The following is a 55,232-nucleotide window of genomic DNA, read 5'->3' as shown; positions in this document are numbered from 1 at the left end:
CTCTCAGGCGCTTGAAGAACTGACGGCTACCAACGTGCGGCTGACGAATTTAGCCAACCGCACGCAAGTCAATGCACTCAGAGCACAAACGTTTTTAGACCGCTCGGCAAGTTTTAGCACTCAGGGTAATCCAGAAAAGGGGCAGGAGAGCCTTGCCATGGCTGCAGAGGCGGTAGCTGAGGCAGAGGCACGTTTTAATGAGTTTCGTGCTGTGCCAATCAATCCTGAAGGCACACTTGCACCCCACCGTGATGCGATTATCAGCGCTTACAATGCCTTTGTGACAGAGGGCATTTCGCCACTGCTCGAGGCTGCCCCTTTCCAAATCCAGCGCAGGCAGGAGGAACTGGGAGTATTAAGCGCCGAGCTGGATCTGGCCATGAGCGGTTTTATTGCTTATACCGAAGAGCGTGGCGCTAGCGTCCTTCAGCAGGTCAATCGCTTGGCGACGACTATTGGCGTCATTGCGATTACCCTTTTAGTGATTTCACTGGTGGCCGTGGTGGTCATTCGGTGGGCAATGATGCGTAGCGTTGTAAGGCCCCTTCGGCGTGCCAGTGAGCACTTTGCACGGATTGCCGATGGCGATCTGACAGGTCAAATTGAAGATCGGGGCCGTAATGAAATTGGTCAGTTGTTCGGTGGCCTAGCGGCTATGCAGGAGAAGTTAAAACAGCTGGTGATAGCGTTGAGAGGCAGTAGCGAGCAGGTTTTCAGCGGGGCGGGTGATATCTCTGCAGGAAGCCAGGATCTCTCTTCACGAACCGAGCAGCAGGCCTCCGCGCTTCAGCAAACCGCTTCCAGCATGGAGGAGATGTCGACGACGGTAAGTAAAAATGCTGAAACGGCCGAAGAAGCGGATCAGCTCTCGGTGGCGGCGTCACAGTCGGCGGAGACAGGTGGTGAAGAGGTGGAGCGCACGGTGCAACTCATGCGTGAGATTGCGGCCAGTGCGAGCCAGGTAAACGATATTATCGGCGTGATTGACTCTATTGCCTTCCAAACCAATATCTTAGCGCTCAATGCATCGGTTGAAGCCGCGCGTGCAGGCGAACAAGGTCGTGGCTTTGCCGTGGTGGCCAGTGAAGTTCGCTCACTAGCGACGCGAAGTGCTGACTCGGCCAAAGAGATTCGTAGCCTGATCGAGCAGACCACCACGAAAATTAACGGCGGCGCTGAACAAGCGGAGCGCAGTGGACAGACGATTTACCAAACAGTGGATGCGATTCGTCAAGTCACCACTCTGATGGGCGAAATTTCGACCGCGACGCGGGAGCAGAATAGTGGCATTGAGCAGATTAACGCTGCTCTTACTGAAATGGATTCGGTCACCCAGCAAAACGCTGCGCTGGTGCAACAAACCAGCTCGGCGGCTAGCGCTCTAGAGGGCAGGCCCGCGAGCTGGCCGACTTGATGGCTACCTTCCGCATTGATGAGAGTGCTGCAAGCGCTGTTGCGCTGACGCATAAGGGCGCTATCTCGGCAGCAACAAGTTGACGGCCACATTGAGCCAGCGCCACGCCAGCAGGCGACGCAAAGTAAAAAGAGGCCGTCGATGAATGGGATGAGTTCTAGGTCTGAATTAACTACAAGCTGCCGGTGACAAGCGCATTATCATCGGCAGCTTTTTTACATCTCAGCACACCTCAGAGGCAGCTATCGCTTACGCGCGAGCAGAAACACGCAGACGCACATAATCTGCCGTCCAGTTTCCTTGCTCATCGCGTAGGCTGTGGCCCAGCAGCGTCATGGTATTCTCAAGCACGGCATCGCGCACATCCTCGTCGAGCCCATGTAAGAACGGGCTGGCAAACGTCTCAAGCCATCCAATCATGCCGGTGGGCAGCGGAGTCGGGCGTGGGATCAGCTCAATGCTTTCTACTTTGAAACCGACGGTTTCCAGCAGATGGCCATATTCATGGGTGGTCGGGAAATACCACGGATGACGGCCGCGGGCGCTAATGCCCCGAAACTGGAGAGCGGCAATCAGCGCGGTGCAAATAGCGGCGACATTGCCATGACCACCGAACTCAGCCACAAACCGGCCTCCCGGCTTCAATGCACGCTTAACGCCTGCGAGTACCGACTGAGGGTCAAGCATCCAGTGCAGCGCCGCATTGCTAAATACCGCATCAAACTCATGGTCGAAGGGCAGTTGGTGGCCATCAACAACGCGAGCGGTAATGCCCCGTTGGCGGGCGGCATTTACCATCTCTTCTGAAGCGTCAACACCGAGAACGTCAGCGCCCAGTTGCACAAGGCGCTCTGTCAAAGAGCCGTCGCCGCAGCCAAGATCCAAAATACGTTCGCCGGGTTGAGGCGCTAACAGCTTGACCACTTCGCTGCCTAGCTTAGGTACAAAATTAGCATTCTGGGCGTAGTCGCTGGCATTCCACTCTTGCCCGGGTGCATTTTGAGGGGTATGGGTCATATCGGCTTCCTGGCGTCGTTATTATTCCGTCAAAATTCAGTTATCAACGTATAGCCATATCAGTATAGCTTGCTGGTGCCTAACTTATTAGATAGCCAATGAAAATCATAATAAATGACTCGCCAGCACTATCTATTTGATAACTTAGATATCGGCCTTGATAAGCAACTTTTAATAGTGGTCTAGTAAAAAAAGCTAGAATGACACCATTTAGCCGCTGGAAGAGGTTGTTAATGAGCCCATCTATGCCTTGCTATAGAGTTAATTCTCCCGTTGGAGTGATTGCCGATACCCACGGTTTGCTGCGTGATGAGGCACTTTGTCTGCTGCAGGGGTGCGAGCTCATTCTTCACTTGGGGATGTAGGTAGCAAAGAGGCAGATAAAACGATTTTGCAGCGTTTGGAGACACTGGCGCCGGTGCATTGCGTTAAGGGCAATATCGATACGGCGGCGTGGGCGACGAGTTTACCGACACATCAGGACATCATTGTGAACGAGAAGCACCTGCGCCTTGTGCACCGCTTAGAGGATTACGACCCGAGGTTGGCTTGCGATGCACTTCTGCATGGCCACTCCCATAAGCCCCGCAATGAATACCAGGAGGGAATGCTGCTTTTCAACCCAGGTGCGGCGGGAAAGCGGCGATTCAAACTGCCGATTACCCTAGGCAAATTATGGATAGATCAATATGGCGTACGGGGCGCGATCATGCATTTGCTATAGCCATGTTAACGCCATCCGCAATCCTGTCATGTTGTACAAATCTGTTACCCTGTTAGTTAGCTGTTTTAAATAAGCGTTATCAAGATAAGCGAGGTTCCATGAACGACGTTATTAAGCTGCTGAAATCCCACCGTTCGATCCGTAAATTTAGCGACCGGCCGATCCCGAAAGAATTGCTGCTGGAGCTTATCCAAGCCGGGCAGGGGGCAGCGACCTCCAGCCACGTTCAGGCGTATACGGTTATCCATGTAAAAGACCAGGCGAACCGTGAGCAGATAGCAGAACTGGCCGGTGGGCAAGGTTATATTGCCACCTGTGCAGACTTTCTAGTTTTCTGTGCCGATATGAAGCGTCCCACGGAGGCTTCAGAGCGCACCGGTGCAAACGTTGTGCGGGGCATGACCGAGCAACTGTTGGTAGCAACAGTGGATACGGCGTTGATGGCGCAAAATGTGGCAGTGGCGGCTGAGTCCGAAGGGTTGGGGATCTGTTATATTGGTGGTATCCGCAATAATCCCCAGGAGGTTAGCGACCTGCTACGCCTCCCCAAGCACGTGTACCCAGTGTTTGGTATGTGCCTCGGCTATCCGGATCAAGAGCCTGAAGTGAAGCCGCGCTTACCTGTGGAGGCGGTTCTGAAAGAAGACTACTACACTGAAGACGGCGAACAGGTAGAGTCCTTCGATACGACCATGCAGGCTTACTACCGGGCTCGCAGTAGCAGTAATAAAGACACCGACTGGTCTCGCAATCTCAAGCCTTTGTTCGATAATAAGCTGCGCCCTCATATGCGCGATTTTTTAATCAAGCGCGGTTTTGAAATGAAATAAAGGGCACTGCACACTATTTTAATAGGATTTTTGGAAAAGAGAACGCTCAGTCAATCGGTTGAGGTTCTCTTTTCCTCGCTTTCAGGAGCTTTACCGTATGCGCGTATTTTCAAATCCCGTCGGTTCCGGCTCTCTATGGTTCGATAATCTCGCAACCGCAGATGGTACCCCCGTTGCCTACGACCCTCAGGCCCGGGCCTTTGTGCCAATGCCGCCTTTTTGCATCAATCGTGACGTTATTGGCTGCAACTGGATTGCCCCTAAAGAGGGGGCTTTTTGCCGCGCTTGTGCGATGACAGCACTGGCGCCAGATCCCAGCCTTCCCAACGCTATTCCGAACTGGGCACAAACGGAAGCGGCTAAACGCTGGGTTTTGGATAACCTGGGGCGTTGGCACTGGTTTCGTCCGGAAGACCCAGGCGCGCCGCCGGTTTTCCATCTACTCGCCGAAGGCCCCACGCCTGTGCCGATGGGGCACATTGAAGGGGTGGTGACCATTAGTGTGGCCGAAGTAGACCCCGTGTTAGTTACGACGCGTCGTGAAGCGCTTGAAGAGCCTTACCGTACGATGATTGGTCATATGCGCCACGAGATTTCGCACATGCTCTGGTGGCGGCTTAGCTTACGTGAGGATTTTCTGAGTGCCTTTCGTGAGATGTTTGGTGATGAGCGTCAGGATTATCAGGCCGCGCTTCAGCACCACTACCAAAATGGGCCGCCGCCTGATTGGAAAGAGCGCTATTTAACCACTTATGCCTCTGCGCACCCCCATGAAGATTGGGCCGAAACTGCTGCACATCTGCTGCATTTAACCGATATTGCCGATAGCTTTGCGGCATCAGATCTCTCTTCACCAGAGCTGCCTAGCCATCAATGGGAGCCGTATGCAGAGCCTGATGCAGAGCGCTTGATCTACGTGGCAGCTTCACTCACCGTGGGCGTTAATCATGTTAATCGCTCAATGGGCTTGCCGGATCTTTACCCTTTTGTGCTCTCAGAGACGGCACGCCGTAAGCTGGCGTTTGTTCATGATTGGCTACGCCGCGGCGCGCAGGGTTTATAACCAGTAGCAAAGGTTGACACGGCAATAGTGAAGAATTGCCGTGACCATCTATACTGAGCTTCAAGGATTTATTCGCAAGTAGATAACCGATAACAACTAACAATAAGATCGATGGCGACGCAGGCCATCGGTTAACCCGCATGGAGACTGCATATGACCCTTGATCGCGCTTACTACCTGTTAGCTGCTTTCTACAGTTTAATAGTGATTATTGGGGTAATTGCTATATTGGCTGGAGGAGGAACACTACTTGCCCCCATTCATTTGATGTTGGGGGCATTGTCGGTGATTGGGCTTTGGGGGTATATCCTCAAGCGCGGGTTTATGAACCCGCGTATGTGGAGGCCTCTGGCCGGTGTGCTTGGCGGTGGGTATCGTGATTCAAATGTTCATCATGCTGACAACGGCGCTTTCGAGCGTTTTATTAACCTGGATGCTGACCAGCAGTATTTTTTCGGTCATGCTGGTGATTATGCTCTACCGTTATGGTGACCGAGATCAACCTCTCTGGGCATCTGATGAAGAGCGCACTGCCGCTCGACAGCTAGACGTTTTATTAAGCGATAGCTCTCCATTAACGGCCATTAAGCGTGATGGAAGCCGCGAAAATAGCGTAAAAGTGACTAAATCTAATGGCGGCTATAGAGCAAGCGTGACTCGGCGTTCGCAAGAGGGCCAAGAGCGCTTCGAGGAGCGTTTCCAATATCCTGAAACGCTCGTGTTTTTCTTAGAGAAATTCACCAGCGTAACGGTTGATGATTTTAGATGTTCTGCTTCGTTGGATGATCGAGAAAGCGCCGCGGCCACGGTATAGATAAAATATTCAAGTTATTAGTGAGGTACTAACATCTTGAGCTAGCATTTCTTCTAGCTGGAGGGCCAGCGTTTGCTGTATGTGCAAGTAGAGGGGAGCAATGATTTCTTTAATCCACTCTCTGCTTGTTGCTTATTGATGTAGTAAGCACTTCTTCTTCCATGGAAGTTGATTGTTTCGCCGACTTTGGTGAAGTGAAAGCCTGTCAGAGCAAGAAGTCGGGGCAAGCTAGGTTCCATCATTGCAAAAACTTGAATTTTACCTAGCTGCCTCCCTAAAGCATAGCCGGTGACAAATAGGCTCGTGGCTAGTAGTGGGAAGAGCTGCCTCTCTTCAGTAGAAAAAAAAGTAGCATTGTGATTGGTAGTCGAGCTTTCTAAAGAAGTAGAGCTATCTTTAAGTTTTATTCTGAAAAGGCGATTCACAGCCAGTCGTGAAATTTCATAGTAACTGCCTTGGGCAAGTTTGTCGGGATGCAGCTCTGCGTGTGTAAGGCTTTGGCTGCCATAAGATTGTAATGGGAGCTGGTTAAGTGGATGAGGTCTGGAGGCCTGAGGCATAACCACCCGCACGCAGCCTGCCACTAGTCCTGTTCTGCGGTGTTCTATCAAACAATGAATAGAGTTTTGGTCATGGATATCAAATTCGAGTTTTTTTATGGGGTCGCTGGCTTCTTCGTACTCAAGTTCTTCGCAGTAAACATCATGTCTTAAACGATAAGCCAGTTGTTTCTCATGCTCAGTTATGCAGAGTTTGAATTTGAACTCTTGTATGAATCTTGTAATAAATACCGCTGACGCATCCTTGTTCTTCACTTGCAGTGGTAAAGCGCTCATGTACTATCCCTATTTAAATCCAGAGTTAAGTATAAACGGTATCCATTATTGAGCACTAATTCCACTAAATGCTTCGATGATTTTTATAGGCCTGCCTAAATGAAACCCCTGACCATAAGTTATCCCATAGGCCTTTAGTATTGGCAATAGCGCTTCTTGATCAACGAATTCAGCAATGGTTTGCTTGCCAAAACCTTTAGCGATGTCGGCAATAGCACGAACAATGACGCGGCTGTCAGGGCTAATCAGCAGGCTGCGAATAAAGGAACCATCTATTTTAATATAGTCGACGGGTAACTGCCCAAGGTAGTGAAAACTACTGAAGCCTACTCCAAAGTCGTCCAGTGCGGTACGGCAACCCAGGTCACGTACTGCTTGTAGTACGCCACGGGCGGTAGAAAAATCGGTTACCGCGGCAGTTTCCGTTACTTCCAATATAAGGTGGTGAGGATCAGCGCCGCTAGCCGTCAGCTCGTCTGCCAAGTATTGCTTCAACCCTCCGTCGTGAAGAGACTGACCCGAAAGGTTAACTGCCAGAGTGATACCTCGATCCTGCAATTGGCTAAGTGCTTTTAAACTGTGTCGCAATACCCAGCGGTCGATTAAAATAATCTGCCCGCTTTGTTCGGCAATAGGAATAAAGTGCGCGGGAGAAATTAGGCTCCCGTCTGCGTCGCGCATTCTTAGCAACACCTCGTGGTGTTTTACGTCCTGATCTTCCAAACGCATGATGGGCTGCACCATCAACTCGAAGCTATCCTCCTCAAGCGCATTGTGTATGCGTTCAACCCAGTAGACTCGTGCTTGCAGTTCGTCTTTGGCATTCTCCGACTTGGAAAGTAAATGCCAGTGCTGAAGGCCACTCTCCTTCGCTTTGTACATTGCCACATCAGCGCTAGCCATTAGGTCAGCAGGCGTATTGCCATGGGTTGGAAACAGGGCAATACCAATACTGGCCGTTACTCGATGCCGCCGCTCACCCACAACGAAGCCGATACCGTCTAATAGTTGGACAATATATTGCGCGACACTGATGGCTTGATCGGCGTTGGTATCTTCTAATAGGAGAGAGAATTCGTCGCCACCTAGGCGTGCAATAACGCCGCGGGGGCCAAGGTTGCGGAAGAGGGTGTCAGCCACTTCACGAAGCAATTTATCGCCTACATGGTGGCCACTTAGCTCGTTAACCTCCTTGAACTGATTCAAATCCAGTAGCAATACTGCCCCTTTTGTCTTCGATGGGCGTTCAAGGGCGGTTTGCAGTGCATGTTGGAAGAAGCGCCGGTTGTAAAGTTCCGTTAGCGGGTCACGTTCGGCCAGCCACGTTAGCCGAGCTTCGGCAGCCTTACGTTCGGTAATATCCAGACCAACCGATATACGTGACACCTTGCCGTCATTACCCGTTTGTAACGGTGCATGGTACCAAGCGATAGTATGAGTCCTGTGATCGGGCGTACGGAGTGTTTTCTCCTCTTGCTGGGGATGGGAGAACGTATTCACCTTGGTAGAGGCACCTGCCTCGAATACATCAACAAAATGACGCCCGAGTAGCGAAGCTTCATTAAGTCCTAGCATCAACTGGGTATACTCATTGACCAAGCTAATTCGTCCAGTGTCATCCTGGGCAATGATAAATACCTGGGCCGTATCCAGCAGGCCATTAACGAAATCTCGCTCTTTGGCTAGCTCCCCAATGCGCACGGCTAGTTGGTCACCGCGCTCTTGTACTTCACTCTCTAACAATTCAAGTTGGCGTGAAAGCTCAAGGGTAATGCTCTCAAGTACATCGATCTCGTCGGGAATGCGGCGGCGGTGGTTGGGAATGGCGGCGTGTATATCGCTAAATTTTCCGTCAGCTAGGGCAGGAAGCAATCCAGCGACTCTACGCAGTCGAGCCATTGGGCCCAGCAGTATGACCAATAGCAGTAGTTCAGCGGCAATCCAGCCGAGTACGCCTACGAACAAGAGTGTGCGAGTATCCTGGTTAATTGCCTTAATTTGCTCGGTAATGTCTGATATCAGCAGCAAGTATCCGATATTGCTACGTTCATTATCCTCTTCCATGCGTACTGCGCTGAGTTCTAAATGTCTGCCATCATGTTCAAGATTTAATGGTGTTTCCATTAAACGGCGAACAGGAGTTGTATCTGACGCTTGCTGCAAAGGTGCTAGGGTTTGCTCTTCGCTTGTGAGGGCTAGCAGTTGACCATTCCATGATTTTAACTCTCGAGTTGCCGTCATCTCGCTATCTTCAGTGGGCCCGGTGACAAGTAGTGCGACTTCACTGCCAGATACCTCCTTGGCCTGCCGTGTGACATCGGCTAGCGAGCGGGTCAGTACGACCATACCAACGCTGTCTCCCGCCACTAGCACCGGAACGGCAGCGAACTGTTGGCAGCTAGCTGAACAGCGCAGCGTTGTGAGTGGCTGCTCGGTGTGCATCACCCGCCTGATCCAACTCAGGATGGGAAGCTGTGCTTGTGTATTGCCGGTTCCCCAATTACCCAAGACTTGCCCTCGGGTATTGATAATTAAAATTTCATCGATACCCGCCTCAAGCTGTAGAGCAGGCCACTGGGAGTCTAGTGCTTGCTCAACCTCGGCGGTATTACCTGCTTGCAAGGGCGAGCCTAAGCTTGCCGAGGCTGCGGTTAACCCTGCCAACTGACGTAAATTTTCCGATGAGCGAACTAGCGCTAAACGAATTTCTCGCTGTTGGCGTTCATGGTGCTGGCTTCGGCTTTCTTGAAACTGACGAGTAAGATTGTCGTGGCCTAACCAAGTAAAGAGCGTTACCAGCGCCAACAGTAGTAGGCTACTTAACGCGATGACCCGCCATGTTAGGCTAAGGCGTTGGGGCGTTCGGAAAAGGGTAAATGGTTTCATCGCGGTAACGTCCTGGCCAGGATCGAGGTAAACGTCAGAAGCGCAGCGATAATTGGAACAACCACAGGCTCCATCTTCTGCTGGTCGCTGATGAATCTGGATTATCCTGAATAGGCAACCAACCCGTGCCATCGACATGGTGGTATTCACCTGCCAGCATGACTTGAGGGTGCGGCGTCCACTGCAGGCCAACGGTTAGGTCATCTGCGAATTGGGTATGGGCTGGAACGCTTCCCCCTGTACTCGCCTCGAAAGCTTTACCGTTGCGGTCTGCGCGGTTGCTGGTAAGGCTGTCGTAACGTACTAGCCACTGCCAGTCATTTGCAAAACGCCGGGCGTATTGGATATACCAACTTTCCCCTGTCGTGTCGAAGTTTACAGAAGACTGATTGAAGTTTTTTAACCCTGAACGGCGCAGTGCGTATTCAGTCGTTACACTCCAGAGTTCTCGATTGTACTGGAGTGAAAATACCCAGGGTGTAAAATAAAAATCTCCGTCGCTGACACCTGGTTGATGTGACTCTATTTGGGATCTCACGTTGGCATTGCTAATCGCTGCAACGACACGACCTCCATCATGTTCATAACGAACTTGGGCAATCGTAGACTGCTGAGGATTGAAGGTGCCTGATATACGCTGAAGTTGAAGCGTATCGCTTAAATCGTCACCAGCCTGAGGCTTACCTAAGCCAAGCTGTCCTCGTAGTACTCCGTTGCTTAATCTCTGTTCCAAATAGAACGTTAGGCCGTCACCTGTGAGAGCCATTGAGCGTGTTCGGTCAAAATAGATAGATTGAGGCAGTAAGATGCTGGGACGGGTAAATGCCACATCGCGGGTTTGATTATAAAATCCAAAAGGGTTTTTAATCCGACCAAGCTGAACACCAAACGTACGCTCTTGGTCAGAAATCATTTGGTAATCAATGAGGCCGTAATCCAGTTTAGGTTCTGCGTCGCTGCTGTTGCCTCCAGCTCGGCGACTTAGCACCTGAGCAGCAACGAGTACATCCTGATGGGGGCGTAAGGAGACGTTGAGGCCGATTTCGGTAAATTCTATGCTGCCTTCATCCTGGCTGCTCTGACCAAAGAAGTTGTTATCGTCAGTCACGACCAGCGCCTGACTAAGAAAGCCATGCACCTGTAAAGTATCCAGAGCGTGTTCGTCGCTTTGGGCGGGAGCAGATAAACCCATTACAACGGTGCCTAACAAAGCGGCAAGGGCTCTGCATTCATTCCATCGAAATGACTTGGACTCTATCATCCAGATACTCCCTTTCAAGATACCCAATGGCACCCGGCGTCGAGGCGACGCGCTCGCGCATCTCTTCCTGGTCATTTACTCGGTCGGGGGCTTGACCGGTACCTGAAAAAACCATGCGATCCCAGGCTAATTGAAGTTGGTGCGGGTAAACCGCCAACTGCTCTTTGGTAAAGCGAGCATGTACTGGGTTGTTGTTACTTAAAACGAAAACCCTAACCGCTTGACCATCCGGCCAGGTGCGTTGGCGCATGGCGAAAATCGCGCGGGTAGTATCACGGTTCAGCCAGTGGGTAGTGACGTCAGGGTGAGCCACTAAAAAAAGCGGCGCTTCTCGAGCGATGGCATTCGTTGTTGCGAAAGCGAGCCCCACCAACACAATAAAAGTAGTCGCTGCCAGTAAGGCCAATCGCATTAGAGAGCCGCTTATAATGGGTAATGGCATTGGTAGTGGCTTACTGGTTGATTGATGAACGCCAGGTTCACCCGCGGTGCCGTTCTGCTCTGCGCTGAAAATGTGTATGTATTGATGACGTGTTCTCCCTCGCAGCACTAACGAGACTGTTTTTATATTCAGTCATGATGGTATGACTGAAAGATACACATCTAAAGCAACTGTGCCGTATCGATACGGCGTATACGCAAACACTACATCAATTCAAGAAAAATAACAGAAAGTTATGTCAACGAATAACGAGGATAAGCTGTGGCTATTCCATTACTGTATGCTTGTACATAATAGCTAATCGTCTGTGCGACACTGCGAATGCCATCCATCTTAAAAGGATCATCCACCATGTTCACCGGCCTAAGTGCATTCCCGCTAACCCCCATGAACGAGCAGGGCATTAATGAGTATGAGTTTGTCCGTTTAGTTGCTTATTTAGCTGAGGCAGCGGTGGATTCCATTGGCGTGCTGGGCTCGACCGGTAGCTACGCCTATTTAAACCGTGATGAGCGCGCCCGTGTTATTCAGCTTAGCGTTGAAAATGCAGTTGGCGCGCCTGTCATTGCAGGCATTGGGGCGCTACGTACTCGTGATGTGCTGGCTAATGCAGAACGCGCTCAGCAGGCAGGTGCCAGCGGCGTGCTGCTAGCGCCGGTCTCCTACCAAAAGCTCACCGACGACGAGGTCTTCGATCTATACGCCACGGTTTGCCAATCGCTGAGTGTGCCGCTCTGCGTGTACGATAACCCTGGCACAACCCATTTTGAATTTAGCGATGAGCTGCATGGACGAATCTCCCAACTGCCCCAGGTTCGCTCTATCAAAATTCCGCCGGTGAGCAATGATATTGACTCCGCAAAGGGGCGAGTGGCTGGGTTGCGCAAGCTGATTCCCGCTGATGTCACTATCGGCATCAGCGGCGACGCGGCAGCAGCCACTGGCCTAAATGCGGGATGTGATGCCTGGTACTCCGTTATCGGCGGGTTATACCCTAGAGCAGCGCTGGCGCTAACCCGAGCTGCTCAGGCAGGAGATGTTCAACAGGCCAAGGCGCTTTCAGACGGCCTTGAGCCGCTGTGGGCACTCTACCGTGAATACGGCGGTAGCCTGCGAGTGGCGGCTACCATTGCAGAAATCACCGGGAAGGTGAGTCAGCCCTGCTTGCCCCAGCCGCTTAAAACGCTGCAAGCGGGCGATCGTAAAAGAGTAGAGCAGGTACTGGGGCAGCTTGGGCTTGAGTAAAACCTTATTATAAAAACGCCCGGTCAAGGCCGGGCGTAATATGCCATTAAACGATGGTTACTCAACGAGCTTAAGCAAGCGATCTGGATAATTTGTGAACAGGCCGTTTGCGCCCATTTCCATCAAACGCTCCATCTCATCGGTTTCATTGACGGTGTAAACGTGCACCGGCAGGCCATTTTCATTTGCTTGACGAATAAAGTCGGCATCGATGACTTCTTGGCCTTCGTAGATATAGTTAGTTCCGATTCCTGACGCGTATTCCGCTACCGCCTGGAAGTCTTCATCATTAATCTCTGCTGGGCCCGGTGTCACACCAGTCCACTCCACTAAACGCGATTCGTCCTCTTCACTGGGGTAGTACCAAACGAGCTGGATTAGCGGAATGTCATCGTTTAGTTCCTGCACTTTTAACAGGCTCTCCTGCTCGAAAGACTGCACTAATACTCGGCCACTCTCGACCATGTCGTACTCTTCCAGCGTTTTTACCAGGGCTTCTTCCAAGCCTGGGTTTAGCTGCGGTGACTTGGTCTCAATGTAGTAGCGAGCATCGTGACCGAAACGCTCGAAAAGCTCATCCAGCGTGAGGATCTGTGCCCCTGCAAAGTCCGCGTCTGCTTTATCAGCATTGGCTTCATTGAACCAAGAGCCGGTATCCAGCGCTTTCAGCTCTTCCATGGTGTAGTCGTTAATCTTGCCTTCACCATCGCTGGTGCGGTCAATGGCGTCATCATGAAATACCACGACTTCACCATCAGCGGTGATTTGGGCGTCCAGCTCTAAGTAGTCGACATTCCACTCATGGGCCAATTCATAGGCCGCCATGGTGCTTTCCGGCGCGTGGCCGCTGGCCCCGCGGTGGGCGATCACTTGGAATGACTCAAGCTCTTTGAGCTGCTCCTCCAACGTTGTGGACTCCGCCAGCGCGGTGGTTGTGGCAGCACCAGCAAAAAGCCCCAGTGACATTGCGGCGAATAGCGAATGACGTTGCATTAAAGCACCTTAATTGAATGTTCGTTCAATAAGCGTACATGGCCTGGAGCGTTAAAGCCAAGTGACGAGAACTGTTCGGTGATTCATCGAGAGCCGAAGAGAGCAGCCATCAAGCGAATACGCAGTGGGGCTATATAGTCACCTAAGGGCTAGGTACCCATGTTGAGACTCTTCACCAACGCTTGCGCTTCTTTTATAGAGGTCAAACGTACAAATTGAATAGGCGCATAGCGTGGATTCACCATATCGGCAAAGTAGCGTTTACGGTTTTGCCGCCACGTTTTTAGTGACCATAGCAGAACCGAATCACGGCTTAGAAATGTTTTGCGGAAGCTTTCGTGATTACCTGTACCGGGCCAAAGCTCCTCTTGGCTGATGATGCGTTTAACAGCACGGGTGAGGGCTTGGCTAAATACTCGCCAAAAGGGGTAGTCGATCACACCACCATATCCACTTCGCGCCACTTTATATGCCGAGTACGGTCAAAATTACCGTCCAGTATCCACTCTTGAGGTGAGGCTGCTAAAGCCTCTTCCAGCTCGGCGAAGAACTCATCGTCCGGTGCTCCTTGCCAGTTAGCGCGCCAGAATAATTGATCAAGCTGGACGCATGGGGCGTTCAAGGCATCTGCGAGCTGCTTTGCTAGGGTACTTTTGCCACTGCCACTCGTACCAACCACATTAATTTTCATGGGAGTTCTCTTTAGGTGGCGCGACATTTTAATAAGTGCTCAAAGAGGCAGCAAGCGCACCATACGGCGTCAATGAGTACCCTGGTACCGTACCACCACTTTTAGAATGGACGCCCTCTATTGCCCCTCGGGGATAGCGCTTTACAGCGGCGAGCTGTTCCCGCAGTGGCAGGGCGATATACTGATAGGAGCGCTGGTAAATAAGAGGTGCGCCGGGTACGTTTATCTAACAATGGCCGCGAAGCCAGCGATGTAGAAGGCCTGTTTGGTGAGCTAGACGAGCGTATAAGAGATGTGCGGGTAGGCCCAGAAGGTGAAGTGTACCTACTTACCGACAGCTCCGAGGGCAGGCTACTTCGAGTAGTGCCAGCAAAATAGTTCATGACCTTAGATGCTATTGTTGGCTTGGATGCGCCTCACAGAAAGGAAAGCCCATGATCCATTCAGAGCACCATCGATCTCACCGTTCCGGCTGGCTGCGTGCCGCTGTGATGGGCGCCAACGATGGCATCGTTTCTACTAGCAGTTTAATACTGGGGGTAGCCGCAGCCAATACCACTCAAAGCGGTATTATGCTGGCGGGTATTGCGGGCCTGGTGGCTGGCGCAATGTCGATGGCAGCGGGGGAGTATGTTTCGGTAAGCTCTCAGTCGGACACTGAAAATGCTGATCTCGATATCGAACGCAAAGCATTGGCAGAGCACTATGAACTAGAGCAGGAAGAGCTTGCCGCTATCTATGAAACGCGCGGCTTGGCGCCTGAGTTGGCACGAAAGGTCGCCGAGCAATTAATGACCAAAGACGCCTTAGGCGCCCATGCGCGAGACGAGATTGGCATCACCGACCTCAGTCAAGCGCACCCTCTCCAAGCCGCACTCTCTTCAGCCGCCACTTTCACTATCGGCGCACTGCTACCGCTACTGGTCGCTTGGTGGGCGCCACCTTCACTGTTGATCCCACTGGTAGCGGTGTTCTCTCTGCTTTTTTTAGCCTTGTTGGGCGGCATAGCCGCCCGAGTGGGTGGAGCACCAATCCTAAAAGCTGCAGCAAGAGTGATGTTTTGGGGCGCTCTTGCGATGGCATTAACCTCCGCCATCGGACATGTGTTTGGAGTGATGGCTTAACGGAGATGAACCATGGCAAATATCGTGGTATGCGCCGATGGCACCTGGAACCGTCCTGAAGAAGACCTGGAAAATGACTTTCCCACTAATGTGCTGCAGCTGGCCCGGGCGATCAGCCCTGAGACACAGGAGGCAAAGCAGCATGTGTTTTACGACTGGGGGCTAGGTTCTTATCACAATAGCCTTAGCGCGGGGGCTACCGGCGCCGGAATTCATAAAAACATCCTTGATGGCTACCGCTATATCGTTCAAAACTACGCCCCCGGTGACAACATTTACCTATTCGGCTTCAGCCGTGGTGCCTATACCGTGCGAGCGCTTAGTGGGTTGATTAATAACTGCGGCATTCTCAAACGAGCAGAAGCCCGATTGATCGTTGAAGCCTGGAAAATCTATAAAAGCCCAACCAGAACCAACCATCCAGCGGGTAAGGCAGCTTGTAAATTCCGCGCCGATTACAGTCACCCTGCTCGGGATGTACACTTTATAGGCGTGTGGGACACCGTCGGCGCACTGGGCATCCCGTTTAGCATTATGGGCCTGTTCGAGAGCCACGATGAGTTCTACGACACCAAAATGGGTGCCAACGTGGCCATTGCTCGCCACGCTCTAGCCATTGACGAGAAGCGGGAAGATTTTATTCCCACTATCTGGACGCCCAGGCAAGGCGTAGACCTCAAGCAAGTCTGGTTTGCAGGTGTACATGCAGATGTCGGCGGATCCTATAAACCAGACAAAAGCGGCATTCAAGCTTCGGACACACCTCTTGCCTGGATGCTGGATGAGGCAAACGCTGCCGGTTTAATCACCGAGTCACATATTCGCGACAACCTAACCGACGGTGCGAAAGGCCAGGTTCACAACTCCCGCAAGCATGTCTATCGCTTTAAAAAACCGTTAGATAGACCACTCGTGCTTGATGACACCCTGATGCTAATTCACCCCAGCGTAAAAGCCCGCTATGAGCGCGACGCTAACTACCGGCCTCCCTACTTAAAAGCGTTGGTGGAAGAGTACGGGTGGCAGGGGCTCACTGTGGGTAAGTGAATAAATGGGTAAGAGATCAGTACGGGTTGAATTTCGCCTAAGTGCCTGCATTGATAGAAGGGTAAGCAATTCACAAGGAGTCGTTATGACAACGTTAGTGATTGGCGCGAATGGACAGATTGGCAAGCAGTTTTGCGAACTGGCCCAAAAAGCGGGCACGCCTATCAAGGCGATGATCCGCAGTGAAGAGCGGGCAGCCTGGTTCAAAGAGCGCGGCATTGACAGCGTGCTAGCCGATCTAGAAGGTGAGTTTGAGCACGCCTTTGACGGCTGCGACCAAGTGGTCTTCACTGCGGGGTCAGGGCCCCACACCGGGCCGGATAAAACCCTGATGATTGACCTTTTTGGCGCCATTCGTACCGTCGATATCGCCAAGCAAAAAGGTCTCTCCCGCTACATTATGATCAGCGCTATGCGGGCAGAAAACCCTATGGAAGCGCCCGAAAAGCTGCGCCCCTATATGGCTGCTAAATTTGCCGCCGATGCCCACCTTCGCAACAGCGGTATGCCCTACGTTATTCTCAAGCCAGGGCGTTTGACCGACGAAACCGCCAGCCAGCAGTTTGCCAGTTCATTGGATGAAGCAGGCGACAACCAAATCTCACGAGCCAACGTGGCCCATGCGTTACTTCACGCTGTGCAAAAGCCCGATTTGGTCAATCAGGAGTATCTGCTGCTGGATGGCAAACGCTCGATTGGTGAGATTATTCAGTAGTAGCGTCTTGCACGGAAGTTATCTGGCGGCTTAATTCACCCACCCCAACAATCGCCACCAAAGGTAGTCTAATGGCATCAATAGAAAGATCGTTATCAGCGCTAACGGGATGATAATCTTCAATAATTGGCTAAGGGGCTCTTTAGATAGCTGCATTGCCATAATCAGCGGCGCCACCTGATAAGGAAAGATTACCGTAGAAAAGCCGACGACCTGAGTCATCAATACGGCGGGTAGAGAGAGCCCTGAGGCGCCAGCGAGTTCTGCTGCCATGGGGGAAAGTACGGTAGGAACACTGGGGGTGGTGGCCACTACTCCCGTCAGGGTGGCCATCAGTGACAGCGATATAAAGTCCCCAAAACTGCCGCCATTGTCGGTTTCCATCAGTTGGGTAAAGCCTTGGCCCACAGCACTGCCAATGCCTGAAACGTTGACGAGTGTACCCAATCCCAGTGCCGCGGCCACAAATATCACAGTGCCAAAATCTACCACTGTGTTGAATGACTTCGGGTCTACGGCACCAGCCTTTGGCATCATTAGCACTACCGCCGCTACGAGTCCCACCCACGCCGGGTTTGCGCCGTGTAGTGTATCTGTTACCCAGAGGAGCAGGGTAATGCCCATGACTACAGCTACCTTTTTTTGCTGTGTAGCAGCACTGGTTGTTTTGATCGTCTCGATGGGCAGTTGGCATTGTGGTGCGATGCGAGCGGGAAATACCACGAGTACCAGTACCACGATTAAGATCGATTTCAGCATTCCCAGAATGGGAAAATGCAGTAGTAGATACTCCGCATAGCCAATATGAATGCCATACAGACTTTCACTCGACCCTGCCAAAATCATATTAGGGAGGTTGGATGGAAGCACCGCAAAACTTGGCATGTTACAAGCGGCAGCAAGAGCGGTGGCTACGCCCAGGCGTCCAGCACTACCCGGCTCAAAGCCCACTCGTTCGGCTAGCGCTAAGCCGATAGGGATCAATACCACTGCTCGCCCCCGGAAGAAGGCATCACAAACCCCAATGCCATAGCGGTAAACACTAACCCGCCAATCAACTTCGGGTAGCTTGCGGTGAGGAGCGGCGACAGCACTGCTGCTAGCCGATCGCCAAGCTTGCTAGATGTAATGGCTGAGCCAATGACAAATCCTGAGATAACCATCCACACGGCTGTCGAGCCAAACCCAGCGAATAGTTGCTCCGGCGGGAGCAAGCCGAATACGCTAACCAGCGCGAAAAATAGCAAACCGGTTAGGAAGGGAGGCAGCACGCCGGTACTCCATAGAACCAGCGTAATTACTACCACACTAGCGGCGTAAGAAAATGCTGTGGGATGGGGCGCTATGGGAAAAAGTGTCAGTAGCAAAGCGGCCAGCAAGGCCGTTGCCACCATGGCATGAGAGAAACTAAGCGAGCGAAGCATGGCGAGACCCTAGCTGTGGTGAGCCAATTGCGCGGTGCGCGCAGCTGGGCCTACAATAGTTTCTGTATGCTGACGTGTTAAGGGTAAGATGTGACAATAAATAGCGATAATGCGACAATGTCGCTGCCCAGTGATATAGCGTTCATCCTTGACCCTGCTCGTCCTGTATTGACCCATGCTCGCAGTATGCAGGCGGAAACCGGTGTCTTGCCTCACGCCCACCCACGCGGGCAATTGCTGTGGGCCAAGCGGGGTGTGCTGCGCGTTACTAGTGAACAGGCGGTGTGGGTTGTACCCTCTACCCACGGTGTATGGATACCCGGTAACTGCAACCACCAAGTGAGCTGCGAAACGCTGGTGGAAACCCGCAATCTCTACATTGACCCTACTTACCCGGTACGCGATCAGGACACCCAGGTGGTGATGGTGGCGATGACCGCGTTGATGCGCGAGATTGTGCTCAGGCTAAACGATTCTCCGAAGTGTAGCGGCGATGCCAGTACCGCTCGCCTAGGCTTAGTCGCTATTGATGAGCTCAATAGCCTATCCGCCGCGGACTTGTCGCTACCTGCTGGTACTGACCCGCGGTTGCGGCGCATTATTAGCCACATGGTTAGCCACCCAGACACCCGGCATATATTGGGCGAGCTGGCCAGCTTAGCTGGGGCTAGCGTGCGCACCTTGGAGCGGTTATTCAAGTCCGAAACCGGGTTGACCTTTCGTCAGTGGCGCACCCGTTTCAAGCTGATGAACGCGCTCGAAGCCTTGGATAGAGGCGAAAGTTCAACCGCTGTGGCCTATACGGTAGGTTATAAAAGCACCAGCAGTTTTGTGGCTGCCTTCAAAGCAGAGTTTGGCTATACACCCCAAGTCCACGCTCGCCGACTGTGACCTGACCCACGTCAAGACGTCAACAGACCCTAGCAACATATTGCTAGGGCATGGCGGACAACAGGCCCTTAACTCATGAATTCACCCCCTTCATGCCCTCCGGTGTATAGCGCTCTCCGATGACCGGAAGGCGAGCAGTGGCCGCCTCAAGCTGTTGCTGCTCATCGGTGGTCAGGGAGATGGACGCCGCTGCCGCATTCTCTTCAAGGTAGCGCAGCCGCTTGGTGCCGGGAATCGGCACAATGTTATCGCTTTTGGATAGCAGCCAAGCTAACGATAGCTGCGCCGGAGTGCAGCCTTTGAGCGCTGCCACTTCGCCGATCACGTCGGCGATACGGCGGTTGGCACCCATGGCCTGTTCAGAAAAGCGTGGCAGGTTAGGACGAAAATCGTCTTCGCCGAAATCGCTGGTATCCTGAAATCTGCCCGTCAAAAACCCCCGGCCCAGAGGTGAGTAGGGCACGAAGCCGATGCCGAGTTCCTTGCAGGTGGGCAGTACCGCTTGCTCCACGTCCCGCGTCCACAGCGAATACTCGGTTTGCACGGCGGTAACCGGGTACACCGCATGGGCACGGCGCAGGGTATCAGCGCTGACTTCGCAGAGGCCAATGTGGGCAATTTTTCCCTCTTTCACCAGCTGCCCCAAGCCCTCCATGGTCTCTTCAATGGGGATTTCCGGGTTAACGCGGTGGACGTAGTAGAGATCGATTTGCTCAACACCCAGCCGCTTCAGCGACGCCTCGCAGGCTTGCCGGGCATAGCGGGCGCTGCTGTCCAGGCTGCGTTGGTATTCGCCGGGGTTGCGCACAATGCCAAACTTGGTGGCGATACGCACCCTGGGCTTGTGGCTGGCGAGAAAACGACCAATTAACTCCTCATTATGGTGTGGCCCATACATATCTGCCGTATCGAAAAAGTTGATCCCCAGCTCCACCGCTTGGGCCAATACTCGAAGCGATTCGCTATCGTCTCGGGGGCCATAAAACTCGCTCATTCCCATGCAGCCTAAGCCAATGGCGGAAACGGTTAGGTCGGTTCCGAGAGTACGTTTTTGCATGCTATGTCTCCTGTCATTACTTACGAAACCATGGCTCATCAAGAGATCGTGAGCCGTTTTCGAGCGCTTGTTGAAACGCGCAATAACAGCGTGGCACTATCCAATAATGAAAAAAATTAACGATTTCGGTAAGCCGTTTTCAAGTTTTGAAAACCAGATGCCCCGTGGTTGGGTATGGGATGACACACGAGCCTTTCTGGCGGTGGCCCGCCACGGCACTTTGAGCGGCGCGGCAGCGGAACTCCATCTGGGGATCGCGACGCTCTCCCGGCGTATCGAGCGGCTCGAAAAAGCCTTAAAGCTTCCGTTGTTCGTTCGTCAGCAGTCGGGCTATCAGCTTACCGAGGAAGGGGCCGGGCTAATCGAAAAAGCCGAAGCGCTGGAAGCCGCTGCAGCTGCCTTCTCCAGCGGAGGCGCACTCGCTACGCAACTGAGCGGCAGGGTGCGTTTGGCCACCGCTGAAAACCTTGCCACGTCGTTGATTCTGCCTGCATTGCCACAATTTTATGCTCAGTACCCAGGCATCACACTTGAGCTGGTGACCGATATCACCACCGTTAATCTGCACCGCCGCGACGCCGATGTAGCACTTAGAATGGTCAAGCCCGAGCGGGGTAATGTCACCCTTCGTCGCCTTGGCACCCTGGGTTTCGGGCTATATGCCAGCCCCAATTATGTAGCGCAGCGTGAGGCTCTCCACGATGCTGGCAATTACGACACCGACGCCTTTATCACCTGGGGCGAAACGCAGGCGCACCTGCCTGCCGCCCAATGGGTTGAGCGGGTTCTGCAAGGGCAGGAACCGGCGTTAACCACCACCTCGCTGGCGACCCAGCTAGCGGCGGCGAAAGCGGGGCTGGGGATAGCGGTGTTGCCGCATTTTCTGGCGTTGGAGGCTGGACTGGTGTGTGTCGCTGAGGATATTGGCGTGGATCAGCCCATCTATCTCGTTATTCAGACGGATCTCACCCAATCAGGCCGTACCCGGGCCGTGGCGGACTTTCTGACTGAGCTGGTGGCCAGTAACCGCAAGCGCTTGAGTGGGTGATATAGTCACTAAGTTTTCACTTTTTATCCGACAGGCCATCCATGACACCCACTGATATTGGCAGCGCCTACGATCAGATCACCCACCTCTGGGAAAGCGAAAAATTCAATCTCGCTAACGGGATAGAGGCGCACAAAAGGGCGCTTTCGTTTGTGAAGGGCCGAGGAAAGGCACTCGATATCGGTTGTGGGTGTACCGGCCGCTTTATCGACTTCTTGCAACAAGAAGACTTTACGCCTGAAGGCGTGGATATTTCCGATGAAATGCTGCGCCTCGCTAAGCAGAAGCACCCTGACGTGACCTTTCACCACCAGGATATTTGCCAGTGGCAGCCGCTGGAAAAATACGACTTTATCACCGCCTGGGACAGCATTTGGCATATTCCGCTAGTGCAGCAGGAAAGTGTGATGACCAAACTTATCGGAAGCCTGAATAAAGATGGGGTACTGATCTTCTCTTTCGGCGGTACCGACGAACCTGGTGAGCATACCGATAGTTTTATGGGGCCCGAGGTCTACTACTCTACGCTTGGCACAAACGGCTTCGTATCCTTATTGATGAAGTTAGGCGCGGTGTGCAGACATCTGGAGTACGATCAGCACCCGGAGTTGCATACTTATTTGATAGTGCAGAAAAGGTAGCGTCGTGCTTTTCATCAATTAACTATTATCAGGACTGATCGTAATGTCCGCCGATGGCAAAAATATAAATAGCTTTGTCATCGAACCGGTAGATCAGCCGATCTCTTTGTGAAATGCGCCTTGACCACAAGCCAGAAAGATTGTGTCTGAGTGGCTCGGGTTTTCCGATACCAGCCGTTGGATCGTCAGAGCGGAGCATTTCTTTTAAGAGTTTGCAGAGCGCTTTATGCAGCTTCTTATCTGTTTCACGCATTTTTTCATAGGCTTCCCACGTACGGCCCTCAAATACCAGTGATCTCATTCATCTGCTCATTATCAGGTTGGTATCCTTGACCACGACTATGGGTATCTAGAGAAGCCGCAATTTGTTGCATGAGGTCTCGGTTCTGAAGCACATGCAGCGTTTCTTGCTCTCTTTCCCAGTCCTCAGCGCTAATCACCACAAACGCCTCTCCGGCACGACGGGTTACTTTTAAGGGTTCGTGCCGGCTAATCACTTGTTCTACTACGCTTTTCAGGTTGTCTCTGAATTTGTTAACACTAATAATATCCATAACGTCACCATAATGTACGGAAATTCCGTACAACTATATCTCACTAGCTCCGACAAGGCCAAGCGCAGCGATAGCTTTATCGCTGCGCTTGGCCTAGATTTCCTGAATTCATAGTTGCACGTGCTGGTAATATTGTGCAGCTAATAATACTTTGTCTGCATGATGTTGCTGTCTAAAAATCTGCTAATGGTCGATGTGAATGGTCAGTCCCTCTTTCCCCATAGCAATATGGTCAGCGAGTATATTTTGCTGATACTCCCCACCATTTTGCCGCCGGAATGGAATAGGGGATTCATTAAAAAGATTTTCGAGGCGTAGACGCCAAGCGGCTAGCTCCTTCGCTACGCTGACTTTCGAAAGTTTGCCGGTGCCATACACGGCATGGGTTGGCAGTACATCCATACCTGGGAAAAACAGGGCGCCGTGGGTGATGGGGAATAGCAATTCCTCCAAGGGGCCATTAATACCTCGGGGTGAATAGTCCTCCGCTGGGCCACCCACCATTACCGACAGTAATGCCCGTTTGCCTTTGAGAATACCGTCTCCATAGCGATAACGATTGCCTTCATCTTTGTATCCGTAAGCAAATCCATAGGCGTACACCCGGTCTATCCAGCCTTTGAGAATGGCGGGCATACCAAACCACCACAAGGGAAAGTGGAATATGACGGCGTCGGCGGCAAGCAGCTTGTCCTGCTCTGCGGCGACATCCTGCGTCTGCTGGTGAGTGGCATAGGCGTGCTGCGACTCTTGAATAAAGCCTAGCCGGTCATTGTTTATACGGTTGGGGAAATCGTGCTCATCAAACGTCGCTTTCCAACCCATGCCATATAGGTCTGACTGCAGCACGGTGTGGCCTTGTTGCTCCAGTATTTGTACCGTTTCAGTTACGAACCGGCGGGTCAATGATGTGGGTTCTGGGTGCGCATACACCAATATGGTCTTGGACACTCTAATGCTCCTACAGGCGAATTTACTTGGTGGATACGCTAGAAATTGTGGGCAAGAATAAGCTATCAATGAAATTAATAGTTTTATGATCTACTATATAAAATATGGATAATAAAAGACTGGATCTTAATTTGTTGGTGACCTTAGAGGCTTTGCTTGAAGAGCAAAATGTCACGAGAGCCGCCGCACGGCTGCATCTTAGTCAGCCTGCCGTCAGCGCTCAGCTGAGCCGCCTTAGGGATATGTTCAACGACCCGCTGCTCATTCCGGCTCACCGCGGGATGATGCCTACCACCAAAGCGTTGGAGTTACTTACCCCACTACGTATTGCACTGGATCAGGTGCGAGAGACGCTGATAACGCACCAGCACTTTGAACCTGCCCAAGCGTCGCTGACCATTACGATTGCATGCACCGATTACCTTCAAGCGGTCATTGGATTGGCGGTCATGAACGAATTAAGGCGTCAAGCACCTGGCATTAGAATCGCCATACGTAGTCTGGAGCCACCCAGGCTGGAAGCTCAAATGGCACGGGGTGAAGTGGATCTTGCACTCATGACACCCGAAGAGGCGCCCAAGGTTTTACGAATCAGGCCGCTGTATGATGAGAACTATGTGCTGGTTGGGTGCTGGAATCACTCACAGCTAAGTGAAGAAATGACGATTGAAGAGTATGTCCAGCTCGAGCATGTAATCGTTTCGCTCAGCGGAGGCGATTTTTCCACTCAGGTGGATCAGGTCTTACAAACATTGGGCTATAGACGCAATGTTGTTCTGTCGACATCTTCATTCCTGTTCGTCCTTGAGATTGTTGCTCACTCACGTTTTGTAGCACTGGTGCCGCGGCGTTTAGTTGCCCAGCGTTCCGACCTTAAAATTGTTGAATCCCCCATTAAATCACTGGGATTCAAAGTCAGTATGGTGTGGCATGAGCGCAATCATGGTCATAGTGCGCATCGTTGGGTACGTGAGCAAATAGAGCGCACCCTTTGCGCGAAATAAACGTTGATCAAGCCGTCATATTAGCAGCGTCCAGCCCCAACTCCCGCTTAAGCCACTCTGCCAGTGGCTCGCTGCGGCGGCTATCGGCTTGGCTGGGCAACCACAGGCACAGCCGGGCGGGGGTTTCGATACTTCCCCAGGGCGCAACAAGCCGCCCGCTCTTAAGGTCGTCTTCCACCAATAGCCTAGGAGCGATGGCGATACCCAGACCCGCCACAGCCGCTTCCATCAAGTAGTAAAGATGATCGAACCTCTGGCCTCTGCTTAGCGCCGCCTCAAGCTCTGCCAGCTCCAGCCCTTTGGCAGTGGCCCACTGCGGCCACGCCTGGGGGCGGGAAGATGTATACAAGAGCTTATTGGCAAGTAGAGATCCAGGCTTTGTTGCATCGCACTGGGCCGCCAGCTGCGGGCTTGCCACCGCACATATCTGCTCTTCCATCAGCTCGAATACCTCAACACCTGTGGGCCAGGGTGGCTCGGCAAATGCCAGGGTGGCGCTGGCATCCGTTTGCGTGCCCGGCTGCTCGCTTTCACTCACCACTACCTGCAGCTTCAGTTGGGGCAGCTCGCGGTGCAGGCGATCCAGGCGGGGAATTAGCCAGCGCGCCAGCAGGCTGCCAGGGCAGGCCAGGGTGAAAGGCGCCTCTTCAACATCACGTTTGAGCGCTGCGCAACTATCCTTCAAGCGTGAGAACGCTTCACCCACACCACTCTGCAGCCGCTCACCGTGTGGTGTCAGCACAATGCCACGGCCCGCTTTGGTAAAAAGCGCCACGCCAAAATGGTCATCCAAGCTCTTTAACTGGCGGCTAACAGCGCCGTGGGTAACGCTTAGCTCCTCGGCAGCGGCAGTCACACTACCCAGCCGGGCGGTGGCTTCAAAGGCGCGCAAGGCGCTAAGCGGTGGCATGCTGTTTTGCATTAATACGTGACTCCAGCTCACATGTTGATGACATCTTATCGATTTTTATCCCGGCCTGCTTGCGCTACTTTCATTGCATTGTTTGATAACGCATTCAGAGGTCATGATGAATCAACCTGTAGACGTATCCCAGAGCCTGCCCGATGCCAACGGCTTATTTGGCAGCTTCGGTGGCCGCTTTGTTGCCGAAACCCTAATGCCGCTGATCCTAGAGCTGCAAGACGAATACGCCACTGCCAAGAACGACCCTGAGTTTCAGCGCCAGTTGGCTTATTTCCAGGGTGACTATGTGGGGCGGCCCAGCCCGCTCTATTTTGCCGAGCGGCTGACCGAGCACTTTGGCGGGGCGAGTATTTACTTAAAGCGCGAAGAGCTGAATCACACCGGCGCGCACAAGATCAACAACTGCATTGGTCAGGTGTTGTTGGCCAAGCAAATGGGCAAAAAGCGCATCATCGCGGAAACCGGGGCGGGCATGCACGGCGTGGCCACCGCGACCGTGGCGGCGCGCTTTGGTTTGCCGTGTGTCATCTACATGGGCGCCACCGATATCGAACGTCAGCAGCCCAACGTATTCCGCATGAAGCTGCTGGGCGCGGAAGTGATCCCTGTCACCTCGGGCACCGGCACGCTGAAAGACGCCATGAACGAAGCGCTGCGCGACTGGGTAACGAATGTCGATGACACCTTCTACATCATTGGCACCGTGGCTGGACCGCACCCGTATCCTGCCATGGTGCGCGACTTCCAGGCCGTGATAGGCCATGAAACCCGCGCCCAAATGCTCGAAAAGCAGGGCCGCCTGCCGGATTCGTTAGTGGCCTGTATTGGCGGCGGTTCAAACGCCATGGGGCTGTTTCATCCTTTCCTGAATGACCTCGACGTGAAGATGATTGGCGTAGAAGCGGGTGGCAAGGGCGTTAAAAGCGGACTACACGCGGCCAGCCTGAATGGCGGCACGCCGGGGATACTGCACGGCAACCGCACCTACCTGCTGCAGAACGAGGATGGCCAGATTATCGACGCCCACTCGATTTCCGCCGGGCTGGATTACCCCGGTATCGGGCCGGAGCACGCATGGTTGCACGAGCAGGGGCGGGTCGAGTACGTCTCTGCCACGGACGACGAAGCGTTGGAAGCCTTCCAGGTCTGCTGCCGCCAGGAGGGCATTATTCCCGCCTTGGAGACCGCCCATGCCCTGGCCGAAGTGGCCAAGCGCGCCCCCAGCCTGCCCCGCGAGCACTTAATGGTGGTGAACCTCAGCGGCCGGGGTGACAAGGACATGATGAGCGTGGCCCATCACCTTGGTGAAAAATTCGGGGTTGAACAGCTATGAGCGCGACACAGGAGAACGTCATGACCCATACCTCTCGTCTTGAATACTGCTTTGCTTCCCTCAAGCAGCAAAACCGCCCGGCGCTGGTCAGCTATCTCACCGCTGGCGATCCGGACGCCGAGTCCTCCCGCCGCCTGCTGCACGGGTTGCCAGAAGCGGGGGTGGATATCATCGAACTCGGCATGCCATTCAGCGACCCGATGGCCGATGGCCCTGCCATCCAGAAAGCCGCGCTGCGTGCCTTGAATAACGGTCAAACCCAAGCCAAAACGCTGGAAATGGTGCGTCGCTTCCGTGAAGAAGACAGCACCACGCCCATTGTGCTGATGGGCTACTACAACCCCATTTACTGCTACGGCGTCGAGCGCTTCTTGACCGATGCCGCCAAGGCCGGGGTAGACGGCCTAATCGTGGTAGACCTGCCGCCCGAGCACGACGAAGAGCTCTGCCAGCCAGCGGCACAACACGGCATTGATTTTATTCGCCTGGCCACGCCGACCACCGATGCCAAACGCCTGCCCAAGGTGCTGGCGAACACTTCCGGGTTTATCTACTACGTCTCCGTGGCGGGTGTTACCGGTGGTAATGCGCCGACGCCTGAGAAACTGGAAAACTCGGTTGCACGGCTGCGCCACCACACTGATCTACCCATTGCGGTAGGCTTTGGTGTTCGCACCGCCGAACAAGCTGCCACCATTGGCCGCTATAGTGATGCGGTCATCGTCGGCTCCGCACTAGTCGATTGTATCGAGCATGCCAACACGCCTGATGACGCCGTTGATCGAGTACATGGTTTGGTCAGCGAATTGGCTGAAAGCGTCAGGGGGTGTAGAGAGGTGAGCCAACCAGCGAAAGCCGCAGTGTGAAGCTGCTTTAGTTTGTGACGGTATTGGCTGCTAGCCATCCCGTTGGCTCTTCCAGGTTAATAAAAAAACGTGTTTTGGTTGCTTACTGAATATTTTCTTGTTCAAGTGAACAAAATATTTAGATTCGAGGCACTTCGTGATGAAATCGGTAGGCTATGCGTACCTGCATGAGCATTTAGCCTTGGGGGTATGTGCGCCCGTTTACCCTGCGCGGGTGCGCCCCGTCACTCGCATTATGTTTATGGAGCGGGAGATTGCAGTACCTGCCGGGCGAGCACCAGACGCGTCACTGCTCGGCCATCTGCTTTTTGCCCTTAAACATGAGGGGATTGACCTTGCCATTCTGGCTGGCGTTTTGCCGCACTTGCCTGAATCAGCACTACAGGACGCCCTGCAAGCCTCGCCAAATGGCATTTATCTAAGAAAATTGGGTTATCTATACGAAGCGTTGGTAAAGCGCCTACCGTTCGATATAGCCGTCAGTGGTCGAGCGGTACCGTTATTCGACCCTGACCGCTATATCACCGGCCCCGCAGTACGTGATAGCCGCTGGCGAATAGACTTCAACGGGTTGGGAACGCTGACGTATTGTGCAACCGTTCGGCGTACAGCGGAAATCGCCGCACTACTTGAAGAAGATATCCTAACCCAGGCCACCACCTTTATGGCCTCGTTGCCCCCTGGAATGCTCGATCGAGCGATTCAATGGGCCTATCTCAGCGAAACCCAGTCCTCGTTTGCCATTGAACAAGAGTCACCATCGCCTGATAAGCAGCAGCGTTTTATGCAGCTATTGCACCAAGCCCATGAGCGTAAGCCGCTAACGCAAGCGTATCTTGTCGAACTGCAAAATAGCACTATCAGCAATCCTTTCGACAAAGCCGCAGCATTTCGCCACGAACAGAATTACTTGCATAACGGATTGCGTGGCGCGTTAGGGGTCAGCTATTTACCGCCACCGCCAGAGCTTTGTGACGCTTTAATGGATGCACTGATGGGTTGGGCCAATCAACTGTCGGAAAGTGATTCAGCAGCAGTTCCCGCGCTGGTCGCAGCAGCGGTACTTTCTTTTGGGTTTGTTTTTTTGCACCCTTTTATGGATGGAAATGGGCGCATCTCCCGTTTTCTTATGCACCATACGCTATGCCGAATGAATGGGCTTCTTCACGATAATCTTCTGCCTATTTCGGTTGCCATGAAGCGTTATGAAGCTGATTACCTGGCAGCGTTAGAAGCATTTTCAAAACCTGCCCGTGAGCATTGGCGAGTAAGCTGGATCGATGCCGACCAATACGAGTTTGAGTATCTGGGTATTGATGCGCTCTATCGTTATTGGGATGCCACTAACGCCGTGGCTTTTACCCTGAAAATGGCAAAAGTAGCGCTGGAAGATGAGCTGAAAGCAGAAACGCGCTACCTCGCATGTTTCGATCGCGTCTATGCAGTGGTGGATGCAACGTTCGATATACGTGGAAGCGATTTAGCACGCCTGTGATGATGTGTTTAAGTAATCAAGGACGCCTCTCAAACAATCGGCGTAAACAGTTCCGCTACCAAGTTCCTGACGAGGTGTTGGATGCCATTGAAGCAGAAGCGCAAGATGCACTTGAAGAGCACAAAAGCCCGTGAGAGTAGTTTGAAAATCAATTATCAGTGCTTTGGGTATCCAGGATTGAGCCAAACCTTTGCGAGCGATTAATCTAAACACTTAGGCAGTGAGCCTAATGCGCATGAGGGGTCTCAATTTGAGCTGATAGAGGCGATTTTTATGAATCTAACCACATTGCTGCTTTTTATCCCTGCCTGTTTTGCCCTCAATATGGCACCTGGGCCTAACAATCTGCTGTCACTGACCAATTCCAAGCGTTATGGCGTTAGGGCTGCTTGTCTAGCAGGTATTGGGCGGTTGGCAGCGTTTGTTGGCATGATTACGCTGGCTGCTACCGGTTTGGCGACGCTGCTTTACACCTCTGAAAAGATTTTCCTGGTCATCAAGGTAGTAGGTGGCCTCTATCTGATATGGCTGGCGTATCAATTATGGGGTGCCGACAGCACTGAAAGCGATGACGGAGACACCCAGCCCAAGAGCCTGTTTGAGCTGGCGCGACAAGAGTTTCTGCTTGCCGCCGGTAACCCAAAAGCCATCCTGATTTTTACTGCATTCCTGCCGCAGTTTGTGGAGCCCAGCGGCAATGTAGGGCAGCAATTTATAGTGCTAGGTGCGCTGTTTTTGCTGCTGGAATGGGTAGCGATTGCAGGTTACGCCTATGCAGGCAGCTTTTTAAGCCACTGGTTTTCACGCCCCGCCATGCGGCGTTTATTCAACCGCGGCTGCGCAGGCTTATTGGCCAGCGCAGGAGTAGGGCTATTGCTTGCTAAAAAAGAGTGAGCAAGCTTTAACATGGGAGAGAGCTTTAGCTCGTGACCTTCCCAGGCTGTCTATAGACGTTGGGATAGCGAAAAGATAATAGGTGATATACCTTCAACTTGATGCATTAATAAGGTAGCGCTATGAACATTCAAGAGCTTGTTAGTGAAGCAGAGTCATTACCCGTTGAAGAGCGCGTAAGAGTAGTCGATGCGCTGCTGCGTAGCCTCAATTCTCCAGAATCAAGTATCGACAAGCAGTGGGTCGATGTTGCCCAAAGTCGTTTAGACGACATTCGGGCGCGTAAAGTAGCTACTGTTTCAAGTGAGCAAGAGTTTGCTAATTTGCGCGCTAGAATGCATTTACATTGTGAGCCAAATTACGGGAAGTAATCAGCTATAAGTTAGGTTTCCACTTCCGCAATGACGGATTAATAAAAATAGCCTTTTTGCCGCTAACTAAATATTTTGTGGCTGAAGTGAACAAAATATTTAAAGGCGAGGCGTGTTGAAATGAAACCCAGAGGCACACGCGGCACCACTATCGCACTCGCTCAACTACCCGTAGTAAAAGGTGCAGTGGCCGAGAACCTTGAAATGCACCTTGCCTATATTCAGAACGCCGCCGTGCGAGGGGCCGATCTAGTAGTGTTCCCTGAGCTTTCGCTGACCGGCTATGAGCTTGAGCTATTAGAGCAGCTAGCGTTGCTGAAAGATTCAGAGGTGTTCGACACACTTTCCACAGCCGCTGTTGCCCATAATATCGTCGTGATAGCAGGCTGTCCGCTCATTAGTGAAGGCAGAAAGCCGCAGATAGGGGCAGTTATCTGCTTCCCGAGCGGCGAGCGAGCATTCTACGCAAAGCAGTACCTGCACGAAGGGGAAGCGGTTTACTGTTCGACTGGTAACGAAAGTTATCTATGTACGGTTAACGGTACTCGAATAGCCTTGGCCATTTGTGCAGACTTCGCCAATCCCTCCCATGCAGAAGCGGCATCCGCCCAGCAAGCGGAGGTATATATTGCCAGCGCGCTGATATCTGAAGCAGGGTACGAGGTCGATGCGCAGCTACTCGCTGCCATGGCGAAACGCCACCAGTTCCCGGTGCTACTTGCTAACCACATTTCCAACACAGGTGGCTGGCAAACCTGCGGCAAAAGCGGCGCCTGGAAGGTAGATGGTGAACTCGCGATCACTGCTGACGGCACTGAAGCCTGCATTGTGATTTGCGCTATAAACGGAGGCGCACTCGACGCCTCGCTAGTGACCAATTTACCTATCGAGAACAGCTGCCCAGTGGGCTAGCCCGCCCGCTTTATGATGGGTGTGCGTCAAGCGAATCCTTCGGTGCCTCGCGGCGGTCATTCATTCCGTAGTCCCGGATGACGGAAGCGACGCGGAGCCGGTAGTCGGCAAAGATATCCTGCCGGCCCGCTTTCTGGACGGAACGGTGAGGTTCGAACGTGCGCCACTGCTTCACGGCTTCTTCGTCCCGCCAAAAGGAGAGCGACAGGATTTTTCCAGGATGTGTGAGGCTCTCGAAGCGCTCAATCGAGATAAAACCGTCGATGCCTTCCAGGTGTTGGCTCAGTCCGCTGGCAGCATCCAGGTAGTCTTGTTTCCGATCCGAATGCGGTAGTACTTCAAATATCACGGCGATCATAAAACACTCCACGGATAGACAGATTCAACGCCCAGTGTGCCGTCTACCACCTCAACGAAGCTACGCTCCTCCTTGAGAATAAACTTCTTCTCTTGAGCCATGGTGAAGTTCTCATGCCCGCCTTCGTCAGACTTAAGCCGGGCGCGGTAGGCCTCATAGGTAGCCAGACTATCGAATGCGATCAGCCCCCAGGCAACATTGTTAGTGCCCTCGTAGGAAGAAAATAACCGATAAGGTGGCCACCGCACCGGGGTATGATTTTTCCCCAGTTCTCGGCGTACGCCTTGAAGGTGTCGCGTTGGAAGGGATCGATCTCGTAGCGGATAAAGCAGGTAATGCTCATAGGGGTATCTCCTTGAACGATAGCTAGGACGATACCGCGTTGTCGGCCCCTGGTGGTTCGACTAGAATCGAACCATGAGTGAAGGCCCTAACATTGTGCGCGTTGCAGCGCTTATCGGCGATAACGCTCGGGCGGAGGTTCTCTCCGCCCTGATGTCTGGTCGTGCGCTGACGGCGACCGAACTGGCGGACACGGCCGGTGTTACCAAGCAGACCATCAGTTTTCACCTTGGCAAGCTGCTAGACGCAGGGCTGATCACGGTGGAGCAGCAAGGCCGTCACCGCTATTTCCGGCTGATGGGTCCGGAGGTGGCCAGTCTCCTGGAGTCGCTGATGGGCCTCGCTTACCGCAGTGAGGGGAATCGCCTTGTTACAGGGCCACGCGATCCCGCCCTGCGCAAGGCCCGTATCTGTTACGACCACCTTGCCGGGGAGTTGGGTGTTTCAGTGTATGAACATATGCTGCGAACGGATATCCTTCATCAGCACCCGGGAGGGCTACAGATCACTGAGCAGGGAAGGGTGTGGTTTAATCAATTTGGCATCGATACAGACGCGCTTGCTTCTTCAAAACGCTCATTTTGTAGGGAGTGTCTCGATTGGAGCGAGCGCAGGCATCACCTAGCGGGCGCGCTTGGCAGTGCGCTGCTTACCCGAATTCAGGCGCTTGGCTGGGCGAAGCGAGAAAAAAATTCTCGCGTTATCGTATTCAGCGCCCAAGGGGAGAAGTTGCTGTCGGCAATGCTCGCACCGCAGAGTGCGCCAACGGTTTCAGCCCAACAAGCCGCTGTCACCTTTTAAGATTCTATAAAACTGAGAGAAATAATGGGAAAGCTCTTTTCACTGATTATATTGTTAGCGCTTGGCTATGCCGGTATTTACTTCTATTACGGCGTTGTCGTTGAACGGGAAGTTCAGCAGCAGTTGGATGACCGCGGCCTCACCGCAGTTAGCGTGGATAACATTGAGTATGGTGTGCTGGCGCCCATTAACACGACTGCGAATATTGAAGTGAGCGTCACTTATCGCGGCTCTCAGGCGACGCTAGATTTGATAGTGCAGGGCCATCCCTTATTCTCTGATGAAGTAAGTGTCGAATTCGACGGCTTACAAGCCCTGCGACTGGGGATCAATTTCGGGCAGTAAGTGGTACCCACACATGCTCAACACCAATCGAAAGCGCCACGGCCACCAGCAAAGCTGCCATCAGCCAATTAAAGCCCTTAACGACGCCTGGTTTTTTAATACGGCTGCCCACCACGCTGCCAATCACGATATAGCTGCCGGGGGCGCCGGCGGCTAACATCGACAGCCCTAATGCCCAAAACATCAAGCTAAGCCCATGAATGTCAGCGGCAGGAAACTGCAGTGTGGTAATAGGCAGGGTGGCCACAATGGCTTTAGGATTAAGCAGCTGCATGACCAGCCCATCACGATAACTGACTAGCCGCGGGGCGTTGTCTGGCTCGCTTATATCAACACTTGAACGGGCAATTTTGCTCGCGAGATAAACAATATAGGCGCAGCCCAAGGCGCTCACCACGATGAGTGCTTCATCATCGATCCATGCAGCACCCGCCCAACCTAATACTAATAAGTACGCCAGCATCGCAGTACCCACGCCAAGGCAAAACCCAACCGACTGCCTGCTTGCCCATTGATGCCAATATTCAAGCCAAGCAGATTCACAGGCCCAGGCGAATACATAGCGCCTAGGGCATAGGCGACAATTCCTAACATGGTTAAACCTCTATGCTGGTATTTAGGTGTAAGGGTCTGTCGAAAAGTCGGCGAGCGCAGGCAGTTTTCGTGCAGAGCCTAGCGTGCGATATCACGCTGGTACTGATGGGGCGTCATGCCATAAATTCGCTTAAAGCGGCGATTGAAATGGCTGAGATCGGCAAACCCATAGCGCAAAGCGACCTCTGTTAGGGAAGCACCTAGGTCTAGCGCCGAACGGGCCGCATTGATTCGGCAATTAATCACATACTGATGCGGCGTAATGCCGTAATGCTGACGAAACAGGCGTAAGAAGTGGTACTTGGAGATATGCGCCGCTTGGCTGATGTCATCCAGGGAGATATCCGTATCCAAGTGGGCGTGAATATAATCTTTCGCCAGGCCCAGCAGCGCATCGGGGCGGGTGAGCACCTGGTTGGGCTGAGAAATTCCGCCGAGTTGCACAGTACGCTCGATTACCTGATAAAGCGCATTCTCCTGATCGATACAGCTACCAGAGTGAGAAGTGACTAAGCGCGCCAGTTCCAAAATGGCATTGCGTAGCCGAATGTCCTGAACAAGAGTGTTATTTGAGCGAAAGTCCGCCGTGCGCTCGTGGCCCAGAGCATCAGCAAACAGGGCATTAACCTGCTCGGGATGCGCATATACCATCAGGTAATCCAGTGAGCGCTCTCCGCCCGGTTGGCCGTCGTGAACTTCTTCTGGATTGAACAAAATAACGTTGCCCGGCGGGCTACGATGAAACTGCCCGCCGCTGAAGAAATCCTGACGTCCCGCCAGCGTTACGCCGAAGGCATACTCCTCGTGGGCATGACGGTCGTAGCTGAAATCTTCAATGGCCGCATGAAGCACCGTCAGCGTTGGCACGTGCTGGCTCTTGATGAATTGAAACCGGCTTGCGTTACTCATGCCGCCCCCTCCTGATTAGTCACACCACCTAGCTTATGCCAACCCGCGCCCGGATGCTTGTACATAATTGCTAATCGGCTGCGGGGGAAGGAGGCGAGATAACCGACAACGATGCATTGGCATCTATTGCGCTATCGAAAGGTAGCCATGCGAAGGGATTTAGCAGTTGAACCTTCAGCCATCGGTCGAGCGCGTGAGTGTCTCCCATTCACTTATTTCGTCGGCAAGCGCCGACAATTTGCCGCGCACCAGCGCTAGTGCATCGCTTCCCAGCAGCAGATGCTCCGGCGGCGTGTCGCTGGCTATTGCGTCCAGCATTGCGCGAGCTGCCTTTGCCGGATCGCCAAATTGCTGACCGCTTTTCTCGACGCGGGCATTACGAATCGGATCAAATAGCGCGTCGTAGTCGGAGATCGAGCGCGGCGAGCGGGACATCGAGCGACCAGCCCAGTCGGTACGAAACGAGCCGGGTGCCACGGCAGTGACATGAACATTGAACGATTTCACTTCTTTGCCAAGCACCTCCGAAATACCTTCCAGTGCAAATTTACTACCACAGTAATAAGCGATGCCTGGCATCGTGATGAAACCACCCATAGACGTGATGTTGAGGATATGTCCGCGCCGACGTGAGCGCATGTATGGCAACACAGCCTTTGTGACGGCAACAGCTCCGAATACGTTCACGTCAAACTGCCGACGCATTTCGGCCAATGAGGATTCCTCCAGGATACCTTCATGGCCATAACCGGCGTTGTTGACGAGAACATCGATTTCTCCGACGTTTGCCTCTATCTCGGCCACTACCCCATCGATGGCATCGAAGTCGGTCACATCGAGCACACGGCCCACCGCTTTCGCCGGATCGAGTGCTTCAAATGCCTGCTTGGCCCGTTCGCTACGTACCGTGCCGACCACCTGATGGCCGGTAGTAAGTGCTTCCTGAGCCAGCGCCCGGCCAAAGCCGCTACTGACGCCCGTGATGAGTAAAAGTTTGCTGGTAGACATGCAAATAGCTCCTGTGTATCAGTGGAAGATGCACATTACCTCTTTGTATTGCCTTCTTTCAGGCATAAAATTCTTATATTATTGCCTATTCTGATAATTCCAGTCGGTATCACGTGAAAAAGACACTTTCCACTCCGCAGACGGCTGAACAGCGGCACATGGTGACGCTGCTTCAGGCGCTGGCGCCGGAAGAAGGATACAACCTCACGGCCCTGCCCGACGTGCGCATCCTGCGTTCGGATCGTTCCTTGTCTCGTACTCCCGTGCTGTACGACCCCGGTATCGTGATTGTTTGCCAGGGGAGAAAGCGGGGTTATTTCGGCCATCAGGTTTATCTTTACGACGAGCAGCACTATCTGGCGGTCGCGGTGCCGGTGCCCTTCACGATGGAAACCGAGGCGACGCCAGAACACCCACTGCTAGCCATATATATGCATCTGGACTTTCAGCTCGCCGCGGAGCTGATGATCCAGATCGACCGCCATCAGTCTCCTACCCAGAAAAACGTGGCCCAAAGCCTAATGTCCAGTCCCATGGATGCTGCGTTGCGGGTGTCCGTGACACGTTTTCTCGAAACGATGAGTCAGCCGCTTGAGGCGGAGATTCTCGGCCCGCGCTGGTGAGAGAACTGTATTTTCGCGTGCTCACCGGTGCGCAGGGCAATGCCATGCGTGCGGCGCTGGCAATGCAGGGGCAGTTCGGGAAAATCGGCAAGGCGTTACGCCACATCCACGCGACCTACGCTCAGCCGCTTAACCTGTCGCAACTGGCTAGCGAGGCTGGTATGAGCGTTCCGACGTTTCTTAATCACTTCAAAGCCATTACGCACACTTCACCCATGCAGTACGTTAAATCCACGCGACTGCATCAAGCACGACTGCTGATGGTTCGTCAGAGCATGACGGCAGAGGCCGCTTGCCACGCCGTCGGCTACCTGAGTGCTTCGCAATTCAATCGGGAGTTCAAACGGCTTTTCGGATTGACGCCAGCTGCCGAAACGAAGCGAATGCGGGAGAACTTCGCGCTACCGACTGCTTTCACCAAGTCGGATTACGTCTCGTCGCATTGAGGTTGACTTGAGTTTAGTCACAACGCCGCCATGCGCAGGCTAATGAGTTGCGCTCCCAACGCAAATAGCACCGTTAGTGCTGGCTCTTGATGAATTGAAACCGGCTTGCGTTATTCATGCCGCTCCCTCCTGATTAGTCACGCCACCTAGCTTATGCCATCGCTACCTCTCAATGCTTGTACATAATTGCTAATCGGCTGTGAGAATAAGCGCTCAGTGTCAGGTTAGTGACCAGGTAGATTATGATGGGGGAGCTAACCTCGCGAGCCTTTGCGGTTGTGCAAAACCGGCGTGATAACCTTGGTGCTATATGTAAAAAGAAGGAGAAGACGTGCATCAGTTAGCGGCTCAATGGATAGTGGGGGTACTGAGAGATAGAAATATCCCTTTTCAAATCTGCGGAGGGCTCGCAGCAAAGGGGTATGGATCTAAACGAGCGTTGAACGATATTGACCTGTTCGTACCCGGCGAGCATTTTGCAGCTGTGGTGCAGGCTGGCCAAGCGAACATATCCAAGCCCGCCACGCACTACTGCGAAGAGGGCTGGGATTTAACCTATGTCCAGTTCAAGTATGAAGGCATTAAGGTGGAAGTTGGCAACGCCGACGGCGCGCAAATTTTTGATGCAGCCAGCCAGGCCTGGGTGCCGCTCAATATTGATTTTGCCCGCTATGAAACAGTGAATTTACTAGGCCTGGAGCTTCCTTTGATGTTCAAGGATGACTTGATCCGCTATAAGTCGGTGCTCTCAAGACCGGTCGATATCGACGATATTCGCGCCATAAGATAGGCAATCTCCATTTCACCATCGCCCTCAAGCGACGGGCACAGTGCCGCCATCGATCACGTACTCCGTTCCCGTAATAGTGGCCGCCAGCGGTGATGCCAGAAACCCAATCAAGTTGGCCACTTCTGCAGGCTTCGAAGGGCGGCCAATCGGGATGCCACCCAGCGAATTCATGATGATCTGCTTGCCGCCTGCGTAATCGGTGCCTGCCTCTTGGGCAATCCGCTCGGCTAGCGCAACGGCGGCTTCCGTCTCGATCCAGCCCGGCGACACCCGTACCACGCGCACCCCTTTGGGTGACACCTCTTTTGACAAGCTCTTACTATAAGTGGATAGCGCCGCCTTGGCAGCCGCATAAGCCGTGGTTGATTCGGGCAGGGGAGTTCACGCTGAATGGAGGTCACGTGGATAATCACCCCATCGCCTTGGGCCAGCATGCCGGGCAGCAGGGCGCGATCCAGCCGCACGGCGGGAAACAGGTTGATGTCGAGCTCTTGCTGCCACTCCTCCTCCCCAAGGGCAGCGAACCCGCCGCCGGGGGCGGATGAACCACCCAGTACGTGAACGATAATATCGACGCCACCCAAGCGTTCGTTGACCGCATCGGCTACCGTGGCACAGCCTTCGGCCGTCGTCAGGTCAGCGGTTACAAACAGCTCATCGGGCAGGTCGGCGGGGCGAGTACGGGCGGTTGTTAGCACTTGCGCGCCTTCCTCGCGAAAGAGTGCCACCGCGGCCGCGCCAACCCCTTGGCTGCCCCCGGTGATCAATACGCGTCGCCCGTTCAAGTTCAGGTTCATTAGTGGATCTCCAATGACTGGATTTGCGACTCGGCAAGCTGGAAAGCGTGGTCAAGTTGAACCGGGCTGCCGGGGAAGTTGCCGGTCACGGTGGCGGTAACCACCATCGTGTTGCCTTGTTGGGAAACACTGACCGGCTCGACGCGATACTCAATCTTGTCGCGGGTGGCGCGCATCCAGGCTTGAATAGCGGGTCGCCCGCGGTGCGTCTCGCCTTCGTCGAACACACAGGCATCTTGAGTGAAGCAATCCGCAATGTGGGTGGCATCCGCACCGTTGCTGATGCTGAAGTAAGTAGTGATCGCGTCTGGCAGTGACAAACTCATGATGGTCATCTCTCGCAGGGGGTAATATGCGAGAATCTTCTGCCTAGACTGACGCGTTATCAAGAACGCACAAAAAGGTAAGTGGCTCACCCATGAGAAAGCTTTATACGCCCGCTACCGCCGCAAGCGATGTGGAAAATGTATTAAAAATGCTGGAAGGGCGCTGGAAGCTCATTATTCTCTTTCATCTCTTCGATGGAAAAGTGCAGCGCTACTCCGATTTAGGAAAACTCATCCCCGATATCTCCCAGAAAATGCTCGCCCAACAGCTGCGCCAGCTGGAAGCGGATGGCATCGTGGCACGCAAAGTCTATCCCCAGGTGCCGCCGAAAGTGGAGTACCGCCTGACCGAATGGGGGCAAACGCTCTGCCCGGCGCTGGATGCCTTATTGAAATGGGCAGAGCAGAGGGATCACTTCAACAACCCTGACGAGCAGAACGAACAAAACGATGCCGCCACCCAATGAGAACCGCCTGATGCACTACCGCATCATGACCATCAACGACGATGACGCCGCCATTGCTCTGTAGAGCGAAAGTGAAGGCGTGCGGCTGCACGATGCCGAGTAACGCTCCAGTGAAGCTTGCGGGGGCGGGTCTCAATAGCACCTATTCTTAGCTGCCCATACGCCTTCCCTGGCTCTAAAGATGTCACTCGTTTTTTCACTGACATATATGGCTGACGAAAGTGGAAACTGGCGGTTGCCGGCAAGCGTCTCCGGGCAGATGACGCTCAGGTTCTTGGCCAGCCCGGCATCACTGACCGGGATAGCACACAAGTGCCCGCTCGGATCTCCGCTTCGACGCAAGCCGCCAGCACCAGTGATACGCCCAGGCCTGCTTTGACAGCCTGTTTAACCGCTTCGGTACTGCCCGTTTGCATTGAAACCTTCGGGAACGGCCCTCTTTCGCCGAAGAAACTCGCCAGCAACCGGCCCGTACCTGTTCCGGGTTCACCGCCCAGCAGGCTCTTCCTGCGAGGGTTTTCCGGTCTATTTCATGCCATTCCGCACAGGGTGATCGGGTGAAGTAATTAACACCACGGGCTCCTGTCGCCAATCCATTGCCTGGAAGCCAGATTTCGGGTGCCACCACTCCATCACCGCTATATCCAGCTCGCCGCTAGTCAGTTGTCTAGCAATGTTAGGATTGTTATCAATCACAAGATCCAGCTCAGGTACCGCCGGAATGTTCTTGAACGTGCTCACGTAGGGCTGGAGCATGTAAATACCGATGTTGGAACTTGCCCCTACGCGTAAACGCGTACCGCTAACGACTTCTCGAGCACGCTCGTCCAGTTGCAACATACTAAGCGCAAGCGGCATAAGCGCCAGGGCTGCTTTTGGTGGGCTCGCAACCCGTTTTACTGCGGCGTATCAACAGGGCACCTAGCTGTTCTTCGAGCTTTTGAATGTGCTGTGAAAGCGTGGGTTGTGCGATACCGAGAGCTTGGGCGGCGGCCTGAAAACGTCGGTGCTGAACCAGTGTGGTAAAACTTTTCAGCCAGACCAAGTTCAGCATGGAGTTGTCTCAGTGATAGTGGGCGAATTAGCCGCATCCTGAGGCATTCTCCTTGTAACGCTTGAAGAATGTTGTCGGCAGCACGCTGTTCAATCATCAGCCGCACATCCTGGACGGCAGAGCCAATGTGTGCCGTAAATAGCGTGTTGGGATGTGCTCGCAAGGTGGGGCAAATCTCTTGCGGGCGATCCTCTCGAGCCCAATCTTCCATTTCAAAAACATCCGCTGCGTAGCCGCCTAACTGCCCTGACTCCAATGCTTCCAAAACGGCAGCTTCCTGCACTACAGAACCCCGGCATGGGTTGATCAAAAAGCGCCTGGTTGCATCAGGGCCAAGCGCGCAGTGTTCATGGTATGCAGGGTTTGTGTTTATGAGCGGCAGGGCCAAAATGACAATGTCGCTTGCCCGAGCAGCTCTTCAAGCGACTTGCGCGCCACGCCTAGCGCGGCCTCCTCAGCAGCGGGCAAGGCGTCTGGCTGAGAATACAGCAAGCTCGCGCCCCACCCCTGGAGCCGTGTTGCCACTGCCTGGCCGATGGGACCCATGCCGACGATACCCACGGTCGCGCCGGCAACCCCCAGCCCATAAAACGTGGGCTGCCATCCCTTGAACTGGCCGGAACGAACGTACTCATCGGCCGCTCGGACATGGCGGATTAGGCTAATGGTTAGCCCGATGGTTAGCTCAGCCGTTGGCACCGTCAGCAGATCCGCACGAAGGTCAGCCAAACGCCATGACGCGTACAGGCCTCCACATCAAAATTATCGTATCCCTTCAGGGCGGCACCAATAACTTTCAGCTTGGGACAGCCCGCTAGAAATTCCTCGCTGACCTGGTCCGGCATAAACACCATCATGGCGTCTGCGGTTGCCGCGCGGGCCTTTACCTCGCGGCGGTCAAGGTAGTGGCTGACTGGTTGGTGATCACTTCACAGTGTTGTTCCAGCCTTTCCAACACACTGTTGTGTACCCGGTGGGTAATGAAAACCCTTGGTTTCATTTGATTTCCTTACTTGAATTTCTTACGAAGATGGCCGCTAAGGCTATCCACCATCGTCACCATAACGAGTATGACAATCAGGATGGCGCTGACTTCCTGGTACTGCATGACGCGTAAGAGCCCATTAGCTCGAAGCCGATCCCGCCAGCCCCCACCATGCCCATCACCGTAGAGGCGAAATTGTATTCCCAGCGGTAGATAGAGACATCAGCAAACTGCGGAAGCACCTGCGGGAGCACCGCGTGCCAATGAACCTGTAATCGCGTCGCGCCAGCGGCATTGGCGGCCTCTACCGGGGCTGGGTCGACATGCTCGATCGCTTCGGCAAAGAATTTACCCACATGCCGATAGAATGAAGGCCGAGCGCGAGCACGCCCGGTAAGGCGCCAAACCCCACGGCAGCAACGAAAATAATGCCCATAATCAGCTCGGGCACCGAGCGAAGAGCGTTCAGCAGCGTGCGGTTACGTGGAATACCACGGGGTGGGGCGAGGTATTGCGAGCGGCCAGGAACGCCAGGGGTACGGAAGCAGTGACCGCTATCGCCGTGCCGGCAATGCTCATGGCAAGGGTATCGACCAGCGGCGCTATCCAATCCATGGCGTTGGTAAAGTCGGGCGGTAGGGATTCTCCCATTAGGGTAGCGATGGCAGGCACCCCGTTGGCCAGGGTGCGAAAATCCAGCAGATCTACATACCAACTCGCCAGAAGAACCACTGCCAGCACCAAGCCCGCTTGGAAGAGCTTGCTCCGCCAGCCGCGGGCGTGTTCGTCCAACACGGCGTCAGGAGAAAGCGATGAAAGGGGTGGCGGCACTGTTTTTGGACGGATTCATCATGCCCCCTTACATCTTGCCGAAGTCGAGGTTGAGCAGACTACTACCATTTCCCGAATCACATCGTAATCGGCGTCCGTGATAACGGCGAAACCTTCGGCTTTTAGGTTGTCCAGAATCTCTTCATCATCGATGCTGATGAAGGCATCCTGGATCTGCTGCTTGAGTTCAGGGTCCAGGTTGGAACGCATCGCCCAAGGGTACTGAGGGTACTCCCCGCTGTGACCCAACACCCTAACCTGGTTGCGGTCTATCAGGCCGCGGTCCATTACGTGCTCAAAGATCACTTCCGATAGCCCGCCTGCATCCGCATTACCATTGGCCACGTTCACCGCCACGGCATCATGGGAGCCAACGAAATGGGCTTCATAGTCCCGCCTGCTTCCAGCCCCGCCGATTCAAGCAGCACGGTTTTGGGAATCAGGTGGCTTGACGTAGAGGCACGGTCGCCATAGGCCATTTTCATGCCTTCGATATCCGCATAGGACTCAACGCCGGAATCGACATTGGCAATAATGATGGAGCGATAGGTGGGCTTGCCATCCACAATCATGCGGCAAAGGGTTCGATCTCACTTTTGCTTCTTGCCATCACATAGGAGAGCGGGCCGAAGTAGGCGAGGTCGATGCGACCAAAGCGCATGGCTTCGATCATGGAGGAGTAATCCGTGGTGACGATTAACTCAATTTCTTTCCCAAGGGTACTTTCAAGATACTCTTTCAATGGCTGGTTGCGTTTGATCAGTTCAGAAGCGTTTTCATCGGGGAGTAGCGCGACTTTTAATAGATCCGGATTTGGATCAGGGTCCGCCGCCAAGGCCGGCATGGCGATTCCAAACATAAGACAGATGGCAAAGAAAAAGCTGAATAGCGGTTTCATTGGGCAATCTCCAGTTTTATCGGGGAGGGAGTGGTGGTTTGAGGGTTGGGTTCGGTGGTCTCAGCGGCGTCGGTCACAGCTCCGCGCGTGCCGTGGTAGATCTCGTTCAGGTGGCGTTGCTGTAACTGTGAGGGGCCGCATCGAAACGATTTGGGCATTCGCTAACCCGATAATGCGGTCAGCAAACCGCTGGGCATACTCCAGCTGGTGCAGTGAAATAATGGCGGTAATACCATCCTCACGGCATATATCTCGCAGTAGCGTTAGCACTCGCTCAGAGGTTGCCGGGTCAAGGCTGGCCACTGGCTCGTCCGCCAATATCATGGCGGGCTGCTGCGCCAAGGCACGCGCAATGCCCACCCGCTGTTGCTGCCCGCCGGAGAGTTGATCGACCCGGGTAAGCGCTTTCTCGGCCATGCCTACGCGGTCCAGGCAGTGCAGAGCAAGCGCCTGTTCCTGCCTGGGTAGCGGAAACAAACTGCGCCAGGTGCTGTGGTAAGCAAGCCGACCGGTCAGCACATTCTGGAGCGCCGTATGGCGTTCAATGAGCTGATGGTGCTGGAAAACCATGGCGGTTTTGCACCGATGGCGGCGTACCGTAGACCGGGTTTCGAGCGCACCTAGCTCGGCCGAGATCACTTTGCCAGTGCTGGGCCGCACCAAGTGGTTGAGAGAACGCAGTAACGTCGATTTACCCGCACCGGAAAGGCCGAGTAGTACCGTAAACTCCCCTTTGTGGAAATCGACGGTGGTGGGGCGGAGTGCGAGGACATTCCCAGGATATGTCACCCCCATTTTCTCGATGCGGAGCATTAAGTCAGAGGATTGAATAGGCTCCATTGGATCACCTTCTGCAATGTATAAGCTCACTTTATTGTGACTTACAATGCAACGGTAGCCCGCCTAAGTGACAAAGCTGTGTCGTTCAGGTGATAAGTTAATGACTATCCAAGGAGCGCAGGTAGCCAGTCAAACGGCTCAGATAACGCTTCTCTAGACCAATATCGTCACAAAACGAGGCCCACCAAGGCTGGGCGTACCGATCCGATATTCTGCTCTATTCGTTTGTTAATGGAGATAACCACAACGTTTAACCAAGCTGAGCCTCAATCGCGGCTTTATCAATGACCGACCAGACCTCCCTAATCTTGCCATCGCTAAACAGGTAGAACGCGTTTTCGCAAAACGTCACGTTTTTGCCATCCACCGCAAGGCCAAGGAAGCTACCTTTGGGTGTGACATCGAATCGCAACCTGCACGCGACATGGGGTGAATCAACGGCCAAAAGCTCAATGTTAAAGTGAAGATCCGGTATCTGCTCGTAATCGGCTTCCAGCATGGCGCGATAACCATCAAGCCCTAGGCGCCTGCCGTTGTGGTGGACATCGTCATGCACGAACTGGTCAAGGTTCGTCCAGTCTTGATTATTGAGGCAGGTGATGTAATCACGGTAGGTTGCTTCCAGGTCACGTTTGTTCATCCTGGTTCTCCTTTCTTGGGCAGGCGTGAAGGCATTCGCCAAGGGTATACAGGCTCAGTATCATAAGCAGCCTAAACCAAACCACAGAAGTCATCATTCATGTCGTGCCCACCTTGCCCCCATTGCCAATCCGAATTCGTCTATCAGGATCAAAGCCTGTTCATCTGCCCCGAATGCGCTCACGAATGGAACCCTTCTGAGGCTGAGGCAGAAGAGACCGTGACGGTAAAAGATGCCCACGGCACCCTGTTAGCGGAAGGCGACAAGGTAACGATGATCAAAGACCTCAAGGTCAAAGGCAGCTCATTGGTACTCAAGGTGGGCACCAAAGCGGTTATCAAGCGGCTCTTGGATAGCAAGAATCACCAACTGGACTGCAAGGTCGACGGCGTCGGCGACATGATGGTGACCGCCCACTTTGTGAAAAAAGCTTGAATAAGACCCCGGAATTCTTCGATTCACCACACGACGCAGTAAGCTGAGGCTCACCCACCATCACCACTTCACTCAGCGTTTAAGCGAAGCGTGTTTTCGGGTATCTGGTTCTAGGGCAACAAAATCAGCTCTAAGGCCTTTGACAGCGGGTTGGAAAGTATTCAAAAGCGCTATTTCCTTTCGATTTATTTAGCTAAAGTAAGACTAAAGCTTATCTGCCGGAAGGCCTTCAATGACTGATTTGATAATCCTGAGAGATTTCCTGGCCCTTTGTGAAACCAAGAGTTTTAGCCGCACGGCTGAGCATCGGCATGTTTCGGTTTCAGGCTTGAGTCGTCGTATTCAAGGCCTTGAAGAGTGGGCAGGCACCACGCTGTTTGAGCGGCGTAAAGGGGAGCTAGTGCTGACGGAGGCAGGGCAAAGCCTGCAAATGGTAGCTTCACAAGCGCTTAGCGCTTTTGATCAATTTCGCCGCTCCGTTGCTGATGATATTAACGATCAGAAAAGGCGGATACGATTTTGCTCACCACACATTATGGCTGCGATATTTTTTCCTCACTGGATGCCGCGCTTACAAGAGCAGTTCACACAGGCAAAATTTAGCATTGATGCTAATACATTGCCGGAGTGCCTAGCCACTCTAGATCAGGGAGAGGCCGACTATGTAACGGCACTATTCGATGGTGAACACCTTATTGCAAGGCGTTTGGGAGTAGAGAGTGATAGTTACACTTCAATTGAGCTAGATACCGAGTCTCTCATCCCTGTTAGCGCACCAAATGCCGCAGGTCAGCCACTGTTTAATTTACATGCTGCAGATGGCTCCCCACTCTCATTTTTGAATTATTCCCAAGAGTGCCATTTGGGTTGGTCGCTGAGTGCCATGCTGGTGAATCAAGGTTTGAATTTACAGCAACACCATGATGCTGGTCTTGCTGATAGTTTGCGTCATATGACGTTATCAAGATTGGGTGTTGCGTGGCTTCCCTATTCGCTAGTGCGGGAAGACCTTGGGGCTAAGCGGCTTGTTCGAGCGGGAGGTGCCGCTTTCGATGTGCCATTAAAAATCACCTTGCTGAGACGCACAGCGCCCCTCGCAGCAGAAGCCCAGCGGTTATGGGATGGGCTGCTGGAAATGAAAAATGTAAGAACCTTCTCTGAGGTTGTTTGAACGGCATTCCACGCTTCATTGCAATGTTGGCAATTTTTTCGCCTCTTTTATTCGGTAACGCAACCTAGCCAGAAAAGTAGCGGTGCTTGCTGATGTGGCAACAGGCGTTGCGATATCGTCGCGGCTTAGCGCCCAAAAAGGGTTAATTCTTAGGAAAGGCTCAATGCGCTGAGAACCCCTATGACGACAATGCTGCCTATGGCTTCTGCTCACAACTACCGCTGGTTCATTCTACTGATAGCCACCCTGGCTCAAGCAGCGGCATGCTTTTTCGTTCAAGGCATCGGGGCCATCAGCGTTTATATACAGGCAGATATGGCGCTCTCTGCATTTCAGATTGGGGCGCTGGTCTCTGCTGCTCAACTGGTGCCTTTAGTCGGGCTGTTAGTTGCCGGCGAGTTGCTGGACAGGTTCAGTGAACGCTTAGTGGTAGGGGTGGGAACCCTCGTAGTGGGCATCGCGCTAAGCGCTGCCGTGCTGGCTGAGAGTTACTGGGCAATGCTGCTGTTTTTGGTCATCGTAGGGGCGGGCTACAGTACCGCCCAGCCTGGCGGTAGCAAATCGGTAGCTGCTTGGTTCGATAAATCCCAGCGCGGTTTTGCCATGGGGATTCGTCAGGCAGGTTTGCCGCTCGGTGGGGCGCTGGCGGCGATCGTACTGCCAACCGTCGCTATCACCTGGGGGTGGCGCGCCTCTTTTCTGGTGGGTGGGCTGATTGCAATCTTCGGGGCGTTGGTCTTTATACTTTTTTACCGTACCCCTGGTGGCGTGGTGCCGGTAGCAAGAGCCTCTGAAGGTAGCGTAAAACAAGTCGTCTTATCGCGATTGGCAATGATTCGTGAACCGGCCATGAAACAGATCATGGCGTCCGGTATTAGTTTGATCTCGGTTCAGTACGGCATTTTGATTTTTACCGTGCTCTATCTGCATAGCCGCTTGCAAATGGAGGTACTGCAGGCGGCGGCGCTGCTATTCGTAGCCCAAGGGGCCGGGGTTGCCGGACGTATTTTGCTGGCGGCCTGGAGCGACCGCTGTCGCTCACGCTATTTTCCGGTAATGGGGTGCATGGTGGCGGTGATAGTAGGGCTGCTGGTATTGGTTTGGCTACCGCTTCACTCAACGCTCATGCTGAGCGGTTTGATGGCCTGGCTAGGCTTTTTTGGTTTTGGTTGGTACGGCCCTTGGGTAGCTTATGTGGCTGAGTCTGCACCTGCTGATAAAACCGGCTTTGTACTGGGATTGGCTATGGCGATTAACCAACTGGCGATTGTATCGATACCACCACTCCTTGGGTGGCTGTTAGATATAAGTGGCAGTTTTATGCTCGGCTGGAGTCTGCTGATCGCCATGACGTTATTGGGGCTATTAATGACCATCCAGCGGCAAGGAGAAATTAATGAAAGCGATCGTGTTTGACGTATTTGGCACTCTTGTTGATTGGCGCTCCAGTTTGATTAATCAATTCAATGAGCTAGAGAAAGAGCTGGGGATTGAACTGCCTAGTGAAGAGCTGGCTGATCAATGGCGTCAGCTTTATGCGCCTTCCATGGACAGGGTACGCAGAGGGGAAATCCCCTGGACGGTATTAGATGATCTGCATCGAGAAAGCTTAGTCAAACTACTCAATCAACATGAGATTGCGCTAGACAAAGCGACCATTGATCGCGTCAATCACTTTTGGCACCAATTAGAGCCCTGGCCAGATGTTCAGAGTGGCCTACAGCGCTTGAAAGAGCACACCATCATCGCAACGCTGACCAACGGTAATGTCTCATTAATGGTCGATGTTGCCCGTCACGCCAAGCTACCCTGGGATATGATTTTTTGCGCCGAGTTATTCGAGCACTACAAGCCTGATTCGGAGGTTTATTTAGGCGCTTGCCGTCTGCTACGCCTACCGCCTGAAGAGGTAATGCTGTGTGCGGCGCATAATGCTGACCTGCGTGCTGCCCGTGCATTAGGAATGAAAACAGCGTGTATATCCCGTCGTACAGAATATGGCCCCCAACAGAGCAAAGATTTAGAAGCAGAAGAAGCATGGGATTTTGTGGCTGAAGACCTCGTCGCGTTGAGCGAGAGTCTAATAGAGTGAGCCAACAATACATGCCGTTAGGGCTGGATAGCATTTGTTGAGATAGTGGCAGCTATAGGTATTGAGTGTTTGAGCAGTGAGCTTATCCCCAGGCTTTATTTAATGGTAGAGCGAGCAGACGCGCGAACACTGCGCGTCTAGTAACATTTTTATCGCAAGGAATGCAAAATGCAGTTAGCTCGATTTTTTGTCGCCATCATGTTGTTTTTTTCATATCGGCTCAAGCGGTAGCAACTGATTGGACTCCACCTGATAATCCTGATTTGCTTCAGATCTTACATGAGGCGCGACTGGATATGCAGGCCAAGCGGTACGAGTCTGCGCTGGAAAAGCATATTTGGTTTCACGAGAATGCAGAGCAAATAGATGAAAGTATCTCTGCAGTCAAACATCATTTGCACTTTATGACTGGGTGAGGCTCGGACAAGAATATCCACCGGCCATGGATGAACTTCTTCAGGTGAGAGGAGGCCTGATCACTAAGTTGATCAATGAAGAGTATGATCGAAATGCATTTCGCGATCTTGTATCAATAAATGCAGTTCTCAATGAGGATTCAAAGACAACGGAAATCTTTAAACTCCTCGACTCGGAGCAACCAGAGGCTGCCAATAGAGCTTTCAATTTCGCGCAACCGGCGTTGATCAAGGGTAAAGAATATGAACTGTATGTGAAATACGTCAATCCACAGCATGACTTTCTACGTATGAAGCATAGCTTTGAAAGCGGCATGCTAAGCGCTAACAACTCAGATTCTAATACTTCTAGATCCGATTTCTATATTAATTCATTTCGCAATAAAGCAGCGACATTAGTTGCAGTTCTTGTGGTTAATGACCGCGGAGTAGAAGCAGCCGAAATTTCTACATTAGCGAAGGAAGTGCTTGATGACCCACAATTTCATGAGGAGTTGGAGGATGCGTTAGCTGGGACTGTACCTGTTCCTTGGCCTTAAGTTAATAAATATGGCAGCAGGCCGCAAACAACCCCGGGAGGTCTTTGATCAACTTCACTGATCAGCCAGCTACCCCATGCACGACGCAGTGAGCTGTAGTTCATCCAACAGCCTTAGGCAACTCCAGGTGTTTGTATGATCGAATGAGCTATAGGAGTTAATCCTCTGCTGTCAGCATGAAGGCTTCTACAGCAATTATTAGACGTGCTACTTACCTGATTTTTTTACCAAAACGATGATAAGAGTATTTGAAGACCAGGATTTTGAAGCCATAGAGGAAATTTACACCCTCGCCAAGCTAGATGAGTTCCGGTTTGAGCGAGGCCCGTTTGAGCTGATACCGCTTCGGCAAGACGAGGAGCGCCTACGAGGGCTGATGGAATCAGTGATATTTGTTTATGCTGATAAGGGCATTCGTGGGTACGGGGCAGTTTACGAAAATGAGATTCGCACGCTGCTTGTTCACCCGCTTTTTCGCCGCCAAGGCGTCGGTAATCAACTGTTTGGTCATATGATTGCCTGGATCGGAAGACCCGTTACGCTCTGCGTCGCAAGAAGCAACGTGGCGGCAAAAGCGCTCTATCAGCAATATGGTTTTAAAGTGACCGAGGAGTTTGAGGCCTGCTACAACGGTAAGCCGGTGTTAGCCAATAAGATGGAGCAGTCCAGCACTATTTTTGGAAAATCTAGTGCTGACACAGCGTTTTCTAGAAGCCGTACAAGGTAGATATCTGGAGCCGATCCAGTCTTGTTTTTTATACGGCAAAGCCGTATATTTAAGCAATGCTATTCATCGAAACGTCTACGTTCACCAAGCTATTACCGAGTTATCTTACGGATGAGGAGTACCGTGGGCTGCAAACGTATTTGTTGCAGAAACCAGATGCGGGCGACCTCATTAAAGGGTCGGGTGGTGTTCGTAAAGTTCGTTGGTCATCAACAGGTTCGGGAAAGAGTGGCGGTATCCGAGCTATCTATTATTGGAAGAAATCTGACCACGAGATATGGATGCTCACGCTGTATAGTAAAACGGAGCGCGCCAGTATCCCTGGGCACATGCTCAAGCAGATAGCGGAGGCAATCAAAAATGGTTAAAAGAAATCTTGGAGCAGAGATACTCGACGGCATTAATGAGATAAAACATTTCAAGAAAGGTAGGGGAGCGCTGCGCACTAACGAGTTAGCAGAGCCCTCGCCACCCAAAATGATTCGGTTGAAACTGAACCTATCTCAATCGGCCTTCGCAGGGCTTCTGGGAGTAAGCATACGTACCCTTCAGGACTGGGAACAAGGCCGTAGAGAGCCACAGGGCCCGGCCATTGCTCTTTTGCGTATTGCTGAACAACGCCCGGAAGTCTTTGATCAACTTCATTGATCAGGCAGCCACCCACCTCACGACGCTGTAAGCTGAGGCTCATCCACCACCACCGCGTCACGCAACGTTTCAGCGAAGCTTGCCAGGGCGGGTGTCCAGGACTCTGGTTCGGGGGCGACAAAATAGGTATCGACATTGGCGATGGACGTGGGCAGTTCCAGCGTATGAATCCCGAACCGGTGCTGATGGGCTTCAACCGTCCCACGGGGTAGCACCGTGTAACCCATCCCGGCAGCAACGCAGCCAAGCATCGCGTCCAGTGACCCGAACTCAAAAATCCGGCCTGCATTGACGCCGTAGGAAGCCAGCAACAGCTCGATACGCTGGCGGTAGCTGCACCCCTGGCGAAACGCCAAGAAAGCAGACGTCAGCAGTTCTTGTGAAGAGGGCATTCTCGTCATAGGTGTTGAGCCGACTAAGACAAGCTGCTCGCTAAATGCTTTGAGCAAGTGGTAGCGGCCATGCTCGAGTCGCCCGGCCACGAAGACACAGTCCACCTGCCCGTTAAGCAACAACTCGACCAGCTCAGCCGTGGGCCCGGTCTTTATCTGGATATCAACGTCAGGCTGCGCTGCGTGGTACGCCGCCAGTATCGGCGGAAGGCGCAACGCCGTCGTGGTCTCCATGGCGCCTATACGCAGCCGCCCACACGCCTTCTCCTGGCCTTTGAACAGCGATACCGCTTCGTCGTGGGCTGTCAGCATGCGCTCGGCGTACTCCACCAGCGCCGATCCGGCACTCGTAGGGCGAACGCGTCCTGCACGGTGAATCAGCTGTACGCCTAACTCTTCCTCAAGTTTCTTGATGTGGGCCGTCACATTGGATTGCACCGTGTGCAGTTGCTTAGCCGCCGTCACGAAGCTGCCGGTTTCGGCTACGGCCATGAATAGTCGCAGTGATTTCAATTGCACGCGACGTCTCCCTGTCAGGTTATCTTTAAACAAGATAGTAGCTATCAAAAAACTAATCGTTTCTAGAAATAGTTCCTTACGCGTAGTCTGACTGTGCACTAACGCGCTGCCCACCTTGCCCGAAAGGCGGCACGAAAAGGACACAACATGATGAATCGATCACTCACTACTCACGATCTGCCTGCCCTGATGACAGGTATAATGGCGACCCTGGCGGGAATTGGCATTGCGCGCTTCGCCTATACGCCGCTATTGCCTGCGATTATTCAAGAGGGTTGGTTTACCGCGAGCCAAGGCGCCTACCTGGGGGCCGCCAACCTGCTGGGGTATTTTATCGGTGCACTCGCAGCTCACTCGCTGAGTGAGCGCTTTTCTCCTCGCTTGGTGATGGCCGCAAGCTTTGCGGGTATCGCGCTAAGCTTTGTGCTCTGCGCCGGGGCAGGTGGTTTCCTCTGGTTCTTCTTCTGGCGGTTGGTGTCGGGCATTGCCGGGGCCATCTTAATGGTCGTTGGTCCCTCGCTGGCGTTGGCGGCCACACCACCTGAAAGGCGAACGCGTGTCGGTGCCATGGTGTTTACCGGTATTGGCTTTGGGGCACTGCTTTCGGCCTTCATCGTACCGTTACTCCTTGGGTTAAGCCTGACAGTCACCTGGGGCACGCTGGGGCTGCTCTGTATTGCCGCTGGCCTTTTGTGCGACTGGGGAGTGGCGCACTTAACCCCACCGATAACGGCTAGTTCAGTGGGTAATAGTTCCACAGGGTATGCGGGTGTAAAGGTCGTTGTGCTGCTTGTCATTGGCGCTTATGCCCTGGATGCAATTGGCTTTGTGCCCCATACCGTGTTCTGGGTGGACTATCTCGCCAGGGAAAACGCTCTGGGTAACCAAGCGGCTTCCCTGCAGTGGGGAATCTTCGGGTTGGGCGCCTTGTGTGGGCCGTTCATGGTAGGCGCACTGGCGCATCGAGTGGGTTGGCAGGGTGGCTTGATGATCGCCTTTGCGGCGAAGGCCGCTGCCGTCTTGCTACCGGTGTTCTCGCTCGCCCTACTCAGCCAGTCGGTTTCCTCGTTCATGGTGGGGGCGATGATCCCCGGCATTGTTGCACTTACCTCTGGCCGCCTTGCTGAGTTGGTAGGGCCAACCGCCCACAAGAAGCTCTGGGGGCAAGCTACCGCCGCCTTTGCTGCCGCCCAGGCAGTGGCGGGCTATGCCATGTCCGCGCTTTATGGCGCTTGGGGCAGCTACACGCCACTGTTTGCCATCAGCGGCCTCATCCTCGTCGCTGGCTTTTTGCTGGTGCTGCTTAGCCGTGGCATACAGCAGCGTCACTCGCATCTTTCTGCCCAACAACTTACAAAGCACGCTACACAGCACTCTTCAAAGCACTTTACACACCACGGGAAGCAATAATGGAACTCTACCTAAACGCAACCTCGCCCTATGCGCGCCTGGTGCGCATCGTGTTACTGGAAAAAGACTTGGCGGACGCCGTGACGCTAAAGTGGTGCGACCCCTGGGCAGATGATGTAGATCTGTTAAAAGCCAACCCCGCCGGTCGTATTCCCGTGCTGGTAACGGAGGAGGGCACCACGCTTAGCGAATCAATGCTGATTGCCGTTTACCTGGATAGCGTTAGCCCCAACAAGCCGATGATTCCCACGGCTGGTTTAGGTGAGGTGCTGCACCTGACCGGGTTGGGTCAAAACCTGATGGATGCCGCGTTCAATACCGTGATTGCCAGAAAGCATTACGGCAATGGGATTGATGATAGCGAGCTGGGGCAGAGGCGTTCGCGGGCCATTCAGCGGCTATTAAAGCAGCTGGACGGTGAGCTTGGCGAAATACAACAGACCTCAACTATCAATCTGGGTCACATCGCCACTGCAGTGGCGCTGGATTATCTCGCCTTTAGGCTGCCAGAGGTGAACTGGAAAAAAGACTACCCGCAGCTTCTGGCATGGCACGCTAGCGTTACTGCGCGAGAGAGCTTTCAGCAGACGGCTTTCTGTTAGGACTTTCTATTAGGAGAAGTGGGGAGAAAGCGAGCTCAGTGCTGGATCTCAGCCCGCAACTTTTCCACTTCTTCAACCGGCAGTTCTTCAATATCTGCGATCATTTGATCATCCATTTCGGTGCGAGCGATCAGCTTACGGGCTGCGTTGCGTTTGCCTTCCAAGGCACGTTGCTCGGCTTCTTGACGCCCTTCCAGACGACCTTCCTGACGCTCTTTTTGCACCAGATTTTCTAAGTTTTCTGCCAACATGTCTTTATCCTCCACCAAACTGTTGAGCCGCTCTAGATTAACTTCTGCACCAAGCCGCTGCAGATGACGCTTAATCCAGCGCGTGATGACCTTATCAATGCGTTCTTTGTTCGGATCCGCTTTGATAATGGCCACAATACGATCAACGGCTAGTTGCAGGGCTTCCCAACTCTCACCGGCGTTTTCGACGCTGAACACACCGCTTAACGGTGTCTGAACTAAGCCTAGCTGTTCATCAGTATAGCGCCCTTCATCGACTAGGTAATAGCGTAGGTGGGGCTGGTAAATCTGAAGAAAGTCGGGCGGTTCTGGGGTGATCATCTCGAAGATGTCTAGCGGTGCCGTCCATCGCTCTGAGCCGTTATACAACACGACAGGGAGCACGGGCGGCAACCCTTGGCTGGGCGTGATGATCTTCTGTTTGAATAGTTCGCTATAGAAACAGGCGACGTAGTGCAGTAGTCGAATGGGCATAGTGCGATCCACCGAGGACTGAAACTCCAGCAGAATATACAGAAATACTCGTTGGGTGAGGCCTTTCCATTTCACTTCAACCGACCACACCACATCTTCAATCTTCTCTTCAAAAAGCGGCGTAATGTAGTTGCCGCTGTGGCTCTTCAGGGTGGAGAAATCCATCAGCTTAGCAATCTCAGCAGGCGTAAAGCCTCCGATCAACTGTTACACGAATTCGGGGTAGCTAAACAACTCCTTGTAGCCGGTATCATGATGTTTGTGAATGGTGCCCACCATGAGTGCTCCTTATTCAATGTGCCTAAGCGAGTGCATCGCAAAAAAAATATACCTAAGAATAAATAGCGGGGGCTTGGCAAGCAACTGTTGTCGGGTTGGCGTTAGACACTGCCTGCATTTGATATATCCAGCCCTTAGCACCCATGCCAGACTGCATATTCAAAATAAGAATATTAAATAATCCTTTTATGCTTTTTAGGAAATTAAGGATGCACTAAAATGGTGCCCTTTCTGAGCCAGGCCGCTGGGCGCCTGCCGCCGTGTTAGGTCAAAGATAGGGATGTCACCATGAGTGAGCCAGCAAGTGATCAAGATAGGGCGCACTTCAAGCGCAGTATGCAGACGCGCCATTTGGTGATGCTCTCCTTGGGGGGCGTGATTGGCACCGGGTTGTTTTTGAGTTCCGGTTATACCGTGCAGCAGGCCGGGCCTATCGGGGCGGTGTTGGCCTATCTGGTGGGTGGCATCGTTGCCTGGCTGGTGATGATGTGCCTGGGCGAGCTGGCGGTGCATATGCCGAATTCAGGCGCTTTCAGCGCGCATGCCAGCCGCTATATTGGCCCCGGCACCGGCTATATGGTGGCCTGGATGTACTGGCTCACCTGGACGGTGGCGCTAGGTTCAGAGTTCACCGCGGCGGCGGTCTTTATGGGGCGCTGGTTTCCCGACATCCCCGGCTGGTACTGGAGCGGCATGTTTGCGGCGATTGTTTTTGGCGTTAATGCGTTTACCTCGCGCTTCTTTGCCGAGTCTGA

At 53.2% G+C, this 55,232-nt stretch carries 55 protein-coding genes and 13 pseudogenes (2 of these 68 only partly in view); 37 read left to right on the top strand and 31 right to left on the bottom strand.

The window, feature by feature from the left end:
* Positions 1-1,575: pseudogene (locus FDY98_RS23040) on the top strand (methyl-accepting chemotaxis protein); it begins 100 nt to the left of the window's first position.
* A gap of 88 nt (positions 1,576-1,663) precedes the next feature.
* Here FDY98_RS23040 and FDY98_RS23035 read toward each other — a convergent pair.
* Positions 1,664-2,431, bottom strand: a complete 768-nt coding sequence (locus FDY98_RS23035) for a class I SAM-dependent methyltransferase (RefSeq protein WP_022522572.1) — start codon at positions 2,429-2,431, stop codon at positions 1,664-1,666.
* Positions 2,432-2,676: 245 nt separating this feature from the next.
* Here FDY98_RS23035 and FDY98_RS23030 point away from each other — a divergent pair.
* The 5 genes and pseudogenes from FDY98_RS23030 (at position 2,677) to FDY98_RS28920 (ending at position 5,862) form a co-directional block, all read left to right on the top strand.
* A pseudogene (locus tag FDY98_RS23030) lies at positions 2,677-3,155 on the top strand (metallophosphoesterase family protein).
* Positions 3,156-3,253: 98 nt separating this feature from the next.
* Entirely contained in the window at positions 3,254-3,985 is a 732-nt protein-coding gene (gene nfsA, locus FDY98_RS23025; RefSeq protein ID WP_027960062.1) for an oxygen-insensitive NADPH nitroreductase, read from the top strand.
* A gap of 97 nt (positions 3,986-4,082) precedes the next feature.
* The gene (locus tag FDY98_RS23020; RefSeq protein ID WP_027960063.1) at positions 4,083-5,048 is read left to right on the top strand and encodes a zinc-binding metallopeptidase family protein; all 966 of its coding nucleotides are present in this window, start codon (positions 4,083-4,085) and stop codon (positions 5,046-5,048) included.
* Between the two features lie 153 nt (positions 5,049-5,201).
* A complete protein-coding gene (locus FDY98_RS28925; protein WP_340146958.1) occupies positions 5,202-5,540 on the top strand; it encodes a hypothetical protein in 339 nt (112 codons plus the stop codon).
* Positions 5,509-5,862, top strand: a complete 354-nt coding sequence (locus FDY98_RS28920) for a hypothetical protein (RefSeq protein WP_340146957.1) — start codon at positions 5,509-5,511, stop codon at positions 5,860-5,862. The genes FDY98_RS28925 and FDY98_RS28920 overlap by 32 nt, the downstream gene beginning before the upstream one ends.
* Positions 5,863-5,915: 53 nt before the next feature.
* Here the strand turns inward: FDY98_RS28920 and FDY98_RS23010 are convergent, their stop codons facing one another.
* Genes FDY98_RS23010 through FDY98_RS22995 form a run of 4 tightly spaced genes read right to left on the bottom strand, consistent with a single transcriptional unit; the run spans position 5,916 to position 11,257 of the window.
* Positions 5,916-6,698, bottom strand: a complete 783-nt coding sequence (locus FDY98_RS23010) for a PEP-CTERM/exosortase system-associated acyltransferase (RefSeq protein WP_340146956.1) — start codon at positions 6,696-6,698, stop codon at positions 5,916-5,918.
* 45 nt (positions 6,699-6,743) lie between these two features.
* Positions 6,744-9,584, bottom strand: a complete 2,841-nt coding sequence (locus tag FDY98_RS23005; RefSeq protein ID WP_027960066.1) for a bifunctional diguanylate cyclase/phosphodiesterase — start codon at positions 9,582-9,584, stop codon at positions 6,744-6,746.
* A gap of 34 nt (positions 9,585-9,618) precedes the next feature.
* Positions 9,619-10,776 (bottom strand): hypothetical protein, encoded by a 1,158-nt coding sequence (locus FDY98_RS23000; RefSeq protein WP_027960067.1) that lies wholly within the window; start codon positions 10,774-10,776, stop codon positions 9,619-9,621.
* Between the two features lie 37 nt (positions 10,777-10,813).
* A complete protein-coding gene (locus tag FDY98_RS22995) occupies positions 10,814-11,257 on the bottom strand; it encodes a hypothetical protein (protein ID WP_022522580.1) in 444 nt (147 codons plus the stop codon).
* 381 nt (positions 11,258-11,638) lie between these two features.
* Here FDY98_RS22995 and FDY98_RS22990 point away from each other — a divergent pair, with 381 nt between their 5' ends.
* The gene (locus FDY98_RS22990) at positions 11,639-12,532 is read left to right on the top strand and encodes a dihydrodipicolinate synthase family protein (RefSeq protein ID WP_027960069.1); all 894 of its coding nucleotides are present in this window, start codon (positions 11,639-11,641) and stop codon (positions 12,530-12,532) included.
* A gap of 57 nt (positions 12,533-12,589) precedes the next feature.
* On the opposite strand, the gene FDY98_RS22985 is transcribed toward FDY98_RS22990, so the two are convergent.
* Both FDY98_RS22985 and FDY98_RS22980 read right to left on the bottom strand, forming a co-directional pair.
* Positions 12,590-13,525 (bottom strand): glycerophosphodiester phosphodiesterase family protein, encoded by a 936-nt coding sequence (locus FDY98_RS22985; RefSeq protein ID WP_027960070.1) that lies wholly within the window; start codon positions 13,523-13,525, stop codon positions 12,590-12,592.
* Between the two features lie 149 nt (positions 13,526-13,674).
* A pseudogene (locus FDY98_RS22980) lies at positions 13,675-14,216 on the bottom strand (adenylate kinase).
* A gap of 106 nt (positions 14,217-14,322) precedes the next feature.
* On the opposite strand from FDY98_RS22980, the pseudogene FDY98_RS22975 reads away from it, so the two are divergent.
* From FDY98_RS22975 to FDY98_RS22960, 4 genes and pseudogenes are all read left to right on the top strand, one after another.
* Positions 14,323-14,594 (top strand): annotated as a pseudogene (locus tag FDY98_RS22975) (PQQ-dependent sugar dehydrogenase).
* A 56-nt stretch (positions 14,595-14,650) separates the two neighbouring features.
* Positions 14,651-15,340 carry a VIT1/CCC1 transporter family protein gene (locus tag FDY98_RS22970; RefSeq protein ID WP_027960072.1) on the top strand — a complete coding sequence of 230 codons (690 nt, stop codon included), beginning with the start codon at positions 14,651-14,653 and terminating at the stop codon, positions 15,338-15,340.
* Positions 15,341-15,352: 12 nt separating this feature from the next.
* Positions 15,353-16,387 (top strand): DUF2235 domain-containing protein, encoded by a 1,035-nt coding sequence (locus tag FDY98_RS22965; RefSeq protein ID WP_027960073.1) that lies wholly within the window; start codon positions 15,353-15,355, stop codon positions 16,385-16,387.
* An 85-nt stretch (positions 16,388-16,472) separates the two neighbouring features.
* The gene (locus FDY98_RS22960) at positions 16,473-17,102 is read left to right on the top strand and encodes an SDR family oxidoreductase (RefSeq protein WP_027960074.1); all 630 of its coding nucleotides are present in this window, start codon (positions 16,473-16,475) and stop codon (positions 17,100-17,102) included.
* A 30-nt stretch (positions 17,103-17,132) separates the two neighbouring features.
* Here FDY98_RS22960 and FDY98_RS22955 read toward each other — a convergent pair.
* Positions 17,133-18,526 (bottom strand): annotated as a pseudogene (locus FDY98_RS22955) (SLC13 family permease).
* A gap of 90 nt (positions 18,527-18,616) precedes the next feature.
* Between FDY98_RS22955 and FDY98_RS22950 the strand changes: the two are divergent.
* The gene (locus tag FDY98_RS22950) at positions 18,617-19,417 is read left to right on the top strand and encodes an AraC family transcriptional regulator (protein ID WP_027960076.1); all 801 of its coding nucleotides are present in this window, start codon (positions 18,617-18,619) and stop codon (positions 19,415-19,417) included.
* 73 nt (positions 19,418-19,490) lie between these two features.
* Here the strand turns inward: FDY98_RS22950 and FDY98_RS22945 are convergent, their stop codons facing one another.
* A complete protein-coding gene (locus FDY98_RS22945) occupies positions 19,491-20,474 on the bottom strand; it encodes an aldo/keto reductase (protein WP_027960077.1) in 984 nt (327 codons plus the stop codon).
* Between the two features lie 106 nt (positions 20,475-20,580).
* Here FDY98_RS22945 and FDY98_RS22940 point away from each other — a divergent pair, with 106 nt between their 5' ends.
* Together FDY98_RS22940 and FDY98_RS22935 are read left to right on the top strand one after the other, a co-directional pair.
* A complete protein-coding gene (locus tag FDY98_RS22940) occupies positions 20,581-21,522 on the top strand; it encodes a LysR family transcriptional regulator (RefSeq protein ID WP_027960078.1) in 942 nt (313 codons plus the stop codon).
* A 41-nt stretch (positions 21,523-21,563) separates the two neighbouring features.
* Positions 21,564-22,163, top strand: coding sequence for a class I SAM-dependent methyltransferase (locus tag FDY98_RS22935; protein ID WP_027960079.1), 600 nt, complete (start codon positions 21,564-21,566; stop codon positions 22,161-22,163).
* 28 nt (positions 22,164-22,191) lie between these two features.
* Here the strand turns inward: FDY98_RS22935 and FDY98_RS22930 are convergent, their stop codons facing one another.
* The 3 genes from FDY98_RS22930 to FDY98_RS22920 form a co-directional block, all read right to left on the bottom strand.
* Complete coding sequence (locus FDY98_RS22930) at positions 22,192-22,464, bottom strand: Txe/YoeB family addiction module toxin (RefSeq protein ID WP_022522593.1); 273 nt, start codon at positions 22,462-22,464, stop codon at positions 22,192-22,194.
* Positions 22,445-22,717, bottom strand: coding sequence for a type II toxin-antitoxin system Phd/YefM family antitoxin (locus FDY98_RS22925; protein WP_027960080.1), 273 nt, complete (start codon positions 22,715-22,717; stop codon positions 22,445-22,447). The genes FDY98_RS22930 and FDY98_RS22925 overlap by 20 nt, the downstream gene beginning before the upstream one ends.
* Before the next feature lie 183 nt (positions 22,718-22,900).
* On the bottom strand, positions 22,901-23,668 hold the full coding sequence (locus FDY98_RS22920; RefSeq protein ID WP_155706231.1) for an NAD(P)H-dependent oxidoreductase: 768 nt from the start codon (positions 23,666-23,668) through the stop codon (positions 22,901-22,903).
* Positions 23,669-23,772: 104 nt separating this feature from the next.
* Here FDY98_RS22920 and FDY98_RS22915 point away from each other — a divergent pair, with 104 nt between their 5' ends.
* The gene (locus tag FDY98_RS22915; protein WP_027960082.1) at positions 23,773-24,672 is read left to right on the top strand and encodes a LysR family transcriptional regulator; all 900 of its coding nucleotides are present in this window, start codon (positions 23,773-23,775) and stop codon (positions 24,670-24,672) included.
* Between the two features lie 7 nt (positions 24,673-24,679).
* Here the strand turns inward: FDY98_RS22915 and FDY98_RS22910 are convergent, their stop codons facing one another.
* Positions 24,680-25,594 carry a LysR family transcriptional regulator gene (locus tag FDY98_RS22910; RefSeq protein ID WP_027960083.1) on the bottom strand — a complete coding sequence of 305 codons (915 nt, stop codon included), beginning with the start codon at positions 25,592-25,594 and terminating at the stop codon, positions 24,680-24,682.
* Positions 25,595-25,700: 106 nt separating this feature from the next.
* Between FDY98_RS22910 and trpB the strand changes: the two genes are divergently transcribed.
* The 7 genes from trpB (at position 25,701) to FDY98_RS22880 (ending at position 31,468) form a co-directional block, all read left to right on the top strand.
* Entirely contained in the window at positions 25,701-26,930 is a 1,230-nt protein-coding gene (trpB, locus tag FDY98_RS22905) for a tryptophan synthase subunit beta (RefSeq protein WP_027960084.1), read from the top strand.
* Positions 26,931-26,950: 20 nt separating this feature from the next.
* Positions 26,951-27,796 carry a tryptophan synthase subunit alpha gene (trpA, locus tag FDY98_RS22900; protein ID WP_035538784.1) on the top strand — a complete coding sequence of 282 codons (846 nt, stop codon included), beginning with the start codon at positions 26,951-26,953 and terminating at the stop codon, positions 27,794-27,796.
* 139 nt (positions 27,797-27,935) lie between these two features.
* Positions 27,936-29,291 (top strand): Fic family protein, encoded by a 1,356-nt coding sequence (locus FDY98_RS22895; protein ID WP_340146955.1) that lies wholly within the window; start codon positions 27,936-27,938, stop codon positions 29,289-29,291.
* Complete coding sequence (locus FDY98_RS28915) at positions 29,291-29,425, top strand: hypothetical protein (RefSeq protein WP_340146954.1); 135 nt, start codon at positions 29,291-29,293, stop codon at positions 29,423-29,425. Before FDY98_RS22895 ends, FDY98_RS28915 begins: the two co-directional genes overlap by 1 nt.
* Positions 29,426-29,564: 139 nt before the next feature.
* The gene (locus FDY98_RS22890) at positions 29,565-30,185 is read left to right on the top strand and encodes a LysE family translocator (RefSeq protein ID WP_027960087.1); all 621 of its coding nucleotides are present in this window, start codon (positions 29,565-29,567) and stop codon (positions 30,183-30,185) included.
* 122 nt (positions 30,186-30,307) lie between these two features.
* Positions 30,308-30,556 carry an addiction module protein gene (locus FDY98_RS22885; RefSeq protein ID WP_027965502.1) on the top strand — a complete coding sequence of 83 codons (249 nt, stop codon included), beginning with the start codon at positions 30,308-30,310 and terminating at the stop codon, positions 30,554-30,556.
* A gap of 120 nt (positions 30,557-30,676) precedes the next feature.
* Positions 30,677-31,468 (top strand): carbon-nitrogen hydrolase family protein, encoded by a 792-nt coding sequence (locus FDY98_RS22880; RefSeq protein ID WP_027960088.1) that lies wholly within the window; start codon positions 30,677-30,679, stop codon positions 31,466-31,468.
* Between the two features lie 10 nt (positions 31,469-31,478).
* Here FDY98_RS22880 and FDY98_RS22875 read toward each other — a convergent pair whose 3' ends face one another.
* The gene (locus FDY98_RS22875) at positions 31,479-31,826 is read right to left on the bottom strand and encodes an antibiotic biosynthesis monooxygenase family protein (protein ID WP_027960089.1); all 348 of its coding nucleotides are present in this window, start codon (positions 31,824-31,826) and stop codon (positions 31,479-31,481) included.
* Entirely contained in the window at positions 31,823-32,095 is a 273-nt protein-coding gene (locus FDY98_RS22870; RefSeq protein WP_340147100.1) for an NIPSNAP family protein, read from the bottom strand. Before FDY98_RS22870 ends, FDY98_RS22875 begins: the two co-directional genes overlap by 4 nt.
* Positions 32,096-32,243: 148 nt before the next feature.
* Between FDY98_RS22870 and FDY98_RS22865 the strand changes: the two genes are divergently transcribed.
* Together FDY98_RS22865 and FDY98_RS22860 are read left to right on the top strand one after the other, a co-directional pair.
* Positions 32,244-32,969 carry an ArsR/SmtB family transcription factor gene (locus tag FDY98_RS22865; protein ID WP_027960091.1) on the top strand — a complete coding sequence of 242 codons (726 nt, stop codon included), beginning with the start codon at positions 32,244-32,246 and terminating at the stop codon, positions 32,967-32,969.
* A 24-nt stretch (positions 32,970-32,993) separates the two neighbouring features.
* Positions 32,994-33,314: a hypothetical protein gene (locus FDY98_RS22860; RefSeq protein ID WP_027960092.1), complete on the top strand. Its 321-nt coding sequence runs from the start codon at positions 32,994-32,996 to the stop codon at positions 33,312-33,314.
* Here the strand turns inward: FDY98_RS22860 and FDY98_RS22855 are convergent.
* The 3 genes and pseudogenes from FDY98_RS22855 to FDY98_RS22845 form a co-directional block, all read right to left on the bottom strand.
* Positions 33,298-33,908: pseudogene (locus FDY98_RS22855) on the bottom strand (LysE family translocator). The gene FDY98_RS22860 and the pseudogene FDY98_RS22855 sit on opposite strands and share 17 nt — an antisense overlap.
* Positions 33,909-33,986: 78 nt before the next feature.
* Complete coding sequence (locus FDY98_RS22850) at positions 33,987-34,817, bottom strand: helix-turn-helix transcriptional regulator (protein ID WP_027960094.1); 831 nt, start codon at positions 34,815-34,817, stop codon at positions 33,987-33,989.
* Positions 34,818-34,991: 174 nt separating this feature from the next.
* Positions 34,992-35,825, bottom strand: coding sequence for an oxidoreductase (locus FDY98_RS22845; protein ID WP_155706228.1), 834 nt, complete (start codon positions 35,823-35,825; stop codon positions 34,992-34,994).
* Between the two features lie 158 nt (positions 35,826-35,983).
* Here FDY98_RS22845 and FDY98_RS22840 point away from each other — a divergent pair.
* Both FDY98_RS22840 and FDY98_RS22835 read left to right on the top strand, forming a co-directional pair.
* Positions 35,984-36,894 (top strand): annotated as a pseudogene (locus tag FDY98_RS22840) (AraC family transcriptional regulator N-terminal domain-containing protein).
* Between the two features lie 439 nt (positions 36,895-37,333).
* Entirely contained in the window at positions 37,334-37,684 is a 351-nt protein-coding gene (locus FDY98_RS22835) for a hypothetical protein (protein ID WP_235976030.1), read from the top strand.
* Positions 37,685-37,708: 24 nt separating this feature from the next.
* Here FDY98_RS22835 and FDY98_RS22830 read toward each other — a convergent pair.
* Positions 37,709-38,481 (bottom strand): annotated as a pseudogene (locus FDY98_RS22830) (SDR family oxidoreductase).
* Complete coding sequence (locus tag FDY98_RS22825; RefSeq protein ID WP_022522620.1) at positions 38,481-38,807, bottom strand: nuclear transport factor 2 family protein; 327 nt, start codon at positions 38,805-38,807, stop codon at positions 38,481-38,483. The pseudogene FDY98_RS22830 and the gene FDY98_RS22825 overlap by 1 nt, the downstream one beginning before the upstream one ends.
* Positions 38,808-38,899: 92 nt before the next feature.
* On the opposite strand from FDY98_RS22825, the gene FDY98_RS22820 reads away from it, so the two are divergent.
* Entirely contained in the window at positions 38,900-39,274 is a 375-nt protein-coding gene (locus tag FDY98_RS22820) for a winged helix-turn-helix transcriptional regulator (protein WP_022522621.1), read from the top strand.
* Between the two features lie 266 nt (positions 39,275-39,540).
* Here FDY98_RS22820 and FDY98_RS28910 read toward each other — a convergent pair whose 3' ends face one another.
* From FDY98_RS28910 to FDY98_RS22790, 9 genes and pseudogenes are all read right to left on the bottom strand, one after another.
* Positions 39,541-39,738, bottom strand: a complete 198-nt coding sequence (locus tag FDY98_RS28910) for a LysR substrate-binding domain-containing protein (RefSeq protein WP_340146953.1) — start codon at positions 39,736-39,738, stop codon at positions 39,541-39,543.
* Between the two features lie 61 nt (positions 39,739-39,799).
* Positions 39,800-40,132: a LysR substrate-binding domain-containing protein gene (locus FDY98_RS28905; RefSeq protein WP_340146952.1), complete on the bottom strand. Its 333-nt coding sequence runs from the start codon at positions 40,130-40,132 to the stop codon at positions 39,800-39,802.
* Complete coding sequence (locus tag FDY98_RS28900) at positions 40,116-40,328, bottom strand: LysR family transcriptional regulator (RefSeq protein WP_340146951.1); 213 nt, start codon at positions 40,326-40,328, stop codon at positions 40,116-40,118. The genes FDY98_RS28905 and FDY98_RS28900 overlap by 17 nt, the downstream gene beginning before the upstream one ends.
* A gap of 181 nt (positions 40,329-40,509) precedes the next feature.
* Positions 40,510-41,027, bottom strand: a pseudogene (locus FDY98_RS28895) (NAD(P)-dependent oxidoreductase); the annotation flags it as partial.
* A gap of 2 nt (positions 41,028-41,029) precedes the next feature.
* A complete protein-coding gene (locus tag FDY98_RS28890; protein WP_340147099.1) occupies positions 41,030-41,173 on the bottom strand; it encodes a hypothetical protein in 144 nt (47 codons plus the stop codon).
* Positions 41,174-41,337: 164 nt separating this feature from the next.
* A pseudogene (gene phnE / locus FDY98_RS22805) lies at positions 41,338-42,108 on the bottom strand (phosphonate ABC transporter, permease protein PhnE).
* Positions 42,109-42,172: 64 nt separating this feature from the next.
* Positions 42,173-43,042: pseudogene (gene phnD / locus FDY98_RS22800) on the bottom strand (phosphate/phosphite/phosphonate ABC transporter substrate-binding protein).
* A pseudogene (gene phnC / locus FDY98_RS22795) lies at positions 43,039-43,882 on the bottom strand (phosphonate ABC transporter ATP-binding protein). Before phnC ends, phnD begins: the two co-directional pseudogenes overlap by 4 nt.
* A gap of 250 nt (positions 43,883-44,132) precedes the next feature.
* Positions 44,133-44,522 (bottom strand): ester cyclase, encoded by a 390-nt coding sequence (locus tag FDY98_RS22790; RefSeq protein ID WP_022522627.1) that lies wholly within the window; start codon positions 44,520-44,522, stop codon positions 44,133-44,135.
* A 99-nt stretch (positions 44,523-44,621) separates the two neighbouring features.
* On the opposite strand from FDY98_RS22790, the gene FDY98_RS22785 reads away from it, so the two are divergent.
* The 7 genes from FDY98_RS22785 (at position 44,622) to FDY98_RS22755 (ending at position 50,550) form a co-directional block, all read left to right on the top strand.
* Positions 44,622-44,957 (top strand): zinc ribbon domain-containing protein YjdM, encoded by a 336-nt coding sequence (locus tag FDY98_RS22785; protein ID WP_022522628.1) that lies wholly within the window; start codon positions 44,622-44,624, stop codon positions 44,955-44,957.
* Positions 44,958-45,189: 232 nt separating this feature from the next.
* Positions 45,190-46,128, top strand: a complete 939-nt coding sequence (locus FDY98_RS22780) for a LysR family transcriptional regulator (protein ID WP_022522629.1) — start codon at positions 45,190-45,192, stop codon at positions 46,126-46,128.
* 180 nt (positions 46,129-46,308) lie between these two features.
* Complete coding sequence (locus FDY98_RS22775; protein WP_022522630.1) at positions 46,309-47,544, top strand: MFS transporter; 1,236 nt, start codon at positions 46,309-46,311, stop codon at positions 47,542-47,544.
* Positions 47,525-48,220, top strand: coding sequence for a haloacid dehalogenase type II (locus FDY98_RS22770; protein ID WP_155706226.1), 696 nt, complete (start codon positions 47,525-47,527; stop codon positions 48,218-48,220). The genes FDY98_RS22775 and FDY98_RS22770 overlap by 20 nt, the downstream gene beginning before the upstream one ends.
* 442 nt (positions 48,221-48,662) lie before the next feature.
* The gene (locus FDY98_RS22765; RefSeq protein WP_155706224.1) at positions 48,663-49,175 is read left to right on the top strand and encodes a hypothetical protein; all 513 of its coding nucleotides are present in this window, start codon (positions 48,663-48,665) and stop codon (positions 49,173-49,175) included.
* 235 nt (positions 49,176-49,410) lie between these two features.
* Positions 49,411-49,902 (top strand): GNAT family N-acetyltransferase, encoded by a 492-nt coding sequence (locus FDY98_RS22760; RefSeq protein WP_022522633.1) that lies wholly within the window; start codon positions 49,411-49,413, stop codon positions 49,900-49,902.
* Positions 49,903-50,262: 360 nt separating this feature from the next.
* Positions 50,263-50,550, top strand: coding sequence for a helix-turn-helix domain-containing protein (locus FDY98_RS22755; RefSeq protein WP_022522635.1), 288 nt, complete (start codon positions 50,263-50,265; stop codon positions 50,548-50,550).
* Positions 50,551-50,567: 17 nt separating this feature from the next.
* On the opposite strand, the gene FDY98_RS22750 is transcribed toward FDY98_RS22755, so the two are convergent.
* The gene (locus FDY98_RS22750; protein ID WP_022522636.1) at positions 50,568-51,461 is read right to left on the bottom strand and encodes a LysR family transcriptional regulator; all 894 of its coding nucleotides are present in this window, start codon (positions 51,459-51,461) and stop codon (positions 50,568-50,570) included.
* A gap of 150 nt (positions 51,462-51,611) precedes the next feature.
* Here FDY98_RS22750 and FDY98_RS22745 point away from each other — a divergent pair, with 150 nt between their 5' ends.
* Entirely contained in the window at positions 51,612-52,871 is a 1,260-nt protein-coding gene (locus tag FDY98_RS22745; protein WP_035538860.1) for a YbfB/YjiJ family MFS transporter, read from the top strand.
* Complete coding sequence (locus tag FDY98_RS22740) at positions 52,871-53,473, top strand: glutathione S-transferase N-terminal domain-containing protein (protein WP_027960101.1); 603 nt, start codon at positions 52,871-52,873, stop codon at positions 53,471-53,473. The genes FDY98_RS22745 and FDY98_RS22740 overlap by 1 nt, the downstream gene beginning before the upstream one ends.
* 35 nt (positions 53,474-53,508) lie before the next feature.
* Here the strand turns inward: FDY98_RS22740 and FDY98_RS22735 are convergent, their stop codons facing one another.
* Positions 53,509-54,402: an Rpn family recombination-promoting nuclease/putative transposase gene (locus FDY98_RS22735; protein WP_269318628.1), complete on the bottom strand. Its 894-nt coding sequence runs from the start codon at positions 54,400-54,402 to the stop codon at positions 53,509-53,511.
* Positions 54,403-54,765: 363 nt separating this feature from the next.
* Here FDY98_RS22735 and FDY98_RS22730 point away from each other — a divergent pair.
* A pseudogene (locus FDY98_RS22730) lies at positions 54,766-55,232 on the top strand (amino acid permease); it runs 972 nt beyond the window's last position.

Source organism: Halomonas sp. PA16-9 (genome assembly GCF_009728585.1).
Classification (GTDB): Bacteria; Pseudomonadota; Gammaproteobacteria; order Pseudomonadales; family Halomonadaceae; genus Vreelandella; species Vreelandella titanicae.
The sequence above is the reverse complement of the archived record's forward strand: the minus strand, read 5'-3'. Positions and strand labels throughout refer to the sequence as shown.

Coding starts and splice junctions, on each gene's coding strand:
- FDY98_RS23035 (WP_022522572.1), bottom strand. CDS start 2,431: ATGACCCATACCCCTCAAAATGCACCCGGGCAAGAGTGGAATGCCAGC.
- nfsA (WP_027960062.1), top strand. CDS start 3,254: ATGAACGACGTTATTAAGCTGCTGAAATCCCACCGTTCGATCCGTAAA.
- FDY98_RS23020 (WP_027960063.1), top strand. CDS start 4,083: ATGCGCGTATTTTCAAATCCCGTCGGTTCCGGCTCTCTATGGTTCGAT.
- FDY98_RS28925 (WP_340146958.1), top strand. CDS start 5,202: ATGACCCTTGATCGCGCTTACTACCTGTTAGCTGCTTTCTACAGTTTA.
- FDY98_RS28920 (WP_340146957.1), top strand. CDS start 5,509: ATGCTGGTGATTATGCTCTACCGTTATGGTGACCGAGATCAACCTCTC.
- FDY98_RS23010 (WP_340146956.1), bottom strand. CDS start 6,698: ATGAGCGCTTTACCACTGCAAGTGAAGAACAAGGATGCGTCAGCGGTA.
- FDY98_RS23005 (WP_027960066.1), bottom strand. CDS start 9,584: ATGAAACCATTTACCCTTTTCCGAACGCCCCAACGCCTTAGCCTAACA.
- FDY98_RS23000 (WP_027960067.1), bottom strand. CDS start 10,776: ATGGGTTTATCTGCTCCCGCCCAAAGCGACGAACACGCTCTGGATACT.
- FDY98_RS22995 (WP_022522580.1), bottom strand. CDS start 11,257: ATGCGATTGGCCTTACTGGCAGCGACTACTTTTATTGTGTTGGTGGGG.
- FDY98_RS22990 (WP_027960069.1), top strand. CDS start 11,639: ATGTTCACCGGCCTAAGTGCATTCCCGCTAACCCCCATGAACGAGCAG.
- FDY98_RS22985 (WP_027960070.1), bottom strand. CDS start 13,525: ATGCAACGTCATTCGCTATTCGCCGCAATGTCACTGGGGCTTTTTGCT.
- FDY98_RS22970 (WP_027960072.1), top strand. CDS start 14,651: ATGATCCATTCAGAGCACCATCGATCTCACCGTTCCGGCTGGCTGCGT.
- FDY98_RS22965 (WP_027960073.1), top strand. CDS start 15,353: ATGGCAAATATCGTGGTATGCGCCGATGGCACCTGGAACCGTCCTGAA.
- FDY98_RS22960 (WP_027960074.1), top strand. CDS start 16,473: ATGACAACGTTAGTGATTGGCGCGAATGGACAGATTGGCAAGCAGTTT.
- FDY98_RS22945 (WP_027960077.1), bottom strand. CDS start 20,474: ATGCAAAAACGTACTCTCGGAACCGACCTAACCGTTTCCGCCATTGGC.
- FDY98_RS22940 (WP_027960078.1), top strand. CDS start 20,581: ATGAAAAAAATTAACGATTTCGGTAAGCCGTTTTCAAGTTTTGAAAAC.
- FDY98_RS22935 (WP_027960079.1), top strand. CDS start 21,564: ATGACACCCACTGATATTGGCAGCGCCTACGATCAGATCACCCACCTC.
- FDY98_RS22930 (WP_022522593.1), bottom strand. CDS start 22,464: ATGAGATCACTGGTATTTGAGGGCCGTACGTGGGAAGCCTATGAAAAA.
- FDY98_RS22925 (WP_027960080.1), bottom strand. CDS start 22,717: ATGGATATTATTAGTGTTAACAAATTCAGAGACAACCTGAAAAGCGTA.
- FDY98_RS22915 (WP_027960082.1), top strand. CDS start 23,773: ATGGATAATAAAAGACTGGATCTTAATTTGTTGGTGACCTTAGAGGCT.
- FDY98_RS22910 (WP_027960083.1), bottom strand. CDS start 25,594: ATGCAAAACAGCATGCCACCGCTTAGCGCCTTGCGCGCCTTTGAAGCC.
- trpB (WP_027960084.1), top strand. CDS start 25,701: ATGAATCAACCTGTAGACGTATCCCAGAGCCTGCCCGATGCCAACGGC.
- trpA (WP_035538784.1), top strand. CDS start 26,951: ATGACCCATACCTCTCGTCTTGAATACTGCTTTGCTTCCCTCAAGCAG.
- FDY98_RS22895 (WP_340146955.1), top strand. CDS start 27,936: ATGAAATCGGTAGGCTATGCGTACCTGCATGAGCATTTAGCCTTGGGG.
- FDY98_RS28915 (WP_340146954.1), top strand. CDS start 29,291: ATGATGTGTTTAAGTAATCAAGGACGCCTCTCAAACAATCGGCGTAAA.
- FDY98_RS22890 (WP_027960087.1), top strand. CDS start 29,565: ATGAATCTAACCACATTGCTGCTTTTTATCCCTGCCTGTTTTGCCCTC.
- FDY98_RS22885 (WP_027965502.1), top strand. CDS start 30,308: ATGAACATTCAAGAGCTTGTTAGTGAAGCAGAGTCATTACCCGTTGAA.
- FDY98_RS22880 (WP_027960088.1), top strand. CDS start 30,677: ATGAAACCCAGAGGCACACGCGGCACCACTATCGCACTCGCTCAACTA.
- FDY98_RS22875 (WP_027960089.1), bottom strand. CDS start 31,826: ATGATCGCCGTGATATTTGAAGTACTACCGCATTCGGATCGGAAACAA.
- FDY98_RS22865 (WP_027960091.1), top strand. CDS start 32,244: ATGAGTGAAGGCCCTAACATTGTGCGCGTTGCAGCGCTTATCGGCGAT.
- FDY98_RS22860 (WP_027960092.1), top strand. CDS start 32,994: ATGGGAAAGCTCTTTTCACTGATTATATTGTTAGCGCTTGGCTATGCC.
- FDY98_RS22850 (WP_027960094.1), bottom strand. CDS start 34,817: ATGAGTAACGCAAGCCGGTTTCAATTCATCAAGAGCCAGCACGTGCCA.
- FDY98_RS22845 (WP_155706228.1), bottom strand. CDS start 35,825: ATGTCTACCAGCAAACTTTTACTCATCACGGGCGTCAGTAGCGGCTTT.
- FDY98_RS22825 (WP_022522620.1), bottom strand. CDS start 38,807: ATGAGTTTGTCACTGCCAGACGCGATCACTACTTACTTCAGCATCAGC.
- FDY98_RS22820 (WP_022522621.1), top strand. CDS start 38,900: ATGAGAAAGCTTTATACGCCCGCTACCGCCGCAAGCGATGTGGAAAAT.
- FDY98_RS28905 (WP_340146952.1), bottom strand. CDS start 40,132: ATGCCGCTTGCGCTTAGTATGTTGCAACTGGACGAGCGTGCTCGAGAA.
- FDY98_RS28900 (WP_340146951.1), bottom strand. CDS start 40,328: ATGCTGAACTTGGTCTGGCTGAAAAGTTTTACCACACTGGTTCAGCAC.
- FDY98_RS28890 (WP_340147099.1), bottom strand. CDS start 41,173: ATGCCGGACCAGGTCAGCGAGGAATTTCTAGCGGGCTGTCCCAAGCTG.
- FDY98_RS22790 (WP_022522627.1), bottom strand. CDS start 44,522: ATGAACAAACGTGACCTGGAAGCAACCTACCGTGATTACATCACCTGC.
- FDY98_RS22785 (WP_022522628.1), top strand. CDS start 44,622: ATGTCGTGCCCACCTTGCCCCCATTGCCAATCCGAATTCGTCTATCAG.
- FDY98_RS22780 (WP_022522629.1), top strand. CDS start 45,190: ATGACTGATTTGATAATCCTGAGAGATTTCCTGGCCCTTTGTGAAACC.
- FDY98_RS22775 (WP_022522630.1), top strand. CDS start 46,309: ATGACGACAATGCTGCCTATGGCTTCTGCTCACAACTACCGCTGGTTC.
- FDY98_RS22770 (WP_155706226.1), top strand. CDS start 47,525: ATGAAAGCGATCGTGTTTGACGTATTTGGCACTCTTGTTGATTGGCGC.
- FDY98_RS22765 (WP_155706224.1), top strand. CDS start 48,663: ATGGATGAACTTCTTCAGGTGAGAGGAGGCCTGATCACTAAGTTGATC.
- FDY98_RS22760 (WP_022522633.1), top strand. CDS start 49,411: ATGATAAGAGTATTTGAAGACCAGGATTTTGAAGCCATAGAGGAAATT.
- FDY98_RS22755 (WP_022522635.1), top strand. CDS start 50,263: ATGGTTAAAAGAAATCTTGGAGCAGAGATACTCGACGGCATTAATGAG.
- FDY98_RS22745 (WP_035538860.1), top strand. CDS start 51,612: ATGAATCGATCACTCACTACTCACGATCTGCCTGCCCTGATGACAGGT.
- FDY98_RS22740 (WP_027960101.1), top strand. CDS start 52,871: ATGGAACTCTACCTAAACGCAACCTCGCCCTATGCGCGCCTGGTGCGC.